We start from the raw sequence: 57,671 nt of genomic DNA on the forward strand, positions 1-57,671 counted from the left end.
CCTCATCGGGAATCACATTGACGGCCGGATTGCCGGTATCGATCGCGGTGATTTCGAGATTGGAGGCATCGAAATGCGGCGTGCCTTGATCGAGCGGCTCGGCCCGCAGCGCAGCCCCAATGCGCAGGATGTGATGCACCGGATTGTCGGCCAGATGCGGATAGCCGACATGGCCCTGGCGACCATGCACCACCAGCGTGCCCGACAGCGAACCGCGCCGGCCGATCTTGATCATGTCGCCGAGCGCATCGGGATTGGTCGGTTCGCCCAGAATACAATGATCGAAGCGCTCGCCGCGTTCATGCGCCCATTGCAGCAGTTTGACCGTGCCGTTGACGGCGGGGCCTTCTTCATCGCCGGTGATCAGAAACGCGATGGAGCCCTTGGGCGTACCGTGAGCGGCCAAATGATTAAGCGTCGCGGCGATCGAAGCGGCGATGCCGCCCTTCATATCGACCGCGCCCCTGCCCCAGATCATACCGTCGGCGACCTCGGCCGAAAACGGATCGAACCGCCACTTGGCCGCATCGCCCGTCGGCACCACATCGGTATGGCCAGCAAAGACCAGCGACGGCGCGCCGCTGCCGATACGCGCATAGAGATTGTCGGTATCTGGATAGCCCGGCTCGCTGAAGACGATGCGATGGGTCTCGAAACCAGCACCCTTCAGCACGTTTTCAATCAGCCCGAGCGCGCCGGCATCCTGCGGCGTGACGGACGGACAGCGGATCAGATCGCGCAGCAGGGTTACGGCTGATGTCATGAGTGGGTCACCAGGGGATCGGGCCCGAAGCGGTTCGGCCCCGGCGTGCCGCGCCGCAGACCGAGTTCGATCAACAGCGCAACAAGCAGGATAAGATAGGGAATCATAAGGATCCAACCAAGCGGCGTCATTCCGTCTTCGGTTTCGATCGGCGATAGAACGTTGACGACTTCGACGAGGATATCCAGCACGACGAAGACAAAAGCCGCCGTGCCCGGATGATCGCGATCGTAAAGCCGCTTCAGCATGATCGCATAGGTGGGATAGGCCAGCCCCAGCGTCACGAAGCATTCAAGCAGACGATAGGACAACGGCGCCGGATTGGTGGCTGGATCCCAGCTAAAAAGACCAGCTGGCACCAGGATCAAAAACATGATCGCCAGCAGCGCCAGCATGCCAAGCCAGAACGGCAGCCGTGGAATGCGACCTTCAAGATTGAAGAAGATCGCTTTCCAATTCACGGCGCCTCGCTCGCTCGAACACCGAGCAGATAGACCTGCCAGAGCACCACGCCGAGCGCCACCAGGTCGATGGCGATCAACAGCAGGGTGGGAAACACTTCGGCGACGCGCGGTTGCAGCCAATGCGCCGCCAAGGCGAGGAAGATCGCCAAGGGAGCCGCGCCCGCCAGGCCCGGCTCGATGCCACCATCGCGCAGGCGCTTGGCCGACAGGTTGACGTAGCAGACGGCGATCAACAGCACCGCGAAGGCATAGATGATCAGATAGGCATAACTGACGAAGGTCATCGGATCGTAAAACTTGCGCACATCGAGTGTGCGATGCGCATAGGGCGACAACGCCAGCCAACCCAACGCAAATACGATGACGATGCTGACGAGCAGGATCGTGCCGAGCCACCAGACCTGCCGGCCGATCCGCCCCTCATCGGTGCGGAACAGGAATCTGAATCCGTGCGCCGACAGAACGGAAGCCATCAATCCCTCAACAGTTCGTTGATACCGGTCTTCGAACGCGTCTGCGCATCGACGGTCTTGACGATAACCGCGCAGTACAGCGACGGACCAGCCGAGCCATCCGGCAGCGCCTTGCCCGGCAGCGAGCCCGGCACGACAACCGAATAAGGCGGCACATGGCCGATGTGAATCTTGCCGGTGTCGCGGTCGACGATCTTGGTCGAGGCGCTGATGAAGACGCCCATCGACAGAACCGAGCCTTCACCGATCACCACGCCTTCGACCACTTCCGAGCGGGCGCCGATGAAGCAATTGTCTTCAATGATGGTCGGGCCGGCCTGCAGCGGCTCAAGCACGCCACCGATGCCGACGCCGCCCGACAGATGCACGTTCTTGCCTATCTGGGCGCAGGAGCCCACCGTCGCCCAGGTGTCGACCATGGTGCCGCTGTCGACATAGGCGCCGAGATTGACGAAGGACGGCATCAGCACGACGCCGGGCGCGATATAGGCGGAGCGGCGCACAATGCAGTTCGGCACCGAGCGGAAGCCGGCGGCCGCATGTTCCTTGGCCGTCCAGCCCTCGAACTTCGAGGGCACCTTATCCCACCAGGACGAGCCGCCGGGGCCACCGGAAATAGCCGACATGTCGTTGAGGCGGAAAGAGAGCAGCACGGCCTTCTTCAGCCATTGATTGACCTTCCAGCTCTGCGCGCCGGTTTGGCCGGCGATCTTCTCGGCGACGCGGGCCTTGCCGCTGTCGAGCAGAGCCAGGGCTTCATTGACGGCGTCACGTACCTCGCCCTTGGTACCGGCATTGACCGACGCGGCGTCGGCGAAGGCGGCATCGATGATCTTTTCAAGCTGGGCGTGCGACATGACGGCTCCCGAGGGATAAGGATTTGGCCGGAGGTTTCGGCTCTCCCCCCGGCGATGTCAAGACCGGTCAGGCAAGGCCGGCGACGGGAGAGCGGCAGCGCTGCCAGACGCGACAATATCGGTCAGAAAGCCGCTGAGGTCGTTGGTGAGGAAGTCGACATGGGCTGGCCGTTCCCGCGCGATCTCCCAGCCTTCGCGGAAATCATGGTCCCCGGGCTTCGGCACCACGAGAATCGTCGTCATCTGGCGCGCCTTGGGCACGACGAGATTGCGCGCGATGTCCTCGAACATGGCGGTGCGCTCGGGCGCGATGCCGTGGCGGTCGAAAAACCGGTCATAGGCCCGCGGATCGGGCTTGGGCACCAGGTCGGCGGCGACAATGTCGAACACGTCTTCGAAATAGTCGCCGATGCCAAGCCGCTCGCAGGTGCGCAGGGCATGGTCGCGCGAGCCATTGGTGAAGATCAGCTTGCGGCCAGGCAGTGCCGCGATGCCGGCGGCCAACGCCACATCGGGCTCGACGGAGGTGCGGTCGATATCGTGGACGAAGCGGAGGAATTCAGCCGGATCGATGCCATATTCATCGATCAACCCGCGCAGGGTGGTGCCATGCTGGCGATAATAGAATTTCTGCAGGGCGCGGGTCGACATACCGTCGAGGCCGAGCATGTCGGCCATGAAGGCCGTCATGCGGTCGTCGATGCGCGGCCACAGATCGCAGTGCGGCGGATAAAGCGTGTTGTCGAGGTCGAACACCCATGTATCGACATGGGTGAAACGCCCAGACAACACCTCCGCCGCCGCCATCAACGCTTGATCAGGGTGCCGGCACCATGATCGGTCAACAGTTCGACCAGCACGGCATGGGGTGCCTTGCCGTCGAGAATGACGACGCCTTCAACCCCCATTTCGATGGCGTAGATGCAGGTTTCGACCTTCGGAATCATGCCGCCGGTGATCGTGCCATCGGCGATCAGATCATGGATCTGCGAGACCGTCAGTTCCTTGATGAGCTGTTTGTTCTTATCAAGCACGCCGGGCACGTCGGTCAGGAAGATCAGACGCTTGGCTTTCAACGCACCGGCGATGGCGCCAGCGAACGTGTCGGCATTAACGTTATAGGTCTCGCCGTCCGCGCCCTGCGCCACGGGCGCCAGAACCGGAATGAGTTCGCGGCCAAGCACTTGGTCCAGAACCGTGGTGTCGACGCTCTTGGGCTCGCCGACGAAACCCAGATCGATCACCTTCTCGATGTTCGAATCCGGATCGACGACCGAGCGCGTCAGCTTCTCGGCAACGACCATATTGCCGTCCTTGCCGCACAGGCCGATGGCGCGACCGCCCTCGTTGTTGATGAAGCCGACGATCTGCTTGTTGATCGAGCCAGCGAGAACCATCTCGACGATTTCGACGGTGGCCTTGTCGGTGATGCGTAGGCCGGCGGCGAATTCAGACTTGATGCCGAGCTTCGACAGCATGGCGCCGATCTGCGGGCCGCCACCGTGCACGACCACCGGATTGACACCGGACTGTTCGAGCAAAACCATGTCGCGGGCGAATTCGCGCGCCACTTTCTCGTCACCCATGGCATGGCCGCCGTATTTCACCACCACGATCGTATCGTCGTAGCGCAGCATATGCGGCAGCGCCTGCATCAGGATTTCGGCTTGTTCGTGCGGGCTGGCTTTGGCGGTATCGGTCATCGATGTTCAATCCGGTACTGTCTCAGGCCGTGTTCTAGCCGCTCATCGGCGCGAAGACCACCGGCTTTTTTCCTTATCGCGCGCGCTCAAGCGCCGCGTTCGGCGAGCAGGCGGGCGATGCCGGCACGCAGATCGGGAATTCCATCGCCGGTTTCCGACGAGGTGAAGATGACCTCCGGATGGGCGGCGGGATGGCGGGACAGCGCCTGGCGCGTCGCCGCGATCCGCTCCTCGATGTCGGACTTCTTCACTTCGTCACGCTTGGTCAGGACGACCTGGTAGGAGACGGCCGACGTGTCGAGCAGTTTCAGCATCGCATCGTCGGTGTCCTTCAGCCCGTGCCGGCCATCGACGAGGACGAAGACACGGATGAGGGGCGAACGGCCGCGCAGATAGCCGTGCATCAGTTTGGTCCAGCTATCGATCTTTTGCTTCGACACGGCGGCATAGCCGTATCCAGGCATATCGACGAGGCGCAAGGTCTCGGAGCCGAGCTCGCCGCCCAAAGCGAAGAAATTGAGCTGCTGGGTGCGCCCTGGCGTGTGCGACGTGCGTGCCAAGGACTTGCGGTTGGTCAGCGCGTTGAGCAGCGACGATTTGCCGACATTGGAGCGGCCGGCGAAGGCGATCTCGGGCGCGCCCATGGGCGGCAGATCGTCAACGGAAACCGAGGCGAAGAAGAACTCGCAGGGACCAGCAAACAATTTGCGGCCGCGTTCGGTGAATTCTTCGTCGTTCTCAATCTCAGTCATCATACTTCAATCCGCACCCTAACAGGGTGCTGAAAAACGCTCTGGTGTCATTCCCGACGCACCGCAGGTGCGAGCGGGATGACACCAAGGGTTGTTCAATAACCAGCTGAAGCGCGTCAGCTCGCTTTCTTGCCGAAGAGACCTAACAGATTGTCCCAAAGCTCAATCTTCACGCCCTGCTTCTTCATGATGAAGTACTGCTGGGTCACGGAGAGGGTGTTGTTCCAGGTCCAGTAGATCACCAGGCCGGCCGGGAACGAGCCCAGCATGAAGGTGAAGATCACCGGCATCCAGGCGAACATCTGCTTCTGAATCGGATCGGTCGGCTCCGGATTCATCTTCATCTGGAGGAACATGCTGACGCCCATGATGAGCGGCCAGATGCCGATCCACAGGAAGTGGCCGATGCCTGGAATCTGTGTCGGATCGAAGGGGATCAGTCCGAACAGGTTGAACACATTGGTTGGATCGGGCGCGGAAAGATCCTTGATCCAGCCGAAGAACGGCGCGTGTCGCATTTCAATGGTGATGAAGATCACCTTGTAGAGTGCGAAGAACACTGGGATCTGGACGATAACAGGCAGACAGCCAGCGACCGGATTGATCTTCTCGCGCTTGTAGAGCTCCATCAGCTCCTGTTGCTGCTTCTGCTTATCGCCAGCGTAGCGCTCCTGGAGCTCCTTCATCTGCGGCTGCACCGCCTTCATCTTCGCCATCGACTCGTAAGAACGATTGGCGAGCGGGAAGAACACCAGCTTGATGAGAACGGTGGTGATGAGGATGGCGACGCCGAAGTTGCCAACGTAGCGGTAGATGAAGTCGATCAGCCAGAACAGCGGCTTGGTGATGAAATAGAACCAACCCCAGTCGATCATCAGATCGAAATTCTTGATGCCGAGGCTGCTCTGGTAGCCGTCGATGACCTGCGTTTCCTTCGCGCCGGCGAAGAAGCGATGATCGACCTCGACACTGGCGCCAGGCGCCACGACCTTCTCGCCGCCGAGATAGTCAGACTGATAGGTCTTGGTGGTCGTGCCGGTCGAGGAGAAGCGGCCTTCGATCGCCAGGTTCTGATCGGGAATAACGGCCGCCGCCCAATATTTGTCGGTCATGCCGAGCCAGCCGCCAGTGCCCTTCATGAGCTTGGTGGCCTTCTGCTCCTTCTCGATCGAATCGTAGGTGTATTCCTGCACGCGGGAATCGCCGACGACGCCGACAAAGCCTTCGTGCAACACCGCATAGCCGTCGGTCTTCGGCTTGCCGACGCGCGTCAGCAGACCATAGGGATAGACCGTCACCGACGCCGCCGATTTATTCTCGACCGTGTCCTTAATGGTGAACATGAAATTGTCGTCGACGCTGATCACGCGACGGAACACCAGGCCTTGACCGTTGTCATAGGTCAGCGTCATGGGCCTGGCCGGCGTCAGCACATCGCTATCAGCCGTCCACAGCGTGTCGGGCTTCGGCAGCGCCACATTGCTGTTGGCCGCCGCGACGAAACCGGTCTCGGCATAATAGGGATGGGCCGAACCGGACGGCGAGAGCAGCTCGATCGTCGGGCTCTTCGGGTCCGTGGTCTCGCGATACTTCTTCAGGTGAATGTCGTCGATGCGCGCGCCGCGCAGGGCGATCGAGCCGGACAGGCTCGGCGTGTCGATCTTCACCCGCGGCGAGGCGGCGAGCGACGCATTGCGATCAAGCGTAACGGCAACGGCCGGTGCCTGCGGGGCATTCGGGGCGGAGCCGCCCGGCACGGGGGCGACGCCACCCGGCTGTTCCGCGGTCGCCTGCGTCCCGGGCTGCTGAGCGGCACCGGTGGTCTGCAATTGCGTATTGGTCTGGCGCGTCGCATCGAGCTGCGGCTTGGCGTAGAAATAATTCCAGCCGAGGATGACCACGAGCGACAAGGCCATGGCCAACAGGAGATTTCTTTGATCTTCGCGCATTCTCTCGCCTGCTGATCCTGAACCAGCTGATCGTTGGCCGGCCTATGTTCACGTTCGAACGGGTTGAAGCTATTCCGGGTTTTTGTCCGGCGTTTTGCGCCGCGACTTACCGCCAACCCCGGATATGGCTGTCTGCATGTCGCGGATCAATTCCGGGAAAGGCAGATACAGCGCCTCGCGCCGGGCAACCAGCACATAATCATGTCCTGGCTTTGACGGAATGTCGCTGCTGGTAGCAAGAACCGCCCGCAGACGCCGGCGGATACGGTTACGCTCGACGGCCGTTCCCACCTTGCGGGTGATCGTCAGTCCGAATCGGGCGAGTGTCTCATTGTCATCGCGCGGCGCACACTGCACCGTGAAACCGGGCGCATGATAGCGGCGCCCTTTGGCAACCCGCTGAAACTCCGGCCGCTTGCGCAAACGCCCGATCGAGATACCGGCCGGGCGTAATTCACCGTTGTTTCCCGCGCCTTCGGTGTGGGAAACGCTCATCGGTTCTGCCTTTGATTGCCTTGGGAGGCGGGAAGCGTCCGAATCAGGCCGAAAGCTTCTTGCGGCCCTGGGCGCGACGAGCGGCCAGAACGCGGCGGCCACCGACAGTCGCCATGCGGGCGCGGAAGCCGTGGCGACGCTTGCGCACGATCTTGCTGGGCTGATAGGTCCGTTTCACCGTCGAACTCCAAATTCTGCTGGGTCAACCATGGCCTTGGCCATGGAGCCACTAAGGTTATTCAGTGCCGCTGCCGGCGGCTGGCATGCCGACGCACGCCTGCACGCGAAGTCGGCGCGGCCGAAATCGAGTGCGGCCTTATAGGTGGAAGCCTTCGGCCGAGTCAATCAGTATTGACCACAATATGCCCCTTTCCGGGGCCCGTCAGACCACGCAATTTTGTCCGTCGGCCAGTGATTTGACGCCCATAATCCGCTATCGGAGGATCATGTCGAGGGAAACAGCGAGGGACCAGGGCAATGCATTCGGCCCGACGGGTGGCTTACGCCGCCGGCTGATCCGTTTTCTGCCGTTGATCCTGCCTGCCGCCGCCATCGGGCTGCTTTTTGCCAGCGGATTCACCCGGTTTCTGTCCCTCGACATGCTGGTGGAACACCGGGACATGCTGGCAGGCTTCGTCAGCCGCCACTATTTTCCCTCTATAGCTCTGTTTTTCCTGGTCTTTGCCACGACCGCCGCCCTCGGCGTGCCTGGCGGCCCGGCGCTGACCATGACGGGCGGCTTTCTGTTCGGCGGCCTGATCGGCGCTGGCGTCTCGCTGTGTGCCGTGAGCCTGGGCGGAACATTATTCTTTCTGTTTGCCCGCAGCTCCTTCGGCTACGGCCTGACCCACCGCCCCTGGCCGCTGGTGCAGAAGCTGCGCGCGGGATTCCACGAAAACGCCGTATCTTACCTGTTGTTTCTGCGACTCACGCCTGCCTTCCCGTTTTTTGTCATCAATCTGGCGATGGCCCTGACCAACATCAGACCATTCACCTTCCTCTGGGTTACGTTTGTCGGGGTTCTGCCGGCGACGCTGACCTATGGTCTGGCTGGCGCCGGCATCGACGCCGTGCTGACCATGCAGAAACAGGGCTTCGCCGCCTGCCTGGCGTCGGGTCAGGCCGATTGTCGCATGCATGTGGAGCCGCACCAGTTGGTCACCCCGCAAATGATCCTGGCCCTCGTCAGCCTCGGCCTCCTGGCTCTGGCGCCGATTCTCCTGCGCCGGCTGACGCAGGGCCGCCAATCTGCCCGCCAGACCGTTCCGCTAGGTCGGCCGACGGATCGCTCATGAGCGAAACCCTGAAGCCCGACATCTGCATCATCGGCGCTGGGCCCGGCGGATTGGCCCTGGCCATGGGCGCGGCCGCCTTTGGCGTGCCCACGGTCCTCATTGAAAAAGGGGCGATGGGCGGCACGCATCTCAATGCCGGCAGCGTGGCGGCGCGGACCTTGGCGGAGACGGCGCGGGCGGCATATGTCATGCGCCGCGCCGACAAGCTCGGTCTTGCGGCCAGCGAGCCGCGCTTCGACTACGCCCAAGTGCAGGCGCGTCTGCAAACCGCGATCGCCGCCATCGCGCCATCGGTCAGCGCCGCACGGCTGCAAGCGATGAATCTGCGCGTGATCCACGGCGCGGCGCGTTTCATCTCGAGGAAAACGGTTGAAGCGGGCGATGTCCGCGTCGAAGCCCGGCGCTTCGTCATTGCCACTGGCGCCGCGCCGCTCCTGCCCCACATCGCCGGGCTCGAATATGTCCGCGCGCTGACCAGCGAAACGATTTTCGCGCTGACGGAACTGCCTGCCCGCCTGCTCGTCATCGGCACGTCCGTGCATGGGCTGGAATTGGCGCAGGCCTATCAACGCCTCGGCAGCAAAGTCACCGTGATTGCCGAGAGTGCGCTGCTGCCCGATCTCGACACGGAGTTGCGCCAACCCCTGTTGGACGCGCTGATGCGCGAAGGCATTGTTCTGCATGCGCCCGTCGATACGATCCGGATCGATCCCGACGGGTCCGGCTTAAACGCCTCCTATCGGCATGATGGCCACGACGAGACCTGTGCCGCAACCCATGTGCTGATCGCCGGACACCGCGCGCCCAACGTCCATGCCATCGGCCTTGAACAGGCCGGCGTTGCTTTCGACCATGACGGCATCAAGGTGAAGCAGAATCTCCGCACCAGTAACTGGCGCGTCCATGCGATCGGCGATGTCATCGGCGCGGGGTCGGCGCAGGCAGCCCAATCGCAAGCCAGCCTGCTGTTGCGCCATCTGCTGTTTCGCCAGCCCGTGTCCTTCGCCGCCGCCAGCGTGGCGCGGGTGATCCATACGGACCCGTCGGTCGCCACCGCCGGCCTGACCGAGACGGAAGCCCGCGCTCAAGACGCGAAGCTGCGCCTCTATCGCCTGCCTCTGAGCGAAGCGGACGCCGCCCACACCGGCCTGCCGGCGCCAGGACATGTCAAGGCTGTGGTTGGCGGGGATGGCCGCATCCTCGGCGCCTCGATTATCGGGCCTCAGGCCCATGAACTGATCGCACCTTGGCAGCTCGCCGCCACGAAAAGGCTACGGATAGAGGATATGGCCGCGATGCCGGTTCCCGCCATGAGCCTGGCGGACGCCTCGCGGCGGACAGCACTGCAACATTTTTCAGCAAAGTTTCGGAGTCCGTCGGTTCAGAGCCTCATTGGGCTGCTGCGGAAATTCGGATAGAGGCGGCGCGGATACAAACCGCCGCAGATACGGTAAAAGGGTAGTATGGACGCCAAAGTTGGACCTGGCGCAGTAACAGAATCCCTGCCACTGGAAGCTCCCCTGCCCCGGGAGCGCCAGCGGGCGGTGCGGATTGGCCTGATCTCGCGCGTCCTCTTGGGCACGGTGGCGTTCATCCTCCTGGTGCAGGTCGTGGTGTTCCTGCCGTGGATGGCCACCTTCCGTAATTATCGTCTGCGCGATCAATTGAGCGCCGCTTATATCGCCGCCCTGGTGCTCGATGCGGCGCCCGATGAAATGGTGCCCGAGCAGCTGAAGAACGATCTGCTCACCAGCGTCGGCGCCCAGTCGATCGCGCTTAAGCTCCCCTCGTCGCGCCGTCTTCTCGCCTCTTCCGACATGCCGCCGAGTGTCGACGAGCGCTACGATCTGCGCACGGCGACGCCGATGGAATCGATGATGTCGGCGTTGCGCACGCTGTTTGGCCGTCAGGGCCGAACGATCAGCGTCGTCGGCGACGCGCCCATGGGCGCTGAATATATCGACATCACCATCGACGAAACGGCGCTGCGCAACGTCATGTGGGCGCGGTCGATCAATGTGCTGCTGGTCTCGCTGACATTATCCGTGCTGCTGGCGGCGCTGGCGGTCGCGACCCTGCACATCTTCGTGCTGAGGCCCGTGCGCCGACTCACAGACAATCTGAAACGATACGGTGAAGATCCGGAAGACGCTTCGCGCATCATCGAGCCCTCGGGCCGCTTGCACGAGATCGGCGATGCCGAGACCGCTCTGGCCGGCATGCAAACGACGCTTGTCGACGAATTGCGGCAGAAGAAACATCTGGCGGCGCTCGGCCTCGCCGTCGCCAAGATCAATCACGATCTGCGCAACATGCTGTCGACGGCGCAATTGCTGTCGGACAGGCTGGCCTCTTCCTCCGATCCGGTGGTGCGCTCGACAGGCCCGAAGCTCATCGCCACCCTCGACCGTGCCATCAGCTATTGCCAGTCGACACTGACCTATGGACGGGCGGTGGAAAGCGCGCCGCAGTTCAGCCAGCTCGGCCTGCGCGCCCTGGTCGACGAGGCTTTCGAGGTGGTCGCGCCGCAAAGCCATCGCGTCGGGCTCGACAATGGTGTGGCCGACACTGTCAAGATCGTCGCCGACGCCGAGCAGATGCTGCGCGTTCTCCTCAACATGTGCCGCAACTCCGTCGATGCGCTCGATGCAGCGGGAACCCACGACGGCGAAGAGCCGCGGGTGAGCATCACCGCGCGGCGCGAGCCCGACAAGATCATCATCGAGATCGCCGACAATGGACCTGGCGTTCCGGCACGGGCGCGCGCGGCCATGTTCGAAGCGTTCCGTGGCTCGGCGCGCTCGGGCGGAACCGGCCTCGGCCTCGCCATCGCGGCCGAGATCGTGCACGCCCATGGCGGCGAAATCATCCTGCTGCCCCAGGACGCTGGCCCCGGCGCCACCTTCCGCATTCTGCTGCCGCCACGTGGCCTCTGAGTGATCCTGCTTGATCAGCGTTCCTGAGATTGATTAGGCTGCGACCTCCCTGGAGGAAGACTGCGTGGCGCTCCGCCGCGCAGCCGACAACAAGCAAGAGCAGCCATTCTCATGACAGCCGCCAAAACCGCCTCGCAACACGCCATTCAACGGCTGCTGCGGCCAAAATCCATCGCCATCGTCGGCGCATCGCCCACGCCCGGCGCGCTCGGCAACGGTGTGCTCGGTAATCTCGACCGCTTTGGCTTCACAGGCGCGATCCATCTCATCAATCCGAAGCGCGCCGAGATCAACGGCCGGCCCTGCCTGAAATCGACCCGCGACCTGCCCCAGGGCGTCGATTGCGCGGTGCTGGCGGTGCCGCAGACGGCTGTGATGGACGCGGTACAAGGCTGCATCGAGCGCGGCGTCGGCGGTGTCGTCGTCTTTGGCGCCGGTTTCGCCGAACTCAATGCCGAAGGCCGCAAGGCCCAGGAGCAACTGGCGCAGATCGTCAGCGATGCCGGCATGGCGATCGAAGGCCCCAATTGCCTTGGCTTCATCAATTATGTCGACGGCGTGCCGATGACCTTCGCGCCGACCGACCATGTGCCCCTCGCCGGCCGTCGCGCGGTCGGCATCGTCTCGCAATCGGGCGCCATGGCGACGGTTCTGCGCACGGCGCTGCATGCCCATGAGATCGCCGTGTCTCTGTTCGTTTCGACCGGCAACGAAGCGCTGAACGGGCTGGAGGATTTTCTCGACCTGATGATCGAGGATGAGACCACCCATGTGCTGGCGCTGGTCGCCGAGCAATTCCGCAATCCCAAGCGCTTCCTGGCGCTGATGCAGCGGGCGCGCGAACTGCACAAGCCCGTCGTCCTGCTGCATCCTGGCCGCAGCGCTGCGGCGCGCGAATCGGCGCAAACCCACACCGGCGCCATGAGCGGCGATTGGGACGTGATGCGCGCGCTGACCGAGCGCGAAGGCGTCGCCGTGGTCGAAACGCTGGAGCAACTCATCGACGTGGCGGAACTGTTCATCCGCTTTCCCACGCCGGTCACGGAAGGTCCGGCGATCATCACCGATTCCGGCGCTTATAAAGGCATGTCGCTCGACTATTGCCAGCACATCGGCCTTGATCTGCCGCAGCCGTCGGCGACATCGCACGACAGTCTCGCCACCTTGGCGCCGGATCTCATCCACGCCACCAATCCGCTCGACCTGACGGCGCAGGCGCTGATCGATCCCCTGCTCTATCGCAAGGCGCTCGATCCGCTGCTCGCCGACGATGCGTTCGGCAGCATTGTCTATGCCAGCATCCTGTCCTCAGCCGCGACCGCTGCGCGCAAGTTCAAGCCGATCGTCGATGCGGCCAAAGAGAAGACGTTTTCAAAACCCGTCATCATCGCCATGCTGGGCGACGATGGCGATGTGCCGCGCGAAACGCTGAGCGAATTACGGGCGCTGAACATTCCCTTCTTCCGTTCGCCTGAACGCTGCCAGCGCGCGCTCGCTTTCCTGCAGCGCTATTACCGGCGCAAGCCTGTGCCGGCGGTGGCCGTGGCGCGGAAGCCCTATAAGCACAAATTGTTCTCCGGCATCATCGCCGAACATGACGCGAAGACCATTCTCGTCGCCGAAGGCATTCCGGTGCCACCGGCCGAATTCGTCACGACGATCGAAGACGCCCAAGCCGCCGCTCGACGCATCGGCACTCCAGTGGCGCTGAAAGCGCAAGCGCGCGAACTCGCCCATAAAAGCGATGCCGGCGGCGTGATCCTAGGGCTGACGTCCGACAAGGAGATCGCTGACGGCTGGTCGCGGCTCTATTCCAATGTCGCATTGGCCAGGCCCGATCTGGTGCTCGATGGCGTCCTCGTTGAGAAAATGGCGCCGCGCGGCGTCGAACTGATCTTCGGCGCACGCAACGACAAGGAATGGGGTCCGGTGCTGGTGATCGGCCTCGGCGGCGTCTTCACGGAAGCTCTGCATGATGTGGTGACGCTGGCGCCCGATGTCGGCGTCGAGGCAATTGCGGCTGAGCTTCGTCGCCTCAAGGGCGCGGCATTGCTCGGCCCATTCCGGGGATCGCCGGCCCGCGATGTCGAGGCGGCAGCCGCCATCGCGGCAAAACTCGGCGCCTTCATCATGGCCCACCCCGAGGTGGCCGAGGTCGATATCAATCCGGTCGTCGTCCATGCTGAGGGCGAAGGCGCCGTGGCGCTCGATGCGTTGATCGTCGTGCAGTGAGGAAAGCGTCCGAACCGGGGAGTTAGCTCTTCGCGCGCGCTTTCGTGGTCGACTTCGCTGAGGTTTCCTCACCCCCTTCGCCAAGCAGCAGCATGCAGGTGGCTTCGACAATCCTGTCGATATAGGTGGAATCGGACGTGAGATGGCCATTGATAACAAAGCCATCAAAGGCCATCACCGCCAAATGGGTGAAGGCGTCGGTATCGACGCCTTGGTTGCGACCCTCAGGCAAGCAATCGACCACGAGACCACGGATGCGTTCGCGCATCGCGATCAGGATCGAAGGGCGATAGCCTTCAGCAGACGTGGATACGGCAATAGCCTGGATGAAGTTGTTGAAGAAATTATTGCGCTCGCGCGGGATATCGCGCCACAGCCGCGCCAGTACATAGGTGAGGCGCTGCTTGGGATTCTTGATGCTGCGCGCTTCAAGTTCAATCTGATTGATGCGCTCGATGATCCAAGGTTCGAAAATGGCAAAGACTATGTCGAGCTTGGATGGGTAATAAGCGTAGATATTGGCGCTCGACACATGGGCGCGTTGCGCAATCTGACCCATGGATGAGCCGACATAGCCCTTTTCTTCAAACATGCGCGCCGCCGCCTCCAGAATGCGCGCGCGGACGGCTTCTTTCTTGACTTGGGCCATTCGAAAACCAATTCATGCCAACGGAAGACGCTGATCGCGCCTCCTGATCAAGCGCTATAGCGCCGGAGCACCTGCGGTGCAAAGGAAACTACCGAGATCAAGCGCTTGTCAAATCGCTCGCCCCTGGCTCCCGGCCGATTGCGGCTATCATCCGGGAAGACAGAGGCGAGCCACAACGGATTATTTCAGATAGTGATCGACGTTTGAGCGATCGACCAGGGTGCTGGGCAGATTGATGTCCTTCAACGTGACCGACTTGCCGCGCGCATAGGCAACCGCCGCATCGAATGCCGCGGCACCCCAACCGGTGGGATTGAGATCATAGGTGAGGAGAAGCGAGCCGTCCTTCACGGCCTTGATCGCTGGCGGAACACCATTGAGGCCGGCGACAACTGTTTTGCCCGCGCGCCCCGCAGCGGCCACCGCTTGCACCGCGCCCAGGGCCACTTCATCATTGCCGCCATAGATCGCGGCAAGATCGGGATGGGCGCTCAGGGCATCTTCCGCCGATTTGAGGCCAGCTTCTCGGGTCAGTGCAACATCCTTGTCATAGACAATCTTGATATCGGGATAGGCGGCGATGGCGCTTTTGAAGCCGGCGGCAAGATCGCGAAAAAGCTGCGCCCCCACGGGCCCCGCGATCACCGCGACCTTGCCCTTACGGCCGATCTCATCGCCAATACGTACGCCAACCTTGTGGCCAATCTCTTTCCAATCGAAAGTTACCTCCAGCTTCTGATAGGGGGAGTTGACGAAACGGACCAAAGAGACCACCGGAATATTGGCGCCGCCCGCCATCTGATAGGCCGGCACGACCGCGGCCGAATCGATCGGCGAAACAAGCAGCGCGTCAACGCCACGGGCAATGAGATCCTGAATGCCACTGATTTGCCGCGCGGCGTCTTCGTTGGCGGTCACGAACACCGCATCGACGCCCATCTCCCTGGCCTTCTTCTGAATGCCGTCCTTGACGGCGATATAGAAGGGGTTGGTATCGGAAGCGAGCGAAACGCCAATCGTGACTTTGCCATCGGCGGCCCACGCCGACGCGGTGAGTGCGCCCGCCGCCAGTGCGGCCAAGACACTTCTTGCAATATTCATTTTTCCCTCCCTCTGGTGAAAACATCAGGCGCGACGATGGCGCAGCGTGTCGATCGCAGCGGCCATGACGATGACAATGCCGACCGCAACGCGCTGCCAGTAGGAATCGACATTGATCAGGTTGAGCGCGTTCGACAGCACGGTCATGATCAAGACGCCGACGATGCTCTTGTACAGAAAACCCTCGCCGCCCTTGAGAGAGGCGCCGCCCAGCACCACGGCGGCGATGACAGTGAGTTCGTAGAATTCTCCGGCCGTGGGCTGGCCTGATTGGAGGCGGCTCGTGAGCAATGCCCCGCCGACACCCGCGAGCGCGCCGCACAGCGCGTAGGACGCGATCAACACGCGCGGCACCGAGACCCCAGACAAGAACGCCGCCTGACGATTATCGCCAATGGCGAAGACGCGCACGCCGAAAGGGGTGCGATGCAGAACCCAGCTAAAAATCGCGGCCAAAACAATGGCGACCCAAGCGAGGTTGGGAATGCCCAGGTGCCGGCCGATGCCCCAGGCCAGAAAATCCGGCGGCAGACCGTCGCCGACAACGGGCGCGCCATGGGTCATGAGCAGGACGGCGCCGCGGACGAGCGTCATCGTGCCCAAGGTAGCAATGAAAGGGTTGACCTTCAGGTAAGCGATGATGAGGCCATTGACGATACCGATGAGCGCGCCCATCAGCAGCGCGGCGAATATGCCTGGCAACCAGTGACCGGTTTCCAGCATAACAAAAGCGGCGACGCAGCTCGACATCGCTGCCGTCGAACCAACCGAAAGGTCGAAGCCACCGGTGATAATGACGAATGTCATGCCGATGGCGATGATCGAGAAGATCGAAGCCTGCAGCAGGATGTTGGTGACATTGCCCGGCGTGGCAAAGCGATTGCTGAGCAAAGCGGCAATAAGGCAGGCCACGACGAGCACCAGTACGGGCACCTGATCGAGCAGGTGAACGCGAAGGCGCATGGTCTTTGGCTGCTCCATGGTGCGGGCCGGTATATCCACCATTGTCATGTATTCCCCATTGCCGAACGAATGGCCGGTTCATCGAAGCCGTTGCCACGTGGAAGATCTGCGACCACCGTGCCCGCCCGCACAGCGAGAATGCGATCACATAAGGACACGAGCTCGGGCATGTCGGTGGAGGCAACGATGGTGCTGCCTCCAGCGCGCACGAAGTCATCGATGAGCCTGTGGATGCGCGCCTTGGCACCGACATCAATACCCGCCGTCGGTTCATCGAGGAGCAAGAGACGCAGCTGCCCGATAAGACAGCGGGCAAAAAGCACTTTCTGCTGATTGCCGCCGGAAAGCGCGCCCATTTTCGCGCTCGGATCGGCAGGTCGCACATCCAGCAAGGTGAGCAGATCCGCAACCGCCGAATCAATCCGCTTGCGATGGAAATACAGTGGATTGGAATAGGCGTTGATATAGGGAAGGATAATGTTCTGACGCACCGTGAGATTGGGAAAAGCGCCGAGGGAGCGCTCGCCGGCAACGAAGCCGAAGCCTGCTTTGATGGCGGCGCCAGGATCATCGATCACCAGTGAGCCAGCGCCCGTATCGACCTGTATCGTTTGATCCCCAAGGCCAAACAGCTTGCGTACGCTGGAGGCAGCGCCACTGCCGATGAGACCAGCGACGCCAACGACTTCGCCGCTCGCCACCGCAATCTTGCGCCGGCCCAACGGCACGGCGAGGACGCTTTCGTCGCGCCGCGCACTGACCCTGCTTTCCACCAGCACTGTCGTGCGTCCGCTCATCGCAAGGGTCACGGCGGCTTCGTCGAAATTCTGCGCGCTGAATTCACCGGCAAGCTGTCCGTCGCGCAATACCATGCAGCGCTCCGCGATGTGGCGCACTTCCGGCAGACGATGCGTGATGTAGATGATCGCCACACCATCGCGCTTGAGGCCGACGAGCACGTCGAGCAGGCGTTCCGTGTCGGCATCGCCCAGGGAAGCCGTGGGCTCATCGAGGATCAGCACCTTCGCCTGATTCGTCAGAGCTCGGGCGACCACCACCATCTGACGCTCAGCAAAGGAGAGCCGGCCGACTTTTACATCAGGATCAATCGAGCTGCCCAGCCGCGCCAGAATGGCGGTGGATGTCTCGCGCATCCGCTTGCGATCAAGGGACGGAACAAAGCCGAGCATGCGGCGTGCAGGAATGGCAGAGAGACAAATATTTTCGGCGACCGAGCGTTGGCCGGCGACCTGCAATTCCTGCGGGATCAGGACAATCCCAGCAGCGATAGCGTCGGGCGGCGCCGCGAAGACCTGCGGTTTGCCATCAATGAGGATTTCGCCTTCGTCGGGCTGATAGACGCCAGAAAGAATTTTGATGAGGGTCGATTTGCCGGCGCCATTTTCGCCGAGCAACGCCAGGGCTTCGCCACGATGGACGGCGAGCGACACGTTGCGCAGTGCTAAAGTGGCGCCGAAGCGCTTGCTGATATGGCGCACGAGGCCAGCCGGGGCCGTTTCCGCCGAGGCCATGCCGCCCGGCAGGGGATGATCGGAATTGCGCACGAGCGTTTCCTCGATGAATGGCGCTACAATATCGAATGCTATTCGTTTGTCAATAATATCGAATGGTAGTTATTATTGATGCGCGACGACCCGTAGCGAGGGTTGCCGCGCTATCGAGCTTCAGTGAGCACGACCTGCTTCATCCAAGATGCTGCCGCCTCGATCCAGAAGCTGTTGGCGCGCGCGGCCGAGGTGATGGCGGTGATGTGGTCCTCATCCGGCAGTTCGAGCGTCTGCACCTGCGCGCCCTTCGTCTTGAGTACCATGTGAAACTTATGCGCCTGCGTGATCAGGTGCGGAAAATCGCGCGAGCCGAAGGCGAGAAGAAAGGGCACGGTCGTGACCTGTGTCACGAAGGCCGGGCTGGCCGGCACTTCGTTCAAGCTGTCCTCAGTGCCGAGAAAGCGCGGGCGCGCGGCAAAACCTGAGCCGGGCGTAAAATCATAACTGCCGGACACCGGCAAGCAGCCCTTCAGGACATTGTCCGGCAGCCGACGCGATGCCTGCCAATTGCCGCGCACGGCCAAATGGCTCGCAAGATGCCCGCCGGCCGAATGGCCACCCAGAAAGAAACGCTCGCGATGCAAGCCATAGATGCCGGCAAGACTATGGACCTTGCCAATAGCATCGGCGATGTCATTGACATTGGCAGGAAAGACAAACTGCGGCGCCAGGCGATAGCCGACCGTTACGAGCGAAATGCCGTGAGCATTAAGGGGCGGCGCCAGGAAATTCATCTCTTCTTTATAGCCATTGGTCCAGCCGCCGCCGTGCATGAAGATGAGAGTAATGCCAATCGGCTGGGCCGCCGGAAAGACCATGATGCTCTGGCTCGGATGAACACCATAGGCATGCTCATATCCTTCAAGACCTTCACTCAACATCATGCAGGCATCGCGGTAAGCGCGGCCGAACTCCGAGAACGGCTCCTGCTCCGGATAATCGTCGATACGCATTTCAACCGACCTTCGCGACAGCGGCCATTTCCACCAGCCATTCTTCTTTGACGAGATCGGCGCGGATGCAATAGCGCGGCGGGAACGCTGCGTCGCCGAAGAAGGCACGATAGGCATCGTTCATCGCCGCATAGTCGGCGAAATTCCTGATGAAGATCTGCACCGAGACGATATCGGCCATGGTGCCCCCCGCCGTTTCGACGATACTTCGCATCAACCGCAGAACTTCCTGGGTCTGCGCCTTGATGTCGCCAACGCCAATGGTCTTGCCGTCAGCATCAATGGCGACAAGACCAGCGGTATGAACCCATCCATCAGCGCTTTTGGCGCCAAGGGAATAGGGCGCCGCCGGCTTGGACATGCCGGCCGGCAGAAGCTGCGACCAGCCCATGGTCAAGCCGCGATCCGACGCGCGTCAATTGGCTTGACGCGCATTTTTTCGTCAACCACGACGCCAGCATCAACGATGACCTTGCCATCGAGTGCCACGCTGCAATCGAACATCGGCAGATCGAGATGGGCCGGCGTTGAATTGGTGCCGCCGCCTTGATCGTCAGGGCCGGTGGAAAAGAGGAAGACGCCAGGCCAAGCCCGTGTGTGGCTGGCGATGCGGTTGATGTCGTGTCCGTAAAGCGCAATTTGATCGAGATAGGAATTCGGGTTGAGCCCCCAGCCGAGATGTGAAACCGCATAGGGCCGCATGTCATTGGCGTTGATTTGGTGGCTTTTCATGAATTGCCGCATCAGGCGCGCATCGCTGCCATGGCCGTCGATTTTGACGATATGGCCTTTCTCGATCGTCAGGCGCACTTCGCCTTCGAAATAGCGTACGTAAGGCAGGATCCAAGCATCGCCAGGGCTCAACACGACTGTGCCTTCGCTCTCGCCAGGATTGGCCCAGGTGGAAAAATGCGCGGCGCCCCAGGTGTCGACATGACCGGGCTCATCCGCGTAGCCCCATTGGCACACAGTGTTGAGTTTGCCGAGCTTGGCGACGAAGTCCGTGCCCGCGGCGCTGGTGACGCGCATTTCCTTGGATGCAGCACAAAGATCGCGCGCGTATTTGACCGCTTCCTTGAGGCCAGGAGGCGACATCAGGCGCTTGAGCTCATCAGGACCATCGATCACGAGCAGGAAGCGCGTGCCTTTTCTGCGCGCCTGTTGCATCCAAGGCGAGCCCAAAGCCACATGAAAGACCAGCACGAGATCGGCGGAGTAGATCGCCTGAATGGCGCCAGGCAGCGCCGAGATCGTATCGCCGCCGCCTTGGCTGGCAATCATATTGGGATGGAAGGGCGTTGAAATTTTGATCTCAAATATTCGGACGCCGAGATCATCGGCAGCGGCGAAAGCCGCCTGAATATAATCTTGTCGCGTGGTGAGGTCGGTCACCAAAACGACCTGCGATCCCGCTTTGACTTTGCAGAGTTCGAGTTCCTGACGGAACAGAAATGACAGTTCGGCCTGGTTGGTGGTCTCGCTCGACACGGCGCCTCTCCCTCAAAATTGAGCCATGCGAGGTCTTAAAAACGAATACCGTTCGATTGTCAATAACAAATATCATTCGATATTAGGACTGGTCGTCCCGTCGACGCTTTTGGCTTATCCTTGCGCAAACATCAGAAAATCAAAATCAGCGGAGGAAACATGGCCCGTTTGCACAGCATGCTGAAATTGGCTCTCATCGTGTGTGGCCTCGTAGCGGCCCTGCCTGCCACGCCCGCCTTCGCCGTCTATCCGGACCGCCCCATCAAGATCATTCTCGGCTTTCCCGCCGGCAGCGGCGCCGACATCATGTGCCGATGGTTCGCGCAAAAGCTGACCGAGGTGTCCGGCGCCACCGTCGTTATCGACAACAAGCCGGGTGCAGCGGGCAACATCGCCTCGGAAGCCATCGCCTCGGCGAAACCCGATGGCTATACGATCCTCTTCGGCGGCGTGGCTGGCCTCGCCGCGAGCCCGGCTATCTACAAGAACCTGCGCTTCGACACATTGAAAGACATCGAGCCGGTGACGGCTGTCGCCGAACTGGTGTTCGCGCTCGCCGTCCATCCGCAACTGCCGGTGAAGAATGTCGCCGATCTCACCGCTTATCTGCGCAACAAGGGACCGAAAGCCACCTATGGTTGGGCTGTCACATCGGCCATCGCCTCGACGGTGCTCTATCTGAAGGAAGCCAATCTCGACGTCACCCAGGTCACCTATAAGGCGACGGGCCAGGCGATTTCCGATGTCGCCGCCCAGCAGGTCGATTTCGCCTTCGGCGATGTCATGTATGTGCTCGGCCAGCAGCATGCCGGCAAGGTGAGGATATTGGCGACGACCGGCACGCGGCGCCCATCAGCCGCACCTGATATTCCGACCATGCAGGAATCCGGCGTGCCGAGCGTGGTCGTCGCGCCTTGGTGGGCCGTCTTCGTTCCCGCCGGCGTGCCGCGCGAGATCAACGATCAACTGGCCACCTGGTTCAATCAGATCACCGCCATGCCCGAGACCAAGGATTTCCTGAAATCGCAAGGCGGCGATCCGCTGCTCGGCGATCGCGACTATGTGCGCAAGCGCCTTGTCAGCGACATGGACTATTGGCGCAACATCAGCAAGCTGGCCAATCTCACGCCGCAGTAACAAATCACAACGAAGCAAGACGTTGCGAAACCAAACAGTAAGCGCCGGCCGATGCCGGGCGGCGCTCTATTTTTTCAGTCGCGCAGCTTGACGAGATCGTTCATCAAGCCACCCGTCCCATTGTGGATGGTGAGACGCTCCACCTTGCCGGCAATGGCTTCCAGAGCCTCAAGCTCCTTCAGCCGCAGCATGACCGGGTTCTCGGCCATGACCTTCGCCGTGTTGAGAAGCGAACGGGTCGCGTTCGTCTCCTCGCGGCGGCGAATGACATTGGCCTCGGCCTGCTTTTCCGCCGTCACGACCTGATTGAGAATCTCGCGCATCTCACCCGGCAGGATCACGTCCTTGAGTTCGATGTTCGAGATCTCGATCCCGATCGCCGCCATGTTCTCGCGAACCTTGCCGGCAGCCTCTTCGTTGATCGTCACCTTGCTTGCAAGGATCTGATCGAGCGTCAGGTTGCCGAGCGTACGACGGAAGACGACCTGCAACGCGCGGTAGAGCGCATCGGTGAAGTCCTTCACCTCGTTCACCGCCTTGACCGGGTCAACGACACGGTATTCAGCGGCGATGTTGATGCGGATCGTCACACGGTCACGAGTCAGGAGTTCCTGTCCCGTGACATCGAGCGCCTGCCACTTCTGGTCGATCACCTTCACCTGCACGCCCTTGCCGACGTTCCAGAAGCCGTGCATGCCGGCATCGAGCTCACCGACCTGCTTCCCATCGATGGAGAGCAGACCCACCTGCCCGTCATTGACAAGATGCATGCTCAACGCCTCGGTCTTGCGGACCTGAACGATGCGGCGCATCAGCGTGGGATCAACCGCGAGGCTGTCCGACACATCGATACGCGTTTCCGCCCACGGCCCCGCATCGTTCCAGACGATGAGCTTCTGGTTCGGCCGCATCACCGCGAAAATCGCGCCGTCGCGCTCGATCACCACGATTTCGGCGGCGGCCGTACGGAAGACGGTCAGATGCTGGTTCGCGACATCCGGGAGCTTGTCGAAAAGGGCATGTTCATAGATCGAAACGAACACGCCATTGGTCAAGTCGCATCGCACGAACTCCAGACTGTTCTGGCGGTTCGGGAGATGATGAATGCCGGGACCATAGACGCCAAGCAGCTCGCCCTTGTGCAGAGCGACGATGCGTTCGTTTTCCTTCACTAGGACATGCTTGCGTCCCAGGATCTTATCAAGAAGCTTTGCCATGTTCGTTACTCCTTCGGTGCGCTAAGTCATCGACCGAATTTTCCTTTCGCTTGTTTACGTTCATATGCCCCGGCAATGATCCGGGAGCCGGTGGCAAAGAGCGCTTGCGGACCTGCGGGAGCGGACGTCACAGCATGCGAGCGGGCGTCTGGAGCAAAGCTCCTTCGGCCGACCAGCCTGCGGCTTCATCTTCACCGCGTTTCAAGCTTGCGCCCCAGGCTTCAGAACGGCCAAAAGACCTTTCGGCCTTCAGTCCGCCTTCGGCATTCCGGCTCCCGAACCGTCAAGATCGAACACCTTGGCAGGGTGTTTGGAGAAGGAGTCGAACCTTCGACAGTCAGATCCGCAGTCTGATGCTCTACCCACTGAGCTATCCAATGGTGCAAATAATGGGACTCGAACCCATGCCTTCGGCACTAAGGCCGGCGCTCTACCCCTGAGCTATATCCGCATTCCGACCTTCGACGTGGCGTCCGTATACAGAACGGCAGAACCGACTGCACGGGAGGAGGTTTTGAACTCCGTCCGTTGACATCCGCATCGAGTGACGACCGGGAGGGCGCGTTTAATCGCCTTCATACGCAATCACAAGCGCAAATCTTTATCGCGCGCGAAACAGCAAGGCGATGTTGCGCAACGGCAACAGGCAGCACCACGTGCGAACAGCCTGGCAGCCGACGAGAGAGAGTGCTGATATATATGGACAGCGCGTTTCTGCGTTGCTTGAGGTGCCGCGAATGGCCTGCCGAAGTTTGCAACGCCTTGAGTGAAAGGACAGCGGCACAGAGCTTCGCTGTCCTTTCGCCCGACTATTTATAGAGATCGTTATAGGTCTGGCGTAGTGCTGCTTTCTGCACCTTGCCCATGGTGTTGCGCGGCAATTCGTCGACGAAGAGCACGCGCTTGGGCAGTTTGAACTTGGCCAAGCGTTCTTCCAGGGCGGCGATGATCGCTTTCTCGTCGAGATTGGCGCCCTTCTGCGGCACGACAACAGCGGTAACGCCCTCGCCGAAATCGGCGTGCGGCAGACCGACGACCGCGCTCTCGACAACGCCGGGCATGCCGTCGATCTCGGCTTCCACCTCGATCGGATAAACGTTGAAGCCGCCGGTGATGACCAGGTCCTTGCCGCGGCCGACGATGTGGACATAGCCCTTGTCGTCGATCTTGCCGAGATCGCCGGTGATGAAGAAGCCGTCGTCGCGGAATTCCGCCTTGGTCTTCTCCGGCATCTGCCAATAACCCTTGAACACATTGGGGCCCTTGACCTCGATCATGCCGATCTCGCCTTGCGGCAAGGCCTTGCCGGTGTCGGGATCGGTGACACGGGCGCTGACACCAGGCAGCGGAAAGCCGACCGTGCCGGCGACGCGATCGCCGTCATAAGGGTTCGACGTGTTCATGTTGGTTTCGGTCATGCCATAGCGTTCAAGAATGGCGTGGCCGGTGCGATCGCGCCATTCGCGATGGGTTTCGGCCAGAAGCGGCGCGGAACCCGAGACGAACAGGCGCATATGTTTCGTCGCGTCCTTGGTGAGGCCCGTATGCTGCAGCAGGCGGGTGTAGAAAGTCGGCACGCCCATCATCGACGTCGCGCGCGGCATCAGCTTCATGATCAGATCAGCATCGAGCTTCGGCAGGAAGAACATCGAGCCGCCGGCGAGCAGCAGCGTGTTCATCGCCACGAACAGGCCGTGGGTGTGATAGATCGGCAGCGCGTGGATCAGCACGTCGTCCTTGGTGAAGCGCCAGTAGTCGACAAGAGTCAGCGCGTTCGACGCCAGATTGTCGTGGCTGAGCATGGCGCCTTTGGAGCGGCCGGTGGTGCCCGACGTATAAAGAATGGCGGCCAGATCGTCTTTGCCACGTTCGACGTCGGCGAAGGTTGTCGCTTGCTGGCGGGCGAGATCAAGCAGCGAACCATTTTCCTTGGTGCCCAAAGTCTCGATGTGCGCACCGGCCTTCCCAGCAACGGCCGCCAGCTTATCGCGGCTCGCCGGATCGCAGACGAAGACGCGCGGCTTGGCGTCGCCGAGGAAATATTCGATCTCCGCCGGCGTGTAGGCGGTGTTGAGCGGCAGGAAGACCGCGCCCGCCCGCAGACAGGCGAGATAGAGCGAAATGGCTTCGGGCGATTTGTCGACCTGAACGGCGACACGATCGCCGGCGACGACACCGAGCGAGGCCAGCGCATGGGCGAAACGCGCGGAACCCGCTGCGAGATCGCCATAGGTCAGCTTGCGGCCTTCCGGCGTTTCGAGAAAAACCTTGTCGGCCGATGGCGCGCGGCGCGCGATCAGATCGTAAAGATAAGACGGCATATGACTTCCCGGCTCGTTTCCCGCCCTCAGCCTTTGGCAGACGTGACATTCGGCAGCCAGCGCCGCGACGATCCGGATTTCAGCATTTTTCGGACCGCCGACGAAGCTGCGACTTCACCCTGATTGGCATAGGCCTCATGATTTTTCTCGATGTCGTCGAGATCATAAAGGTAATTCACCATCAGGCCGGCGGATTCAAGCATTCCTTTGGTTGAACGGTCGCCGAGCCAGTTGATCCGCTCCAGCCGCGCCCCGTTGCCCAGATGGAACCGGGCCACGGGATCGAGCGGCCGGCCGTTGGCGCTCTTTTCCTCGAGGAAATATTGCGCCGCCAGGGCCTCAAGCAGAGGCTTGGCCCTGGTATTGAAGGGGCCGTGCTGCGGCCACTCCAGATCATGCAGGGTATCGACGATCAGCTGGTCTTCCGCCGGCAGCGGCTCCCGGCCCTTGCGCGTCAACCAGTTCATAAAGCCCGGCACGGGCGACAGGGTGACGAAATTCTCGATCTTGGGCAGTTCGCGGCGCAATTCCTCGACCACCTGCTTGATGAGGAAATTACCGAAAGAGATTCCCGCCAATCCCTGCTGGCAGTTGGAGATCGAATAGAAGACGGCCGTGCGCGCTTTTTTCAGCGGTACGATCGCGCGCTGCTCCGCCAGCAAGGGCTGCACGGCGCCGGGAATGTCCGCCGTCAGCGCCACTTCGACGAAGATCAACGGCTCGTCGATCATGGCTGGATGGAAAAAGGCGTAGCAACGCCGATCGATCGGATCGATGCGCCGGCGCAGATCGTCCCAATCGTGGATGGCGTGCACGGCTTCGTAGCGGATGATCTTTTCCAGCACATTGGCCGGCGTCGATGACCAATCGATCCGCCGCAGCACCAGAAAGCCGCGATTGAACCAGGAGCCGAGCAAGTGAACGATATCCTTGTCGATCACCCGCAGCTCAGGATTGCCGCGCAATTCGAGCAGATGCTGGCGCATGACGACCAGTGCCGCCGTGCCACCGGGCGCGCGGTTCAGCCGGCGCAGCAATTCCTGCCGGCGCGGCTCCGACGCATAGTGCAATTCCGTCGCCGCTGCGTCGCTCCGCTCGTGCTCCCATTTTTCGACAGCGGGCGCCAGCCGCGCTGGATCGGGCCCGAAATCACGGGCGAGATGCAGAAAGAAGGTTTCGTGGCCAGCGGCATCGAGCCGCGCATAGCGATCGAGCACTTCGCGCGCCAACGCCGTGCCGGATGCCTCACCACGGCCCGACAACAACTGCTCGCAGAGGCTGACGAGATCGAGCGCCTGTTCGTGCGGATCAATGGGTGCGCTTTCCAACCGCAGCAAGGTGCGCCCGCGATCGGCAATCGTGGTCATCAGGTCGGAGAAAAACGCATTGCTCATCAGTCATCCCGATCTTGCGGACAAGCCCGACTATGACGGCAGCATAGCTGGCCTTTTCAGCAAACAATATGGGCGCGAAGTCGGATTTATGGCGGATCAAAGCTTATGACTGGAAACCCTCGTCAGGGCACAACCGGCCTTGCGTCCCATCGGCGTGGCCCCCATTTTGGGGCGCCGGAGACCCATGCCCATGTTCCCATCCGCCGCCCAGGCGCTGCCGCAGATTTTCTCACCGCCCTATCGCCGCGTGTTGGCGAAAGTGCTGGCCTTGACCTTGGTGCTGCTGGCGCTCGTCTGGTACGGGCTCGACCATCTGATTGTCGGCTATATCGCCGTGCCCTGGCCTTGGGCCGCAACCCTCCTGTCGGTCCTCACCGGCATTGGCCTTTTTGTCGGGATGGCCTTCCTGGTGGCGCCGGTCTCCTCGCTGGTCGCCGGTTTTTTCCTCGACGAGCTGGCGGAGCGGGCCGAGCGTGAGAGCGATCCGCTGGGGGTGCCGGGCACGCCCTTGCCCGCTGGCCGGTCGATCTGGCTGGCGGCGAAATTCGCGCTCGTCTCGCTGGTGGTCAATCTCTGCGCGTTGCTGCTGCTGCTCGTGCCCGGCGTCAATGTGATCGCCTTCTTCGTCGCCAATTCCTATCTAGCGGGGCGGGAATATTTCGAGCTCGCGGCGCTGCGCTATCATCCGCTGGAAGACGTGCGAGCGCTGCGCCGCCGGCACGCGGTCTATCTCTTTATCTGCGGCTTTCCGATCGCCCTGTTTCTGGCCGTGCCGATCGTCAATCTGCTGACGCCGCTTTTTGGCACCGCCTATATGGTGCGCGTCCACAAGCGGCTGATGCGCGGCTATGCGCTTAAACCGTGACGTTGCTTTCGAACTGACCGGCGCGGCGGAAGCGATAGAGGTAGCTCGGAATGACGGCCTCGATCGTATCGGGCGCGATCCCCATCGCCTCGAATGTCGAACCTGACGCCTTGGCAGCCTCGGAAACAACGTTATCGCTCTTGAGCAGTTTCACCTGATCGCGCGTCAACAGCAGCGTCTTCGGATAAAGACCGAGGCTGAGCGAATTGACAACTTCGATGCCGAACGCCTTGAGATTGGCCAACGCGAAAGGCACCGGCACGAGCAGGCGCTTGCGGCCGATGGTGGTGCAGATGATCTGCATCAGTTCGCGATAGGTCTTCACTTCCGGCCCGCCCAGTTCCCAGGTGCGGCCCGCTGGCACTTCACTGTCGAGCAGGCAGGCGACGGCTTGCGCCACATCGCCGACATAGACCGGCTGGAACTTGGTTTCGCCGCCGCCGATCAGCGGCAGAACCGGCGACATGCGCGCCAGCGCGGCGAAACGGTTGAAGAAATCATCCTCGGGTCCAAAGATTACCGACGGCCGCAGGATCGAGGCGCCGGGCACCATCTCGCGCACATGCGCTTCGCCCTGCGCCTTCGAGCGGGCATAGGCCGATTCCGAGACCGCATCGGCGCCCAAGGCCGACATATGCACGAATGTCTTGATGCCGGCCTTCTGCACGGCCTGCGCCACGACGCCGGCGCCAAAGCCATGCACGGCATCGAAACGCTGGCGGCCGCTCTGGTTCAGAATCCCGACCAGATTGACCACGGCCTCGGCGCCCTGAAGCGCCGCAGCGACCGAAGCCGGATACCGCAGATTGGCCTGGACGGCGTGGATCTGGCCGACGCGGCCCAGCGGCTGCAGATGGAACGCCAGATCCGGCCGCCGGCAAGCGACCCGCACGCGCCAGCCACGCTGGGCCAGAGCGCGCACGACATGGCGCCCAACGAAGCCCGAACCGCCGAAAACGGTTACCATCCGGGTGTTCTTATCGAGGGGATTTGTCATGTCATTTCCGTCGTGTGCGGCCCTGCGCGGGGCTTCGGCGCGATGATTAGTCGAGCGCGCGGCTACTGTACAGATCGCACGCGCTTTCCTGGCACTGTCATCTCACAAATTTGTGTGGTTTCTGCAACCAAAGACACTGATATGTCATTGGAATACTGGCCCATTCACAGCGTGAGGCCGGTGGATTTTTGCCGCAGCAGGGAGACCCCATGGACGACGCTCATCAGCATTCGCTCACCGCGCCGACGGCGCTCGACCTCCACCGACGCGGTTTTGTCTTCATGACGAGCTGTGTCGCCGGCTTTACGCTGGCCACAGGCCCGCTGAATGCCCAGACGATCACCACACCGGCTGATGGGCTGACCGCCGGCGAGGTGAAAGTGCCCTCCGGCGGTATTGAAATGCCGGCCTATCGCGCTTTTCCGGCCAGCGGCGGCCCCTTCCCCACGGTTCTGGTGATCCAGGAAATCTTCGGCGTCCATGAACATATCAAGGATGTCTGCCGGCGCCTCGCCAAGGCCGGCTATTATGCCATCGCGCCTGAACTCTACGCCCGCCAGGGCAATCCGGCCGCCTATACCGAAGTGCCGAAACTGATCGCCGAGGTCGTCTCGAAAGTGCCCGACGCCCAGGTGAAGGGCGACCTCGATGCCTGTGTCGCTTTCGCCAAGGCGAGCGGCAACGCCAATACCGACCGGCTGGCGGTGATCGGCTTCTGCTGGGGCGGCCGGCAGACCTGGCTTTACGCCAAGAACAACCCGAACCTGAAAGCCGCCGCCGCTTTCTACGGCCCGCTGACCAATCCGAAGAACGACTTGCAACCGCAGCAAGTGCTCGACTTCGCCGGCGATGTGAAAGTGCCCGTCATCGGCGCCTATGGCGGCAAGGATCCCGGCATTCCGCTCGAACAGGTCGAAACCGTCCAAGAAGAATTGAAGAAGGCCGGCAGCAAGTCGGTCATCTATGTCTATCCCGACGCGCCGCACGGCTTCCACGCCGACTATCGCCCCTCTTATCGCAAGGCGGATGCGGAACTGGCGCTCAAGCGGGCGCTCGATTTCTTCAAGGCGAACGGCGCCTGACACCGGCGCTGTAATTTCTGAAATCTCACGATCCGGGCTGCTTCGCAGTCCGGATCATTTGCAAGAAGCCGCCGATCGCGGGGCTGCGCAGTCCAGGCTTGGATGCTTCACCCCGCCCGATGCAACCAGCGCATCAGTTCGGAGCAAGAGCGAGGACGACCGTCGCTGAACCTGCCATCGTTACACGGGTGCGGCCTGCCACGCTCATCCGACGAACCGCCATGCCAGAACTCAGGATGGCCGCCGTCATGAAGCCAACGCATGAGTTCTTCGCAGCTGCGCGGACGACCATCGTTGAAACGGCCGTCCTGACAAGAATGCGGCCGATATTGAGCCGCGCGATGACCGACCGGCGCTGTTTGCGGCGCAGCCACTGCGGTCATCGCGCCAAGAAGGGAGACCGCTAACAGCACCGTGCGGCATTGTACGAAAGATCGGGGCATGGACGGGCTTTCTTCGTGGTTCCGACCTTGCCAGTTTAAGCCGCTTGGATTGCGATAGCATGGCGATGTTGGCAACGTCTCGGCGAGCGCTACCTCTCAGGACCGGCAGCCAAGGCCGGAAGCGAAATTGTTATGCGGGCTCCCCCGGTCGGACTGTCGCCGGCAATACACTGCCCGCCATGCAGGTTCACGATCTGCTTCACGAGATGCAACCCTAAGCCGGCGCCGCGAGCGCGCGGCTTCAGCCGGTGAAAGGGTTCAAAAATGCGCTCTCGTTCAGCGAGCGGGATACCAGGGCCCTCATCGCTCACTTCAATCAGCGCTGGCGCGCCGATGCGGACGGTGATCGTGCCTTCACCGCCTCCATGATCAACCGCGTTCTGGATCAGGCTCGTCAAAACCCGCTCCAGTGCAGCTTGGTCTCCGCAAACCGTCGGATTGGCCTCTTCAAAATCGAGGTCTAGTTTATAACCAGAGGCAAAGGCCAACGGGGCCATGTCGCTGATGATACGTTTCGCCAATAGCCGTAGCGATACGGCTTCAAAAGGCCCTACGTCGCGCCGTAACCGTTCCAGATCGAGAAGTTGTTCGGTCAATACGGCGAGCCGGGCCACGTCAGCCATAAGCCGCGCTTTCTCAGGGATCGACGGCAAACCGGCAATGCGGATATCCAAGATTGAAATCGGCGTTCTGAGCTCGTGCGCGGCATCAGCCAGGAAACGCTGATGACGATCATAGCCTTCGTCCAACCGGCGCAGCGCTTCATTGACCGCGCCGATGAGCGAAGCGATCTCTGGAGGCGTGCTGGCCGCATCGAGCCGGGCGCCTTTCCGGCCAATGTCTATCAAGGCCGCCTGTTCCTCGACTTTTGCGATCCCCGCGAGCGTGGCACGCACGACAAGTGGCGTGGCGATAACGATGCCCAGAACAATGACCAGAAGGATTGGAAGTGCGACCTTGATAAAGACCAGGAGAGCCCCAAGAGCCACCATGCCAAACAGCGCCGGGCTTTCGGTTCCCGTTAATATCTGAACCTTGCCGACGGGCGTCGTCACTTGGCGCATGCGCGCTTCCGGCTGATCCATGGCTTCGCTATCGACGGTCGCGCCAAAACGGGCCTGGCCGATCCCTGAGAGCGTATCGGCGACGAGGATGAAAGCGGGTGGAACCGGTCCCTCGCTCAGACGATAACCATTCTCGTCACGTGCGACGAACCACAGACCTGGCTCGGCCATGCGCAGGGCGGTCAGCTCTGGTGTCGACCGCAGGCGTAAGACACCGTCGCGATCGCGTTCCATCGCACGCCCGATCGCCTCGATGGTTCGGTCAGACGAGCGAAACGAAAACAGATCGCCCCTGATGAAGAGGGCGGCGAGCACTGCGAGCAGGATCAAGCTCTGCAGAAGGATCAAACGCTGTACGAGCTGCCATTTCAGGGAGCGATCGTTACCGCCCTTCATGGGCATTCCATCAACATATAGCCCACGCCGCGAATGCCATTGATCGTGACATTGGCATTCGCATCCGCAAGCTTGCGGCGCAGCCGTGAGATATGGCTGTCCAATGTGTTCGACTGAACCTCATCGGCAAGGCCGAAGACGGCGGCCATTAAGGTCTCGCGCGTCACCATGCGGCCTGCCCTGCGCATCAAGGCCTCCAGCACCAGCAATTCGCGTCGGGGCAGGATGAAGCGCATACCATCAACCTTCGCCTCGCGGTGATCGAGATCAAGCGAAAGGCGTCCGAGTTCAGCTAGCATAGGCTGCAGTTGTTCAGGGCGTCTCATGACGGCCCGAAGCCTGGCCAGCAGCTCTGCGAAGGCAAACGGCTTGGGCAGATAATCGTCCGCTCCGCCATCAAGCCCTGCCACCCGCTCGGCGAGCCCACCGCGTGCCGTCAATACGATAACAGGTGTCCTGATTTTCTGACGCCTCAATCTCGGGATCAGCGAAAGGCCGTCGCCATCAGGAAGCCCTAGATCAAGGATGATCGCATCATAAGTGCCAATTTCGACCATTTCGAACGCGATTGCGAGTTCTTCGGCGTGGTCCGCGAGAATGCCATGCCGCTGCAAGGCAGACTGCAAGGCGGCAGCCATTTCTGGCTCGTCTTCTACCAACAGCAGCCGCACCGATTTTTGCTCCACCACCCAGTTGTCTACTCTGGCACCTGCATCAGAAACCTTGCGGCAACATGACGTCTCCACGCTATGCGGGCGTCAAACCGGCTTTATCGCAGGGATTATTTCGGGACAGAGGGGATTTCGCTTATCCACCCAGATATCTGGCTAAGCGCGAACGAGCGCCTGGACCTCTGAGGCGCCATCAATATCAACATCTTACCCGCGCGCTGCCATTACCGAGCGCTGCGGATTTTCCGGCCTTTATCTGCCGTTTTCGTTTTGAAGCATTTTCCTGGCGCGAACCGATACCCACCGCGCGCGAAAATGCTTTATGAAGCTCTGCAATTTGGAGGAAGTAGTATGGCGCGCGAATTGTTCGATCTAGCGGCTGGCGACGACAGCGTTCGCTTCTCGCCCTATTGCTGGCGCATCCGCATGGCGCTGGCGCACAAGGGGCTCGATACCGAAACGGTGCCGGTGCGTTTCACCGAAAAGGACAAGATCGCCTTTTCCGGCCAGAAACTGGTGCCCGTGCTGCGCGATGGCGAGACCGTCCTGCACGAGAGCTGGGACATCGCGCTTTATCTCGACCGTGCCTATCCGGACCGGCCGCGGCTGATCGATATCCCCGGCCTGGGTGTGACCAATTTCGTCCGCTCCTGGGCGCAGACCAGCCTGACGATCCCCGTGTTCAAGACCATCATCCTAGATCTGTTCAACGGCCTCGCCGACAAGGATAAGGACTATTTCCGCACCTCGCGCGAACAGCGCGTGGGCATGCCTCTGGAAAAATTCGCCGTGTCGGCGGAGGATGGCCGCGCGATGTTGAAGCCGGTGCTGACGCCCGTGCGCGACGTGCTGAAGCAGCAGCCGTTCTTCTGCGGCTCGCAGCCGGCTTTCGCCGATTACATCGTTTTCGGCGTATTCATGTGGGCGCGCAGCGCCTCACCGATCGAACTGCTCGACAGCGACGACCCGACCTATGCCTGGCGCGAGCGCATGCTCGACCTGTATGGCGGCCTCGCCCGCAACGCGCCGCGTAACAAGGCTTGAGAGAAAAGAAACCCTTCGGCCGGGGAGACCGAAGGGCTTCATAGCGTTTTCACAGCTCGACGGAATCGTCGAGCGCCATGAAGACGCGTCCAAATAAGAGGATCTAAGCAAATCACGTTTCTACCGAAACGTGATTTGCTCTAGGTTTCGGAGGTTATCGACGAGCCGACGCTCTCGGCAGGACGGATCCCTTTTCGCCGACCCCTGATCACTAACAAGCGGCTGCCCACACCGATGTGCGCCAGCGCACATCGTGGATAACACGCGATCGTGGGCGCGGTGCATTGACGGTGGGAAGGATTTCGTCTTCGCTGGCCACGGGCCAGGGGAGCTGATTGATGAAGCCAGATATCGAGATCGCGCGCAGCGCTAAGCTCGCGCCGATTGCCGACATCGCAGCCAAATTGGGCATCAGCGCCGCCGATCTGCATCCCTACGGCAAATATATCGCTAAGATCGATCTCGATTATCTGCACCAAACGGAAACACGGCCGCTTGGGCGTCTTGTGCTCGTCACCGCGATTTCGCCGACGCCGGCCGGCGAAGGCAAGACGACAACCACCGTTGGCCTCGGCGACGGCCTCTCGCGCCTGGGCAAGCGCGCGGCGATCTGCCTGCGCGAACCCTCCCTTGGTCCATGTTTCGGCATGAAGGGTGGCGCGGCAGGTGGCGGTTTCGCCCAAGTGGTGCCGATGGAAAGCATCAATCTGCATTTCACCGGCGATTTTCACGCCATCGGTGCCGCGCACAATCTGCTCGCCGCCCTGCTCGACAATCACATCTATTGGGGCAATGGGCTCGGCATCGATCAACGCCGCGTCGTGCTGCGGCGGGTGATGGACATGAACGACCGCGCTTTGCGGCAGATCGTGTCGTCGCTCGGTGGTGTCGCCAATGGCTTTCCACGGGAAGACGGCTTCGACATCACAGTCGCCTCGGAAGTGATGGCCATTTTCTGCCTGGCCAAGAGCATCCACGATCTGGAAGCGCGGCTGGCGCGCATGATCGTCGCCTATACGCGTGAACACACGCCCATCACCTCCTCCGCCCTCAAGGCTCCCGGTGGGATGGCTGTGTTGCTCAAGGATGCGCTCGCGCCCAATCTGGTGCAGTCACTCGAAGGCACGCCCGCTTTCGTGCATGGCGGCCCCTTCGCCAATATCGCCCATGGCTGCAATTCGGTGATGGCGACGACGACAGCGCTGCGCCACGCCGACTACGTCGTAACCGAAGCCGGTTTCGGCGCCGACCTCGGTGCGGAGAAATTCTTCGACATCAAATGCCGCTCGGCCGGATTGACGCCGTCTGCGGCGGTCGTTGTCGCGACGGTGCGGGCGTTGAAAATGCACGGCGGCGTGGCCCGCGCCGATCTTACGCACGAGAATATTGGCGCTATCGATCGCGGCTTCGCCAATCTCGCCCGCCATATCACCAATCTGCGCGCCTTCGGCGTTCCCCCTGTTGTGGCGATCAATCGTTTCGCCACGGATACCGACGCGGAACTGCATTTCCTGGTCGCCGCCTGTCGGGAACGGCTAGGCGTCGATGCCGAGATCGCCACCCATTTCGCCGATGGCTCGCGCGGCAGCGAGGCCATGGCGCGCGCGGTGGTAAAGCTGTGTGAAAGCGGCGCCGCCGATTTTCGGCCGCTCTATCCCGACAACATGCCGCTCGTTGAAAAAATCCGGACCATTGCCCGCAAGATCTATGGCGCGGCTGACATCGTGATTGACGCGAAAGTGGCCGACGACCTCAAGACTTACGAGACGATGGGCTTCGGCAACCTGCCCGTCTGCATCGCCAAGACGCAATATTCCTTCTCCACCGATCCCACTCTGCGGGGCGCGCCCAGCGGCCATATGGTGCCGGTGCGCGAAGTGCGCCTGTCCGCCGGCGCTGGTTTCGTCGTGGCGATCTGCGGCGACATCATGACCATGCCCGGCCTGCCGCGCGAGCCAGCCGCCGAACATATCGGGCTTGATGCGCACGGGCTGGTGCAGGGGCTGTTCTGATTATTTGCCCAAATATTTGCCCAGCCATTCCATGCCGAGCGTACCGGGCGCTAAAGTCACCGTGGCCCAGACGAAGGCCGACGACCAATTGGCGAGCTGAAATTGCAGGCGCGGCATGCGCACGGCACCGGCGATCAACGGCACGATGGCGCGCAGCGGCCCAAAGAAGCGGCCGATGAACACGCCGGCGACACCCCATTTCTCAAACAACTCATGGGTGCGCTTGACCAGATCGGGGCGGCGCGACAGCGGCCACAGGGCAACGATGCGATCGTGGAAGTGAAAGCCAAGCCAGTAAGAGAGCCAATCACCCAGAGCCGCGCCGATGGCGGCGGCGAACCAGATCGGCCAGAATGCCAGCCCGGCCAGTCCGACCAGACCGCCGATGCCCCAGAGCAGCACCGTTGCCGGCGCGATCAGCGAGATGAAGGCCAGGGATTCGGCAAAAGCCAAGACGAAGACGATAGGCACCGCCCATTCCTGGTTGTGACGAACAAAGTCGAGAACCGCCTGCACCCATTCCGGCATTCATCGTCCCTTCTCGGCTATCGCCATAGCGTTTTGCAGTGTGACTTGGCCACACGCCCCCAAAGGCGCGTCCAAATAAAGACGTTTATACCACGACGGTGAGGCGTTGCGCGGCGCGGGTGATGGCGGTGTAGAGCCAGCGGCTGCGATGTTCGCGGAAGGCATAGGACTCGTCAAACAGCACCACGTCGTCCCATTGCGAGCCCTGCGCCTTGTGGACGGTGAGCGCATAGCCGAAATCGAATTCGTCGCTGCCTTTGCGGATGGCGAAAGGGACCTCCTCCTCGCTGAGGAAGAATTCCGGCGCGACGCCGATGCGTTGCGGCTTGCGCGCCAGGTCGTCCTCGGGCGTCACCGTCAGACGCAGTTTCTTGCGGCTGATGCCGGCCGAGGTCTTCACCCGCCAGATGCCGCCATTGAGCAGACCCTTGGTGCGATCGTTGCGCAAGCAGACAAGCTTATCACCCACTTCGGGCATGGTGCCGGTGTGGCCGAAGAGTTCGCGGATGCGCTTGTTGTAGAGCCGGCGCGTGCGGTTGAGGCCAACCAGCACCTGATCGGCCTTGGTCACAGCCATGGCATCGATGGCATCGCGGCGGATGACGCGCGCCTCGCCATAGTCGCCCGGCGACAGCCGCTCGCCGTCGCGCACCTGCATGGAGAGGTGGATGATCGGATTGTCGGCGGCCTGGCGATGCACCTCGGTGAGCATGACATCGGGCTCGGCCTCGGTGAAATACCCCCCGCCCTTCACCGGCGGCAGCTGCGCCGGATCGCCCAGCACCAGCACGGGGCGGTTGAAGGAGAGGAGATCGCGGCCGAGCTCTTCGTCGACCATCGAACATTCGTCGACGATGATCAGTTTCGCTTCCGCCGCGTCGCTATCCTCGTTGATGACGAAAGACGGCTCCTCGCTGTCGACCTCCTTGGGCCGATAGATCAGCGAGTGAATGGTACGAGCGTCGGTGCAGCCGCGGGCCCGCATCACCAGCGCTGCCTTGCCGGTATAGGCGGCGAAGACCACGTTGCCATCCACGCCCTCGGCGAGATGCCGGGCAAGCGTCGTCTTGCCCGTGCCAGCGAAGCCGAAGAGGCGAAAAACTTGTTGTCCGTTGCGGCCCTGGAGCCAGCGTCCGACATCTTTTAGGGCCTGGTCCTGTTGCGGCGACCAGCGACTGCTCACGTGACGAATCCCTTCACGAATCCCGTCCGCTCCATGCGGCGCACGGGTATAGCAGGGTGGACGGTGGGAAGGGAAAGTTAGGAATCAGCGAGAATCAAGCGACCGCGAGGCGCGCATGGGCGAGGCCTGAGGCGGCATCGACCAGGGTCAGGCTGTAATCGCAGGCCATATTGGGCGAGCGATTGAAGCGCATCATCACCACCTGCATCAATTCAACCAGAACCATGCGGTCGGCGTCGTCGAGGTCGCTGTCCGCGCAACCGGCGAGCCGGGCGAGGTTGACCAGCTCCCGACGCAGGCTCGCAGCTTCGTCCGGATGGCCGTCGAGCAGGAATTTCCACATACGGTAGTGATATTGCGCCAGCGGACGGGCGACATCGGGACGGGACCGTAGCAGCCTAAAATAATGTTCGTTGATCCGGTCGATGATGAGGGGGCCACCCCATTCGAGGAGGTCGCGGCTGGTATGACCGATCTCGGCCGGCTGCATGGATAACATCCCCGAATCGCTGCTGATTTTACGCGCGAATCACTGGGGAAGAATCATCGCACACCGCTACACGACGGCAAGGCCAAAACCGCCGGTGGAGTCAATAAGGTGCGCTTTTTTCCCAAAGCTGAGCTTCAGGGCGTGGCGGGCATGTCTTCAACTACCGCCTAGGGACTAGATGGTACCACCACCCCGGCTTGAACGGGGGACCTCCGGATCCACAATCCGGCGCTCTAACCAACTGAGCTATGGTGGCCCTAGAGCAAATCGCGTTTCGATAGAAACATGATTTTGCTTAGCTTCTCTTATTTTGACGCGTCTTCATGGCGTCCGGCTCCGCCGAACTGTGAAAACGCTATAAAGCGCGCGGAACCTAGACTCGGCTCGCCGGGATTGCAAGCCGCAGAACACACGCAAATTGCGCCAGCGCACAAGTCATCTTGACCGGCGTGCTGGCTGTAACACGGAAACGGGCCGCACAAGGCGGCCCGTAACGATTGAACCGACCAAAACCGCAGATCAGGCCGCCAGATCAGGACGCGAGCCAAAGGTGCGGATAGCCGCGGCGTTGAGCGGCGCGGCGGTGTCCGTGGCCACCTTCTGCACGAGACCAGAGATTTCCTTGGCCTGGGCGCTGAAAGTCTCGAACTGCGTGCGGGCGAATTGCGTCTGCAGCACCACGACGTCGGACAGGCTCTTCGCCTCGGTCAGAGACTTGGCCAGATCGAAGAAGGAATTGGCGTTGAGACGCAACAGATCGATCGCCTTGTTGCTGATGGCGGTCGAGCCATCGGAAGCGACTTTGAAGGCGCTTTCGAGAGTTTCCGTCGTTTCTTCAGCCGAGCTGCGCATCCGCTCGTAAGCGAGTTTGGAGCGCTCGACGCTGCTTTCAGTCGCCAGGCGCAGCATTTCCTGCAGATTGGCGACGGGAACCGCCGCTGCCTGCAGAATGTCGGTCGCTGCTTCCGGCGCCGTTGCAGGCTGGAACGATTGAGTCTGAGGCGGCGTGGCGGCAACCGCTTCGGGAGCGGACTTTGCTGCCACGGGCTTTATTTCGGGCTTTTCTAGCTTTGCTTCAGGCTTGGTTTCCATGGACTTCACCTCCGCAGGCTTCGCCCCCATGGGCTTGGACACAACGGCAGCGGGTTTAGCGGGCTTACGCGAAACGGCCATGACAACCTCCCTTTTGCTTGAGGACTATTTCTTGATCCCGGTGGCCTTCTGGAACGTCTCACCCAATTCGCGGGTCTGCTCTTGCAGCGCCGCCATTTGGTTCTTCAGATATTCGCCCTGAAGCGTCAGCACTTCCTTCGGGTCCTTAGCCTGCAGAAGCTGTTCGGCCAGATCGAAAGCGGCGGAAACATTCTTCTCGGCGTAGGAGATCGCCTTGTCGGTCACATCCTTGACGCTGGCCGTAGCCGTCGTGGTCGCGCTGTCGGTCGTGCCTTGGGTCTTGTGCACAGCGCCCATGAAGCCTTCAAAAGCCTTGCGGGCCTGCGCAACGCTGCGCTCGGCGAAATCTTTCATCTCGGTCGGAATTTCATACGGGTTTGCCACATTTGCCTCCGAAAATTTGCGCAGTCGCGAGGTCGCTGCAATGCGACTCTACTCGCGTGCCCCTGCGGAATTTTGGCTAACATAAATTTTGCTGCATTGCAACATATTGCTGTCATAAATTTTGCGATGCAAAAAAGTTAAATTAAGCTTGTTTTGAATCTCCGGTGGGTGACGCCCCCCTTTGCATAGACCCCCCGGACGCCCCAAGTTAATGGTCGCTTAACTGCGCTTTCGTGACGTCGGTTCAGAATGGAACAGGTCCCGAAACCAGCGACGAGAAGGATTTTGGCCGCGAATGTCGCAAATGCCCGAGCAAAATCCGCTTGATGCAGAAACCCTTGCGCGCGTCTTGGCTGAGCCCCCCTTGGCCGGCCTGCAAGCGGGGGGCGCAGCCTATTTTATCGTCGCCGGCTCACGAATCGTCCATGCCAGCGATGCCGCCCTGGCGTTATTTCGGGCCGCCGACCTGATAGCGCTCGAGAATCGTCTTTTCAACGGCAACGAACCAGGCGCCCGCCGCCTCACGGATCTGGCGCGCAGTCTCGCCCCCGGCACGCCGATGCGCCTCGAGCGCCTGCGCTTCTTCTTTGGCCGCGCCACCCACACGGTGACGTTCGCCTGCCGACGGCTGACTGGCACCACACCCTTCTTCGTCGCCGGCGCGCTCGATGCCCCCTCCGCCTTCTTAACCGCGGCACCGACCAAAGTGGTTGAAGAAAAGGCCGCAGAGGAAAAGCTGGTTGAGGCAATCGCCAGTCCGCCTCCAGCCGAAGCGGTCGCGATCGAAGACGCGCCAAGCGAAAACACGCAAGTTGAACAGCGCATCCAAGTCGAACAGCAGATCGAAGACGAACAGCAGATCGAAGCCACCGCCGATACGCCGGTGGCGGAAGCTGAGAGCGAGCCGGCCGCGGCTGTCGTCGAGGCCGCGCCTCCCGCTGCGGCGATCGCCCCTGTCGCGGCGGTTCCGACACGCCCGCGCGACACTGGCACCGTGCGCTTCCTGTGGCAGACCGATGGCGAACGTCGTTTCGTCAAACTCACCGGCGCGCTCTGCGAAACCATGGGCTGCCAGACGGCTGATCTGATCGGCCAGGATTTCATCGCAGTCACTGAGCGTTTCGGCGTCGATCGGATCGAAGATCTGCGCACCGCTTTCGCCCGTCACGAAACCTGGAGCGGCCTGCGCGTGCTGTGGCCAATCAATGGCACGCACGAAGCAGCACCCGTCACGCTCGGCGGTTTGCCGACATTCGATGAAGATCACGTCTTCAGCGGCTTCAGCGGTTTTGGCGTCATCAATCTCGATAAGATCGTCGCCCGCCCCGCATTGGTTGTACCTGCCGCAACCGTACCTGCCGATACCGATGTCGCCAACGAGGTCGAGAACAAGACCATAGCGAACAACGACGATCAGGCGATCAGCACCAGCGCAATCAGCGACGACGAGCATGATGCGCTCGACACTGCGCGCGAGAAAATGTTCGCGCCGCTGACGCCGGAACCGGACTATCTGAACTATGCGCCGAATGTGGTGCCGCTGCGCGACTGGCAACGCGACCGTCAATCGACGGCCAATGGCGCAGCCAACGCTGTGGTAGAAACACCTCTCGAAACGCCTCCGGCTGAAATCGCGCCCGTTGAAACGCCGGTCACACCGGAAACGACTGCGACGACGCTGGAAGCCAGCCCCACACCGTCCTCGGTTTCGCTGCCCGTGCAAGTGGCACCAGAGCCCGACAACGACAATCTGATCGAACTGTCCACCAGCGAGCGCCAGGCGTTCCGTGAGATCGCCCGCAGCATCGTCGCCGACATCGAGCGCGGCGAAAAGCCGACGCACATCACATTACCGCCCGTGGCAGCGGAGACAGCCGATGCCGCCCACGACAGCGCGGCAAACGATCACGCGCAGGAAAGTGACAACCACGAGCCGGCGCCCATCACGCCTGTAATCGCGACGACGACCGCGTCCGAAGCGGTCGCGCAAGACAAGCGCGAACAAGACAAGCACGAACAAGATAAGGCTCGGCAAGATAAGCCAGAGCAAGACAACGCCGTGCCCGCGATAACCGCCCCTGTGCGCGGCGACGCCGTGTCGGCACCGGCACAAGCCTCAGCCGAACAGATGCGCGCAATCGCCGCCGCGCTCGGCGTGGCCGGCCCGATCGCCGTGCCGGCTACGGAGGCTGTTGCGCCGGCTGAAGCCGCCAAGCCCGTCGAAGTTTTGCCAGTCAAAGATTTGCCGACCGAGATCGTGCCGGCCGAAATCATGCCAGCCAATGCGGCAGCGATCCTCGATCGGCTCAATGTCGGCATTCTGGTGATGCTGGGCGGCGTACCGACCTTCATCAATCGCCACCTTTTGGACACGCTCGGCTTTGCCGACATCGACGCCTTCCATGATTGGGGCGGCCCTGAGCGCATGATCCATGGCCAGGCGCTGGACGCACACGGCGCCGATGGCACGCTGCTACAGGTCGAAACCGAGTCCGGCGCGCTGGTGAAGCTGAACGGCCACATGCAGACGACCGAGTGGAATGGCCAGCCCGCGACGCTGATGACCTTCCGCCCAGTCGAGGCACCGCAAGTCGTTTCCAAACCTGCGGATTCAAAAACTACCGATCTCGCCAAGCCAGAAAGCGAAGCACGCGCGCAGGATGCGGAAATCCGCGAGCTGCACGCCATTCTCGACACGGCGACCGACGGCGTCGCCATTCTCGATGGCGCCGGCACCATCCTCTCGCTCAACCGCTCGGCCGAAGCCCTGTTCGGCTACGAACGCGGCGAGGTTGCCGGCCAGTCGCTCACCACTTTGTTCGCCAAGGACAGCCAGAGGGCGGCGCTCGATTATCTCGAAGGCCTGAAGAGCCATGGCGTGCGCAGCGTGCTCAATGATGGACGCGAGGTCATCGGCCGCGCCCGCATGGGCGGGCAGATTCCGATTTTCATGACCATCGGACGCATCGGGTCGGAGACGGCGGAAAAATTCTGCGCCGTCATGCGCGACATGAGCGATTGGAAGAATGCCGAACGCGAGCTCAAGGACGCACGTCGCGAGGCAGAACAGGCGAGCGCGCTGAAGTCCGACTTCCTGGCCAAGATCAGCCACGAGATCCGCACGCCGCTCAATGCCATCCTGGGCTTCGCCGAGGTCATCATCGACGAGCGTTTCGGCCCTGTCGCCAACGATCGCTACAAGGAATATCTGCGCGACATCCACGCCTCCGGCACCCATGTGATGAGCCTGGTCAATGACCTGCTCGATCTGTCGAAGATCGAAGCCGGTAAGCTCGATCTCAATTTCGGCGCTGTGGATGCCAACAAGATCGTCAACGAATGCGTGTCGATCATGCAGCCGCTCTCGGTGCGCGAACGGGTGATCATGCGGCTGGCGCTGGCGCCGCAACTGCCCAATATCGTCGCCGACGAGCGCTCGCTGCGCCAGATCGTGCTCAACATCCTGTCGAATGCGGTGAAGTTCAATCAGGCCGGCGGCCAAGTGATCGTCTCGACGGCGCTCACCGACAGCGGCCAGGCGGTGGTGCGCGTGCGCGACACCGGCATTGGCATGAGCGAAAAGGATCTGGAGATCGCGCTGGAACCGTTCCGGCAGATCCAGACCTCGCGGCAGACCAGCGGCACCGGTCTTGGCCTCCCCCTGACCAAGGCTCTCGTCGAAGCCAATCGCGCCGCCTTCTCAATCAAGAGCAAGCCAGGCGAAGGCACCTTGGTGGAAGTTACCTTCCCATCAACACGGGTGTTGGCGGAATAAGCTCGTTGGCGGAGGCGTAGGCGACCCGGTCGAGGCCGTAGACGTCGTCGCGGAAATGCACGATGCCATCGGCACTGGCCCAGCCAGTCATATAGATCCACACGACAGGCACCGGCTGCGGCGGCCGCAGATCGACGCGCTCGCCGGATTTCTGGCGCTCGATCAGCATGTCCTTGGTGACGCGATTGGTGCTGCTGTCGAGCAGCCACGCCGCCAGATCATAGACGCCTTCGACGCGCACGCAGCCATGCGAAAGAAAGCGATAGTCGCTGCCAAACGAGTGCTTCGTCGGCGTGTCATGCATATAGACGGCATGAGAGTTGGGCATGTTGATACGGATCGAGCCCAAGGCGTTATGCGCACCTGAATCCTGCCGCAGGGTGAAACCGGCGGCGCGTTCTGTATTCCAATCGATGGTCGTGGGATCGATTTCCTGCCCGGTGCTGTCGAGAATCCTGATCTTGGCGCGCGACAGATAGCCAGGATCCTTGCGCATCTTCGGGATGATTTCCTTCTTGATGATCGAGGTCGGCACGGTCCAGGTCGGATTGAGATTGACCGCGACCACGCGCGTCGTCACTTCCGGCGATTGATTTTTCACGTCGCCGACGACGGCAACGTAACGGCGCACCACGCGGTCATCCTCGACCGCTTCGACCGAAGCGGAGGGAATATTGACGACGACATATTTCGGCCCGAAGGCGAAGGGAGAGGCGGCGATGCGCTCGGCGCTCGAGGCCAACTGGCGGTAGCGCACGGCCGCTGGAACATTCAACGCCTTCAACGTGGCGCCGCCAACGATGCCGGACTGCCGCAGGCCGAGCCGCGACTGATAGGATTTGACGGCGGCGGTCAGAGCCGCGTCCCATTGCTCGTCGGTATCCTGGCCGGCGGCCAGATCCCCCTCGATGGCAAGGCGCTGGCGCAGAACCGCGACCGCACGACCGCTCGCGCCCGGCGCGACCGCGGTCACGGTTGGCCAACCGCCGCTTTCCGCGATCACCCGGTAGCGCTCGGCTGCCTTCGCCGTGGTGTAGAAAGTTTCGGGCTGAAGAGATGGACGCGGATCGCGCGACAGCGCCGTTTCGCGCGGCGGCGCCGGTTTCGGCTTCGGCTTGGCGGCGACGGCCGGCGCGGCCTGCGGAGCGCTGGATGCAGCCCGAGGATCGACGAGCGTCGGCGCCAGTGGTGGATTGTTGGAAAACCCTGAGGATTGACCGGCCGATGGCGCGGGCGCCGCAGGTGCGGGCGCGGCCGGAGCCAGCGGCGCGGGCGCGGCGGGCGCCTGAACCGTCTGGGCCTGTGGATAGTCGGTCAAGCACGCCAGCGCGAGGCCAGCAAAAACAGCGTGACGCCAGGGGGAAAGAGAGAGAATCATGTCACTTCACACAGATACGCACTGCAACAACTGTCGCCCAACATGCTGACCAGTGTCCTAACAATGTGCGGCGACAGCATGCCAGCAATGAGACACCGTGATCAGTTTCCCGTCAGCTTGACCCAGCCAGGCAAAAGGACGAATTTGCGGCAAAATTGTCGCAGCAGAATTACGGAGGAAGCCTGATGTCAGCGGTTGTCGGACCTACGGACGTTCCCGCCACCCGCTCCATGAAGGAAGTTTGGGTCATCACCATTGGTCATGCCCTAACCCATTGGTATCCGGCGACTTTCTACGTTCTTCTACCGCTCATCGGCAATGAGATGGGGCTCAGCTACGGCCAGATCGGCATGATCCTGACCTCCCAATATCTCGCCGGCGCTGTTTCCAACCTGCCCGGCGGCATGTTCGTCGATTCGGTCGGCCGCAAGGGCCTGTTGATGGCGACCTCGCTGTTCTGGATCGGCGTGCCCTACCTCGTCATGGGCTTTTCCAGCGCCTATTGGGTGATGCTGACCTGTTCGGCTCTGATCGGCATCGGCAATAATCTCTGGCACCCGACCGCCATCCCCTGGCTCGGCCAGCGCTATCCCGATCGCAAGGGCCTGGTCATGGCCTGGCACGGCATGGGCGGCAATGTCGGCGACGCGCTGGCGCCGATCGCCGCCGGCGCGCTCATCACTTACCTCACCTTCTCCTGGCGCGACGTGATGATCGTCAACATCCTGCCCGGCGTGGTGATGGCGGTGATGATCCTCTGGTACCTGGGCAAATCGACCTCCGCCGCGCCCAAAAAGGAGCAAGCGCCGCAGCTCTCGGCCAAGGAAGTGCTGCAGGCCCTGCCCTCGCTGTTCCGCAATCGCACCCTCCTGTTCCTGTCAGCCAGCTCCGCTTTCCGCTCGATGACGCAGAACGGCATCATGGCCTTCCTGCCGCTCTATCTGGCCAAGGAAATGGGCTATTCGCCCTGGCTGGTGGGCTTGAGCATGTTCTCGCTGCAGGCGGCGGGTTTCATCGCCGCACCGATCGCCGGCCATATGTCGGACAAGGTGGGCCGTCGCAATGTCATCATGAGCTCGATGATCATGACCGGCGCCGTGTTGGCCTTCATGGTCTTCGCTGGCCGCTCGCCGATGTTTGTCGGCTTCGTCGCCTTGCTCGGCTTTTTCCTCTTCGCCGTTCGCCCGGTGCTGCAAGCCTGGCTGCTCGACGCCACGCCGAAAAACCTCGGCGGCAGCGCCATCGGCGCCATGTTCGGCATTCAGGCGTTGGGCTCGGCCGTCGGCCCGCTCGTCTGCGGCGCCATCGCCGATTCCTACGGGCTGCTGTCGACCTTCTGGTTCCTGGCCGTGACCATCATCCTGGCCAATCTGCTGGTCTTCGCCATGCCGACGACCCCGCAGGAGGCCGCGGCGCAAAAGGCCTGAATTCGGGCTAACGGCGATTTCCCTCCGGGCGCGTGACGCACTATAGGGTTTTGCAGTTTGATGACCTCATCAAACGCCCTAAAGACGCGTCAAAATGAAGATTCTAGGCAAATTGCGTTTCTGTCGAAACGCAATTTGCCTTAGACAAGCGCCAAACGTGACCCGGAGTTTTCCTTGAATATCCTCCTGATCGGCTCGGGTGGGCGCGAGCACGCCCTCGCCCTCGCCATTTCGAAGTCGCCCCTGTGCAGCCAGCTTTTCGTCGCGCCGGGCAATCCCGGCACCGAGGCTATCGCGCGCAATGTGGTGCTCGATATCACCGACCATGGCGCGGTGGCCGACTTCTGCAAGCTGATGCAGATCGATTTCGTCGTTGTCGGCCCGGAGGCACCGCTTGTCGCCGGGATCGTCGACGATCTGGCCAAGGCCGGCATTCCCGCCTTCGGACCGACGAAAGCCGCCGCGCAATTGGAAGGGTCGAAGGGGTTCACCAAGGACCTGTGCCGCGACTTCAACATTCCGACCGCCGCCTATGCCCGCTTCACCGAAGCTGCGGCCGCCAAGGATTACATCCGCGCGCAAGGCGCACCGATCGTGGTGAAGGCCGATGGCCTTGCGGCCGGCAAGGGCGTCATCGTTGCTGCGACCCTCGACGAGGCCCTCGACGCCATCGACATGATTTTCGGCGGCGCTTTTGGCGCAGCGGGCGCAGAGGTTGTGGTCGAGGATTTTCTCGACGGTGAGGAAGTCTCGTTCTTCGCTCTGTGCGATGGCGAGCGGGCGCTGGCCTTCGCCTCGGCGCAGGATCACAAGCGCGTTGGCGACGGCGACACTGGGCCAAACACCGGCGGCATGGGCGCCTATTCGCCGGCGCCGATCATGACAGAAGCAATGAGCGCGCGCGTGATGGACGAGCTCATCAAGCCAACGCTGACTGGCATGAAAGCGCGCGGCGCACCTTATCGCGGTGTGCTGTTCGCCGGCTTGATGATTGGCAAGGACGGGCCAAAGCTTATCGAATTCAATGCGCGCTTCGGCGATCCGGAAACGCAGGTGATCCTGCCGCGCCTCGACGAGGACATCATCCCCCTGCTGCTCGAAAGCGCCACCGGTGCGCTACGTGACAAGCCGATCGCCCTGTCGCCCCGCACCGCTCTCACCGTGGTCTTCGCCGCCAAGGGCTATCCGGAGAAGCCACAACGCGGCAGCGAAATCCGCCAGGTCGAGAAGGCCGCGAGCCTGCCCGATATTACGGTCTACCATGCTGGCACGAAGCGGGACGGAGCCAGATTGCTCGCCGATGGCGGGCGCGTGCTGAACATCACCGCGACGGGCGGGGATGTGGCTGAGGCGCAGCGCAAAGCCTATGCGGCGATCGCCGAGATCGACTGGCCGGAAGGCTTCCACCGCAGCGACATCGGCTGGCGCGCCATCGCCAAGACCTGAACGTTCAGTTCAGTAGGCTGGGCAGATCGTGCCGCCGGTCACGGCGGTAGGCATGGCGATCAGGATCTGGTTGCGCGGGCGCATATAAGTCGTTTGCGACATCGTCATCACCGATTGCGCGCTGCTCCACGCCAGAACCGCCCCGCCGAAGGGGGGATCATAGGTATAAGAGACATCGGCGACGATGATCGAACCCGAGCCATACATGCCGTTGGGCATCTTGTTACTCGCCGGTGCGTCCGTATTGGCTGCTGCTGTGAGAATGGCACACGGCCGCGCCGTGCCACCATTGCGTGTGATCGTCCAGCGCGGCTTGGCGTCATAACCATTGGGCTTGGCGCTATTGGCGACGAATTCGACGCTCGCCACCGCCATCTTCAAGGTTGTTGTCGGAAACGGCGACATGATCGCGGTTGCCGCATTGAAGACATTGGTCGTTTCGGTATCGGTCATATTGGAGCCTGCGGCGAGCTGCGCAACGAGATCGGAAAGCGCACGCGCCACCAAGGTCGACTTGCGGCTCGCCATGATGCCTTGCGTCAGTTCGGCCGTGCCAAGATACAACAACAGCATCAGTGGCAAGATAAGCGCGAACTCGACCGCGGCGACGCCACGTTTGTCGTGGCGCAGGCGCCGAATGAAGCCAATAACGGAGGCGCGGTGTCGCGGTGCCATGGCTGCCCTCAACACGGCGGCGCCGAGGCGGAGCCCGAGGCGCCGAACGGTTCATTCCGAAAAACCTGGGTGGCGAGCAGGAGATGTTTCCAGCCGTTGTCGTAATTGACTTGCCCAGTCTGATTGACCCCGTTCGCCACCAGACCGTTCATGGTCAAGAAATTGAGATAGACCGGCATGGGATAGACCACCCGCAAGACGACAACGCAGTTGGCGCCACCCGTCTGGAAAAGCGTATTACCGGTGTAGAAGCTGGCGTCGAGAGTGAGACCGGCGAAGCCGGACTGGTTGCGCACATCGATAATCAGCTTGTTGCAATCGATGAAGCTCGGCAAGCTCGGCAGAGTGCACATCACCTGCGAGCGAAAAGCGGCCGCGCTTGTCAGCGCCGTGCTGCTACCGCTGGGCGTCTGGCCGGACAGGGTTTGCCCGGTCATGATCGCGCGGGCAGCGTCGGCGGTCGCGGCTTCGAGCCCCTGCTGGGTGAAGAACATCAGCGCCGATTCAAAGATCACGAACAGAAGCGATAGGAAAGGAACGGAGATCATGGCGAATTCGACCGCCGTGACGCCGTCAGTATCTTTCCGAAACCGCTTCAAAATCCGGCACAATCGCCGATTGAGAAACCTGTGACCGATCAATGCGGCAGTCTGACGAAGCATAGAAAACCTCGGTACGCATAGACGCAGCACGTCATTCAAATGCGCTCTGATATCTTCATAATCGCAGCGACTTTCCCAAACCCTTTCCGGGCTTCGGAAAGCAAACCGTGAAAATTAACGTTCTGTTTACTTTTTGCCGAGCGGGGACGCCACGGTGGAACGCTGCTGTGACTGTCCTGCGGTATCAGCCATGAATTTTGAATCATCGCCGAGCGTGACGGTCGGATTACAGAGCGGCGAACAATCATAGGTTTCGCGCTGCAAGCCGCGCTGGACCACCAACCCGCCTCGGCTCACCGGATTGGTGACCACCACCGTCGACTCACCGACCGACTTTCCATCGGCGTCGAGCGCGATCAGATTGGTTCTGCCGAAGCTTTTTCCCGTCAGGATCATCTGGTTATTGCGTTTCAGCATCGAAACGTCGGCAATAGAGGGATTGCCGAGAATGATGGTCGATGCGTTGGGCGGCAGCAGCAGGACTTTGGCCTGATCTAGCATCACCATGATCTGATCGGCGGCGCTGGCCCCCGATGCCGTGCAGATCGCAAGAGCCGTGGCAATCGCCAGGCGCCGAAGCTCCGGCGGCAGGACGGCTCTCATCGAAACAGGCATTTTCGACTCTCGTGAATGGGAATATTTCAAGGCATTACGAACGAAAATGGTGAAGGAACGATAAAGGCCGGAACGATCAAATTCGACGCTGCGCATTGAACTTAGATGTTTGCGCTCTGATTTTCTTCGCTTTACGTTCTCGATTGAGGCTCGCCATCTGCAGCGGCAGTTAAGCTCTCGTAAATCCTGTCGATTTACGGTGCGGCTTCAACCGACGAGCTCTCCCATGACCGATATCGCTGCCCTCCTCATATTTCCCTTGGCGATGACCTATGCGGCCTTCTCGGATCTGTTCACGATGACGATCTCGAACTGGATCTCGCTGCTGCTGGTGATCGCCTATCTCGGCCTTGCCTTTGCCTTGGGCATTTCCTGGCAGGACATGGCGTGGGCCTTCGCCTGCGGCGCGCTGGTTCTCGTCGTCACCTTCGGAATGTTCTGCGCCGGCTGGATGGGCGGCGGCGACGCGAAACTGGCGGCGGCCTCGGCCATCTGGCTTGGATGGGCCCATGTCATGAACTACGGCCTCGTCGCTTCGGTGTTCGGCGCAGTATTAACGCTTCTCATCGTCGCCATCCGCTTCAAGCCGCTGCCGTCCTTCGTGCCGCGTTATGGCTGGATCCTGCGCCTGCACGACCAGAAGGAGGGTATCCCCTATGGAATCGCGCTCGCCCTGGCCGGTCTGTACGTCTATCCGCAATCGCAAATCTGGCTGGCGACGGTCACACTGTAACTGTTCGGGACAGTCGATCAGTACATATAGATACAACCGGTTAACCTTAATTTGACGTTTCCTTGTTTGTATTCGGATGGTTCCGGAATCGGTGGGGCCATACGGATCAGACAATCATGAACGTTGCTCGTCTTGCAGTTCTTGGCGTCGCCTTGGCGGCTGGCGGCGTTGCCGCCATGCTCATGGGCGGCCAAAAGAACGTGCCCACCATCATCCAGGCGCCGCCGCCGCCCCCGCAGATCGAAACTGATGAAGTTCTCGTCAGCGGCAAGGAAATGCCGATGGGCACGGTCATCGCCGATGGCGATCTGACCTGGGCGGTCTGGCCGAAAGCTTCCATCAGTGAAGGGGCGATCCGCAAATCCGCCGACCCCAACGTCATTGCCGACTTGAAAGGCGCGGTCGCGCGCTCCAGCTTCCTGCAGGGCGAACCAATCCGCCGTGAGAAGGTGGTCAAAGCAGCGAATGCCGGCTTCCTCTCCGCCATTCTGGCCTCTGGCCAACGCGCCGTCGCGATCAACATCGACGCCACAGGCGCCACGTCGGCCGGCGGCTTCATCCTGCCCAACGATCGCGTCGACATCGTGCGCATCTCGCGTGATGAGCAAGGCGGCGAAGCCTATGCCAGCGAGACAATCCTGAAGAATGTTCGCATCCTGGCCATCGGCCAGAACGTTCAGGAGAAGAACGGCGAAAAGGTCGTCGTCGGCTCTAATGCGACCTTGGAAGTTTCGCAGACCCAGGCCGAGAAGCTCATTCTGGCGCAGCGCGTCGGTCAGCTTTCGCTGGTGCTGCGCAGCATGTTCGACGCGAATAAGCCTGAAGATCAAGCCGACAATGAAGGCAGTCTGACGATTGTCCGCTTCGGCATCCCCAGCAATGTGAGCAAGCAATGACGTCTGCCGCCATGCGGAGTACATTCATGACTTTCGGCTTTTCAAAGCATGGCTCCCTCGCAGCTCTTCTCGGCGTCACGATGATCGGCGCTTCGAGCCTGCTGCCGCAGCATGCCTTTGCCCAAACCATCCAACCGCAAGCCATGGAGCGCGAGAGCACCATCGCCCGCCGCCTCAATCTTGGCGTCGGCAAATCCGTCATTTTGGATCTGCCCCGGGACGCTTCGGAAATTTTCGTTGCCAATCCCAAAGTCGCCAATGCGATCGTCCGCTCAGCCCGCAAGCTCTATATTATCGCTGCTGAAGGCGGTCAGACGTCGATCTTCGCCATGGATGCCCAGGGGCAGCAGATCGCTGTCATTGAAATTTCCGTCGGGCGGGATGTCGGCGAATTGCAGCGCATTCTGCGCACCGCCATCCCGGGCGCCGACATCGTTGCACGGACCGTGGACGAGACCATCATTCTGACCGGCGTTGTCGACTCCGCCGGCGACGCGCAAAAAGCCATGGATATCGCCAATGGCTTCTTGGGCGGCGGTGGTGGCGCGCCAAATGCTGCGGCGGGCGCCACAGGCGTCAGCAGCGGCGGCAGGCTCATCAATTCCCTCACCATCCGCGGCCGCGATCAGGTGATGCTGAAAGTCAGCATTGCCGAAGTGCAGCGTCAGGTGATGAAGCAATTGGGTGTCAGCACCGCCACAGCGAATGGCAGCTGGGGCCAGTTCTCAATGGCGAACGCCTTCGGGCTGCAGAGCTTCGCTCAGAACGGAGCGACCCTGGGGAAGTTGAACACCGCCAATGCGGTCGGGGCCCAGTTGCAAGCCTATGAGCGCTATGGCGTCGCTCGTATTCTGGCCGAGCCAACGGTCACGGCCATATCCGGCGAAACAGCGAAATTTACAGCCGGCGGCGAATTGCCGGTTCCGCAGAGCCAGACCTGTACCCCAACCGTCACCGGTACAACGCTCTGCACCACCGGCATCACATTCAAGAACTACGGCGTAACGCTCAATTTCACACCGGTGGTTCTGGCGGAAGGCCGCATTCTGTTGCGCGTCGCCACGGAAGTCACCGAGGTCGACCCAACTCAATCTTACGTCTTCAGCGGCATCAGCGTTCCGGCCTTCCGGACGCGCAAGAACGAAACCAGTGTCGAATTGCCGTCTGGCGGTTCGATCGCTTCCGCCGGCCTGCTCCAATCAACCAGCATGCAGATCATCAACGGTCTACCGGGGCTCATGAACCTGCCGATTCTGGGCACTTTGTTCCGCTCGCGCGACTATCAACGCAAAGAAACGGAACTGATGATCATCATCACGCCCTATATCGCCAAGGTCAGCAAGCCGGGCGAACTCAAACGGCCTGATGACGGCTTGGCCGATGCCAGCGACCCACAAAGCTGGCTCCTTGGCCGCGTCAACCGCCTCTATTCCACCACGTCCAATCCTCAGGCCATCAAGGGTTTCAGAGGGAGCTTCGGCTTCATCGCGGACTGAATGTTTCTATCGCTTTCTTGTACGGGACAGAGATCCATGTTGCCTATCTCCCCTCCAGGCCGACTCGTATCGGGCCCACTTGCATTGCGATTTGTCGCCGGCGCCTTGCTGGCCTCGTCCGTGGCGGGTTGCGCCACGCCCGACAGGCTCGCGACGGCCACCGCCTATCCCGAAGATTTCCGCGCCCGGCATCCCATCGTGATGACGGAGACGCCAAGCACGCTTGATATCTTCCCGTCCGTGAGCGGCCTCGACAAAAGCAACACGATACGCGTCCGTTCCTTTGCCGGCGACTATCTCACCAACGGCCAGGGGCCAATCGTGATCCAGGTGCCTGCCAGCGGCGCCAGCCGTTATGTCGCCCGGCCTGCTGTCGATCAGATCCGCCACACCTTGCAGGCCTCCGGCGTCAAGGGCCATGTGCAGGTTGGCTCCTATCTCCCCGGCGATCCCGCCCAGGCGGCGCCAATCCGGCTGAGCTTTGTCGGCCTCAGCGCCCGGACGGCGCGACCATGCGGCGAGTGGCCGCGCGATCTCGCTTCCGGCAGCAGCCTCGAAGGCTGGGAAAACAAACCCTATTGGAATTTCGGCTGCGCGACACAGTCGAATCTCGCAATGCAGGTGGCTGATCCGCGCGATCTCGTCAGTCCGCGCGGTGAAACGCCGAGCGATGTCGCCATGCGGACCCGTGCCATCACCAAAGTGCGGATGGGTGAAGATCCCGCCGCCAAATGGACGGTACGCAACAGCTCCATCGGCACAACAGGAGGCAATTGATGGAGGCCGACGGTACGCTCGACGAATTCAACGGCCAGACGGACGGGCAGACACAGATCGCGCCGGTTCCGCGCGTCTCGATCCAGGCCTTCTGCGAGGTCGCCGCCACCGCCGACGCGATCACCTCGTCGATGAACGACCGTCGCATGCTGAAGGCCCATGTGAAAGTTCACATGGGCGGCGCTCCCGCCGCCATCGAAGCCTATCGCAGCGCGCCGACGCCCAACGTCATCGTCATCGAATGCAACCAGGGGCGCAATGCCCTGCTCGGGTATCTCGATGAACTTGCCGATTATTGCGACGCTGGGACACGCGTCGTCGTCATCGGCCGTTCCAACGACATTGGACTTTATCGGGAGCTGATGGGGCGCGGCGTCAGCGAATATATCGTCTCGCCCTTTGAAGTGTTGTCCTTCGTTCGCACGATTTCCGAGCTTTATGCGGCCGCGGGGTCGGCACCTGTTGGACGGCTTCTGGCCGTGACCGGCGTTAAAGGCGGCGTCGGCGCCTCCAGTATCGCCCACAATGTCGCATGGGCGATTTCGCGGGAATTCGATTCCTCGACGGTTCTAGTCGATATGGATCTCGGCTTCGGAACGGCCGGCCTCGACTTCAATCAGGATCCGCCGCAGGGCGTCGCCGAGATTGTTTTCGCACCCGAGCGGCTCGACGCCAATTTCGTCGATCGACTGCTCTCGAAATGCACCGAAAACCTCAGCCTGCTGGCTGCGCCTGCAACGCTTGAGCGCAATTACGATCTGTCGGAAAATGCTTTCGACGGTTTGATCGACATATTGCGCTCGACGATCCCCAATATCGTCCTCGACGTCCCCCATGTGTGGACGGCCTGGAGCCGGCGTATCCTGGTTTCGGCCGACGAAATCCTCGTCGTCGCCGCACCAGACCTGGCCAGCCTGCGCAACACCAAGAGCCTGCTCGATACCCTGCGCGCCGCAAGGCCCAACGACGCGCCGCCGAGGCTGGTCATGAATTTCGTTGGCGTGCCGAAGCGGCCGGAGATTTCCGTTGCCGATTTCGCCAAGGCTGTCGATCTCGAACCGCTCAGCAGCATTCCCTTTGATCCCAAACTGTTCGGCACAGCGGCCAATAACGGACAGATGATCGCCGAGATCGATACCTCCCACACCGTGACTGCCGCGATTGAAGAAATCGCCCGGATTCTGACCGGAAGAGCAGAAATTAAACAGACAAAGAAACGATTCTCTAACCCCCTCAGTGCCCTGCTGGCACGCAGGCGGTCGTGAGCACGGGGGCAACCCGCCCGCGACCGAAAAGCAAGGCGTAGATGATGTTTGGCAAGCGATCAGCAACCGGGACGGCCGCGCCGGCGCGGCCTATCCCTGAAGCCAACAAGCCCGCGGCAAACCCTCGCGCGGTTCGCACGCCTATGCCCGCCGCCATGCATATGCCGAGCGTCGAAGCGGCCCCAGTCGCCGAAGTCCGCCGGTCGGAGGAATATTATCTCACAAAGAGCATGATCTTCGGTGCGCTGATCGAAGCCATCGATCTGTCGCAGCTTTCCAAGCTCGATGCCGAGAGCGCGCGCGAAGAAATTCGCGACATCGTCAACGAGATCATTTCGATCAAGAACATCGTTATGTCGATTTCCGAGCAGGAAGACCTGCTTGACGACATCTGTAACGATGTTCTCGGCTATGGACCGCTTGAACCGCTGCTAAGCCGCGACGACATCGCCGACATCATGGTCAACGGCGCAACCAACACCTATATCGAAGTCGCCGGTAAGATTCAGCTCACCAGCATCCGCTTTCGCGACAATGCGCAATTGATGAACATCTGCCAGCGCATCGTCAGCCAGGTCGGCAGGCGCGTCGATGAATCCTCGCCCATCTGCGACGCTCGCCTGCCCGACGGTTCGCGCGTCAACGTCATCGCTCCACCGCTGGCGCTGGATGGCCCGGCACTCACCATCCGTAAGTTCCGCAAAGACAAGCTCACCCTCGACCAGCTGACGCGCTACGGATCGATTTCGCAGGAAGGCGCCGAGATTCTCAAGATCATCGGCCGCGTCCGTTGCAACGTGCTGATCTCCGGCGGTACGGGTTCCGGCAAAACGACCCTGCTGAACTGCTTGACCAATTACATCGATGCCGACGAGCGCGTGATCACCTGCGAGGACGCGGCGGAACTGCAATTGCAACAGCCGCACGTGGTGCGTCTCGAAACCCGGCCGCCCAATCTCGAAGGCAACGGCGCCGTGCATATGCGCGACTTGGTGCGCAACTGCCTGCGTATGCGCCCAGAACGCATCATCGTCGGCGAAGTGCGCGGACCGGAAGCGTTCGACCTGTTGCAGGCGATGAACACCGGCCACGACGGTTCGATGGGCACATTGCACGCCAACTCGCCGCGCGAGGCGCTGAGCCGTCTTGAATCGATGATCACCATGGGCGGCTTTACGCTGCCGGCGCGCACGATCCGCGACATGATTGTCACGTCTATCGACGTGATTATCCAGGCCGCGCGTCTGCGTGACGGCTCGCGCCGGATCACGCACATCACCGAAGTCCTCGGCATGGAAGGCGATGTGATCATCACCCAGGATCTGTTCCTCTACGACATCGTTGGGGAAGACGCTGCCGGCCGCCTCATCGGGCGGCACCGTTCAACGGGAATCGGGCGCCCGCGCTTCTGGGATCGTGCCCGTTATTTCGGCGAAGAGCAGCGGCTCGCCGCCGCTCTGGACGCGTCCGACACCGGCGAAGAAGTAAACTAGCGTGGCCGCGAGGCACAGGACATGATGATGGACCAGACGACCCTCATGGTTTCGGGCTTGGCGCTGCTGGCGGCCGGCGGTCTGTTCTATGCGCTGATCTATCCTTACCTGTCCGGCGAGATCAAAGCCGAGCGGCGCCAACGCGCCCTAACGGTTACCAAAGGCCGCGGCCTGGTTTCGACGGAGCGAGGAGCCGACGCCGCCGCGCGGCGCCAGAAGATCGCCGAAAGTCTCAAGGAACTGGAACAAAAGGCGACCCGCAAAAAGGCTTCGCTGGAGGATCGCATTACTCAGGCCGGCCTCACCTGGACGAAGACGAAGTTCTACGTGATCTCTGCCATTCTGGCCGTGGTTCTCGGCGCAGGGGTCTTCATAGTGACCGATAATCCTCTCTATGGCCTAGGTGGGTTCGCCGTCGGGGGGCTCGGATTCCCGAACTGGTTCGTCAACTTTAAGCGTAAGCGGCGCATCAACAAATTCGTCGACGAGTTTCCCAACGCCATTGACGTGATCATCCGTGGCGTCAAAGCAGGCCTGCCGCTTGCCGACTGCCTGCGCGTCATCGCATCAGAAGCGGCGGAACCGGTGCGTGGCGAATTCCGCCAGATTATCGAGACCCAAAGCATCGGCATGCCGCTTGGGGAAGCGATCGAACGGTTGGCGATACGGGTTCCTGTTGCCGAGGCAAATTTCTTCGCCATCGTCATCGGCATCCAACAGAAATCCGGCGGCAATCTGTCCGAGGCGCTCGGCAATCTGTCGCGGGTTCTTCGTGATCGCAAGAAGATGAAGGCGAAGATCAAAGCGGTTTCGGCTGAAGCCAAGGCATCGGCCAGCATCATCGGATGTCTGCCCTTCGCGGTGGGTGGCCTCGTCTACGCGACCGCCCCTGGCTACATCTCGCTGCTCTGGAGCCATCCGACCGGACGTATGGTCATGGGCATTAGTGCGGTGTGGATGCTCGTCGGCATTTTGTCGATGCGCAAGATGATCAATTTTGACATATAGGCGTCAGGGATGATCAGCATTGTTGAGAAGCTCAACGACCCGCAGTTTTTGCTCAGCATCGTGCTTGCCATCGCCTGTGCGGCGACCGTGCTGACCATTGGCCTGCCACTCCTGCAAACCGACACCCTCAATCGACGCATGAAAGCAGCCGCCTCGGAACGCGAGCGCATCCGAGCGCGCGAACGTGAGCGGTTGAACACCAAGAACAACCAGAAAGTTTCTCTTCGGCAGCAGCCGAAGGCTTACATGAAGCAGATTGTCGATCAGTTCAATCTGTCGAAATGGCTGGGCACCGACAATGCGAAAGAACAGATGGCCATGGCCGGCTTTCGCGGACCACAGGCAGAAACCGCCTTTCTGTTTTTCCGACTCGTCGCGCCCCTCCTGACCTTCTTCGTCTCGCTGTTCTATGTCTTTGTCATGATCGACTGGACTGTGCCCGTGGCCATGAAGCTCGGCGTGGCGATCGGCATGGCCTATGTCGGTATCAAAGGGCCGGAACTTTACATCCGGAATACGATTCAGAAGCGCCAACAATCGATGCGCAGGGCCTTTCCTGACGCGCTCGACCTGTTGCTGATCTGCGTTGAATCCGGATCATCGATCGAACAAGCGTTCCGCCGCGTCGCCCAGGAAATCGGCACGCAAAGCGTGCCGCTGGCGGAAGAATTCACGCTGGCCACTGCCGAACTCTCCTATCTCCAGGACAGGCGGGTCGCCTTCGACAATCTCGGCAAACGTACCGGCCTTGAATCCGTGCAGCAGATCGTCACGGTGCTCATTCAGTCGGAGAAATATGGTACGCCGCTCGGACAGGCGCTGCGCGTCGTCTCCCAGGAAAGCCGGGAGAGCCGAATGATGGACGCCGAAAAGAAAGCTGCCGCCTTGCCGCCGAAGCTGACGGTTCCGATGATCATTTTCTTCCTGCCGGTTCTTTTCGCCGTCATCATGACACCGGCGATCATCCAGATCACGGCGATCCA

The 57,671-nt window shown here is 61.4% G+C and carries 52 protein-coding genes and 2 tRNA genes (2 of these 54 only partly in view); 20 read left to right on the plus strand and 34 right to left on the minus strand.

The window, feature by feature from the left end; all coding sequences use genetic code 11:
• The 10 genes from dapE to rpmH all read right to left on the minus strand — a co-directional run.
• On the minus strand, positions 1-763 hold the 5' portion of the coding sequence (gene dapE / locus BLW50_RS15140) for a succinyl-diaminopimelate desuccinylase (protein WP_090704034.1). It extends 386 nt beyond the left edge of the window; 763 of the gene's 1,149 nt are visible here — the first part of the coding sequence; it begins with the start codon at positions 761-763; its stop codon lies beyond the left edge, outside the window.
• Positions 760-1,224, minus strand: coding sequence for a DUF805 domain-containing protein (locus BLW50_RS15145; RefSeq protein ID WP_170850166.1), 465 nt, complete (start codon positions 1,222-1,224; stop codon positions 760-762). The genes dapE and BLW50_RS15145 overlap by 4 nt, the downstream gene beginning before the upstream one ends.
• Positions 1,221-1,700 carry a hypothetical protein gene (locus tag BLW50_RS15150; RefSeq protein WP_090704038.1) on the minus strand — a complete coding sequence of 160 codons (480 nt, stop codon included), beginning with the start codon at positions 1,698-1,700 and terminating at the stop codon, positions 1,221-1,223. Before BLW50_RS15150 ends, BLW50_RS15145 begins: the two co-directional genes overlap by 4 nt.
• The gene (gene dapD / locus BLW50_RS15155; RefSeq protein WP_090704039.1) at positions 1,700-2,557 is read right to left on the minus strand and encodes a 2,3,4,5-tetrahydropyridine-2,6-dicarboxylate N-succinyltransferase; all 858 of its coding nucleotides are present in this window, start codon (positions 2,555-2,557) and stop codon (positions 1,700-1,702) included. Before dapD ends, BLW50_RS15150 begins: the two co-directional genes overlap by 1 nt.
• 57 nt (positions 2,558-2,614) lie before the next feature.
• A complete protein-coding gene (locus BLW50_RS15160) occupies positions 2,615-3,349 on the minus strand; it encodes a pyrimidine 5'-nucleotidase (protein WP_348272844.1) in 735 nt (244 codons plus the stop codon).
• 14 nt (positions 3,350-3,363) lie between these two features.
• Positions 3,364-4,260, minus strand: a complete 897-nt coding sequence (argB, locus tag BLW50_RS15165; protein ID WP_090704042.1) for an acetylglutamate kinase — start codon at positions 4,258-4,260, stop codon at positions 3,364-3,366.
• An 86-nt stretch (positions 4,261-4,346) separates the two neighbouring features.
• Positions 4,347-5,012, minus strand: a complete 666-nt coding sequence (gene yihA / locus BLW50_RS15170) for a ribosome biogenesis GTP-binding protein YihA/YsxC (protein WP_090709172.1) — start codon at positions 5,010-5,012, stop codon at positions 4,347-4,349.
• A 116-nt stretch (positions 5,013-5,128) separates the two neighbouring features.
• A complete protein-coding gene (yidC, locus tag BLW50_RS15175) occupies positions 5,129-6,961 on the minus strand; it encodes a membrane protein insertase YidC (protein WP_090704044.1) in 1,833 nt (610 codons plus the stop codon).
• A gap of 69 nt (positions 6,962-7,030) precedes the next feature.
• A complete protein-coding gene (gene rnpA / locus BLW50_RS15180) occupies positions 7,031-7,456 on the minus strand; it encodes a ribonuclease P protein component (RefSeq protein ID WP_090704046.1) in 426 nt (141 codons plus the stop codon).
• A gap of 43 nt (positions 7,457-7,499) precedes the next feature.
• Positions 7,500-7,634 carry a 50S ribosomal protein L34 gene (gene rpmH / locus BLW50_RS15185; protein ID WP_090704048.1) on the minus strand — a complete coding sequence of 45 codons (135 nt, stop codon included), beginning with the start codon at positions 7,632-7,634 and terminating at the stop codon, positions 7,500-7,502.
• Between the two features lie 268 nt (positions 7,635-7,902).
• Here rpmH and BLW50_RS15190 point away from each other — a divergent pair, with 268 nt between their 5' ends.
• The 4 genes from BLW50_RS15190 to BLW50_RS15205 all read left to right on the plus strand — a co-directional run bounded on the left by BLW50_RS15190 (position 7,903) and on the right by BLW50_RS15205 (position 13,919).
• Complete coding sequence (locus tag BLW50_RS15190; RefSeq protein WP_170850167.1) at positions 7,903-8,751, plus strand: TVP38/TMEM64 family protein; 849 nt, start codon at positions 7,903-7,905, stop codon at positions 8,749-8,751.
• Positions 8,748-10,169, plus strand: a complete 1,422-nt coding sequence (locus BLW50_RS15195; RefSeq protein ID WP_090704053.1) for a dihydrolipoyl dehydrogenase family protein — start codon at positions 8,748-8,750, stop codon at positions 10,167-10,169. The genes BLW50_RS15190 and BLW50_RS15195 overlap by 4 nt, the downstream gene beginning before the upstream one ends.
• 45 nt (positions 10,170-10,214) lie before the next feature.
• Positions 10,215-11,687, plus strand: a complete 1,473-nt coding sequence (locus BLW50_RS15200; protein WP_090704055.1) for a sensor histidine kinase — start codon at positions 10,215-10,217, stop codon at positions 11,685-11,687.
• Between the two features lie 111 nt (positions 11,688-11,798).
• Positions 11,799-13,919, plus strand: coding sequence for an acetate--CoA ligase family protein (locus tag BLW50_RS15205; RefSeq protein ID WP_090704057.1), 2,121 nt, complete (start codon positions 11,799-11,801; stop codon positions 13,917-13,919).
• A 22-nt stretch (positions 13,920-13,941) separates the two neighbouring features.
• On the opposite strand, the gene BLW50_RS15210 is transcribed toward BLW50_RS15205, so the two are convergent.
• The 7 genes from BLW50_RS15210 to BLW50_RS15240 form a co-directional block, all read right to left on the minus strand.
• The gene (locus tag BLW50_RS15210; RefSeq protein ID WP_090704060.1) at positions 13,942-14,568 is read right to left on the minus strand and encodes a TetR/AcrR family transcriptional regulator; all 627 of its coding nucleotides are present in this window, start codon (positions 14,566-14,568) and stop codon (positions 13,942-13,944) included.
• A 180-nt stretch (positions 14,569-14,748) separates the two neighbouring features.
• On the minus strand, positions 14,749-15,669 hold the full coding sequence (locus tag BLW50_RS15215) for a sugar ABC transporter substrate-binding protein (RefSeq protein ID WP_090704062.1): 921 nt from the start codon (positions 15,667-15,669) through the stop codon (positions 14,749-14,751).
• A gap of 24 nt (positions 15,670-15,693) precedes the next feature.
• The gene (locus tag BLW50_RS15220) at positions 15,694-16,680 is read right to left on the minus strand and encodes an ABC transporter permease (RefSeq protein WP_090704064.1); all 987 of its coding nucleotides are present in this window, start codon (positions 16,678-16,680) and stop codon (positions 15,694-15,696) included.
• The gene (locus BLW50_RS15225; protein ID WP_090704066.1) at positions 16,677-18,197 is read right to left on the minus strand and encodes a sugar ABC transporter ATP-binding protein; all 1,521 of its coding nucleotides are present in this window, start codon (positions 18,195-18,197) and stop codon (positions 16,677-16,679) included. The genes BLW50_RS15220 and BLW50_RS15225 overlap by 4 nt, the downstream gene beginning before the upstream one ends.
• Before the next feature lie 110 nt (positions 18,198-18,307).
• The gene (locus BLW50_RS15230; protein ID WP_170850168.1) at positions 18,308-19,153 is read right to left on the minus strand and encodes an alpha/beta hydrolase; all 846 of its coding nucleotides are present in this window, start codon (positions 19,151-19,153) and stop codon (positions 18,308-18,310) included.
• Between the two features lies 1 nt (position 19,154).
• A complete protein-coding gene (locus BLW50_RS15235) occupies positions 19,155-19,544 on the minus strand; it encodes a RidA family protein (RefSeq protein ID WP_090704070.1) in 390 nt (129 codons plus the stop codon).
• 2 nt (positions 19,545-19,546) lie between these two features.
• Positions 19,547-20,641 (minus strand): 2,5-dihydroxypyridine 5,6-dioxygenase NicX family protein, encoded by a 1,095-nt coding sequence (locus BLW50_RS15240; RefSeq protein WP_090704072.1) that lies wholly within the window; start codon positions 20,639-20,641, stop codon positions 19,547-19,549.
• A 159-nt stretch (positions 20,642-20,800) separates the two neighbouring features.
• Between BLW50_RS15240 and BLW50_RS15245 the strand changes: the two genes are divergently transcribed.
• Positions 20,801-21,778: a Bug family tripartite tricarboxylate transporter substrate binding protein gene (locus BLW50_RS15245; protein ID WP_139267632.1), complete on the plus strand. Its 978-nt coding sequence runs from the start codon at positions 20,801-20,803 to the stop codon at positions 21,776-21,778.
• 74 nt (positions 21,779-21,852) lie between these two features.
• On the opposite strand, the gene BLW50_RS15250 is transcribed toward BLW50_RS15245, so the two are convergent.
• From BLW50_RS15250 to BLW50_RS15270, 4 genes are all read right to left on the minus strand, one after another.
• Complete coding sequence (locus BLW50_RS15250) at positions 21,853-22,995, minus strand: slipin family protein (protein ID WP_090704075.1); 1,143 nt, start codon at positions 22,993-22,995, stop codon at positions 21,853-21,855.
• 378 nt (positions 22,996-23,373) lie between these two features.
• Positions 23,374-23,446, minus strand: a tRNA-OTHER gene (locus BLW50_RS15260).
• A gap of 358 nt (positions 23,447-23,804) precedes the next feature.
• Positions 23,805-25,316 (minus strand): malonate--CoA ligase, encoded by a 1,512-nt coding sequence (locus tag BLW50_RS15265; protein WP_090704077.1) that lies wholly within the window; start codon positions 25,314-25,316, stop codon positions 23,805-23,807.
• Between the two features lie 26 nt (positions 25,317-25,342).
• Positions 25,343-26,710 carry a malonyl-CoA decarboxylase gene (locus tag BLW50_RS15270; protein ID WP_090704079.1) on the minus strand — a complete coding sequence of 456 codons (1,368 nt, stop codon included), beginning with the start codon at positions 26,708-26,710 and terminating at the stop codon, positions 25,343-25,345.
• Positions 26,711-26,900: 190 nt separating this feature from the next.
• Between BLW50_RS15270 and BLW50_RS15275 the strand changes: the two genes are divergently transcribed.
• Positions 26,901-27,575 carry a sulfate transporter family protein gene (locus BLW50_RS15275; RefSeq protein ID WP_090709174.1) on the plus strand — a complete coding sequence of 225 codons (675 nt, stop codon included), beginning with the start codon at positions 26,901-26,903 and terminating at the stop codon, positions 27,573-27,575.
• On the opposite strand, the gene BLW50_RS15280 is transcribed toward BLW50_RS15275, so the two are convergent.
• Positions 27,565-28,572 (minus strand): complex I NDUFA9 subunit family protein, encoded by a 1,008-nt coding sequence (locus BLW50_RS15280; protein WP_090704081.1) that lies wholly within the window; start codon positions 28,570-28,572, stop codon positions 27,565-27,567. The genes BLW50_RS15275 and BLW50_RS15280 overlap by 11 nt on opposite strands.
• Positions 28,573-28,781: 209 nt before the next feature.
• On the opposite strand from BLW50_RS15280, the gene BLW50_RS15285 reads away from it, so the two are divergent.
• On the plus strand, positions 28,782-29,654 hold the full coding sequence (locus tag BLW50_RS15285; protein ID WP_090704082.1) for a dienelactone hydrolase family protein: 873 nt from the start codon (positions 28,782-28,784) through the stop codon (positions 29,652-29,654).
• 532 nt (positions 29,655-30,186) lie between these two features.
• On the opposite strand, the gene BLW50_RS15290 is transcribed toward BLW50_RS15285, so the two are convergent.
• Together BLW50_RS15290 and BLW50_RS15295 are read right to left on the minus strand one after the other, a co-directional pair.
• Positions 30,187-31,557: a sensor histidine kinase gene (locus tag BLW50_RS15290; protein ID WP_090704085.1), complete on the minus strand. Its 1,371-nt coding sequence runs from the start codon at positions 31,555-31,557 to the stop codon at positions 30,187-30,189.
• Complete coding sequence (locus BLW50_RS15295) at positions 31,554-32,228, minus strand: response regulator (RefSeq protein ID WP_090709176.1); 675 nt, start codon at positions 32,226-32,228, stop codon at positions 31,554-31,556. The genes BLW50_RS15290 and BLW50_RS15295 overlap by 4 nt, the downstream gene beginning before the upstream one ends.
• 351 nt (positions 32,229-32,579) lie before the next feature.
• On the opposite strand from BLW50_RS15295, the gene BLW50_RS15300 reads away from it, so the two are divergent.
• Both BLW50_RS15300 and BLW50_RS15305 read left to right on the plus strand, forming a co-directional pair.
• The gene (locus tag BLW50_RS15300; RefSeq protein WP_090704087.1) at positions 32,580-33,272 is read left to right on the plus strand and encodes a glutathione S-transferase family protein; all 693 of its coding nucleotides are present in this window, start codon (positions 32,580-32,582) and stop codon (positions 33,270-33,272) included.
• A 338-nt stretch (positions 33,273-33,610) separates the two neighbouring features.
• The gene (locus tag BLW50_RS15305) at positions 33,611-35,284 is read left to right on the plus strand and encodes a formate--tetrahydrofolate ligase (protein ID WP_090704088.1); all 1,674 of its coding nucleotides are present in this window, start codon (positions 33,611-33,613) and stop codon (positions 35,282-35,284) included.
• Here BLW50_RS15305 and BLW50_RS15310 read toward each other — a convergent pair whose 3' ends face one another.
• From BLW50_RS15310 to BLW50_RS15335, 6 genes are all read right to left on the minus strand, one after another.
• Entirely contained in the window at positions 35,285-35,812 is a 528-nt protein-coding gene (locus BLW50_RS15310; protein ID WP_090704090.1) for a DedA family protein, read from the minus strand. It abuts the gene before it with no gap.
• A gap of 85 nt (positions 35,813-35,897) precedes the next feature.
• The gene (locus BLW50_RS15315) at positions 35,898-36,995 is read right to left on the minus strand and encodes an ATP-dependent DNA helicase (protein ID WP_090704091.1); all 1,098 of its coding nucleotides are present in this window, start codon (positions 36,993-36,995) and stop codon (positions 35,898-35,900) included.
• Positions 36,996-37,089: 94 nt separating this feature from the next.
• On the minus strand, positions 37,090-37,485 hold the full coding sequence (locus BLW50_RS15320; protein WP_090704093.1) for a hypothetical protein: 396 nt from the start codon (positions 37,483-37,485) through the stop codon (positions 37,090-37,092).
• A gap of 179 nt (positions 37,486-37,664) precedes the next feature.
• Positions 37,665-37,741: transfer RNA gene (locus tag BLW50_RS15325), tRNA-His, on the minus strand.
• A gap of 263 nt (positions 37,742-38,004) precedes the next feature.
• Complete coding sequence (locus tag BLW50_RS15330) at positions 38,005-38,658, minus strand: phasin family protein (protein WP_090704095.1); 654 nt, start codon at positions 38,656-38,658, stop codon at positions 38,005-38,007.
• A gap of 24 nt (positions 38,659-38,682) precedes the next feature.
• Positions 38,683-39,042 (minus strand): phasin, encoded by a 360-nt coding sequence (locus BLW50_RS15335; RefSeq protein ID WP_244544260.1) that lies wholly within the window; start codon positions 39,040-39,042, stop codon positions 38,683-38,685.
• A 295-nt stretch (positions 39,043-39,337) separates the two neighbouring features.
• Here BLW50_RS15335 and BLW50_RS15340 point away from each other — a divergent pair, with 295 nt between their 5' ends.
• Complete coding sequence (locus BLW50_RS15340) at positions 39,338-42,817, plus strand: sensor histidine kinase (protein ID WP_090704099.1); 3,480 nt, start codon at positions 39,338-39,340, stop codon at positions 42,815-42,817.
• Here the strand turns inward: BLW50_RS15340 and BLW50_RS15345 are convergent.
• Entirely contained in the window at positions 42,783-44,195 is a 1,413-nt protein-coding gene (locus BLW50_RS15345; protein WP_090704102.1) for a L,D-transpeptidase family protein, read from the minus strand. The genes BLW50_RS15340 and BLW50_RS15345 overlap by 35 nt on opposite strands.
• Positions 44,196-44,380: 185 nt before the next feature.
• Here BLW50_RS15345 and BLW50_RS15350 point away from each other — a divergent pair, with 185 nt between their 5' ends.
• Together BLW50_RS15350 and purD are read left to right on the plus strand one after the other, a co-directional pair.
• Complete coding sequence (locus BLW50_RS15350) at positions 44,381-45,622, plus strand: MFS transporter (RefSeq protein ID WP_090704104.1); 1,242 nt, start codon at positions 44,381-44,383, stop codon at positions 45,620-45,622.
• 174 nt (positions 45,623-45,796) lie between these two features.
• On the plus strand, positions 45,797-47,068 hold the full coding sequence (gene purD, locus BLW50_RS15355) for a phosphoribosylamine--glycine ligase (RefSeq protein WP_090704107.1): 1,272 nt from the start codon (positions 45,797-45,799) through the stop codon (positions 47,066-47,068).
• A 9-nt stretch (positions 47,069-47,077) separates the two neighbouring features.
• Here purD and BLW50_RS15360 read toward each other — a convergent pair whose 3' ends face one another.
• The 3 genes from BLW50_RS15360 to BLW50_RS15370 form a co-directional block, all read right to left on the minus strand.
• On the minus strand, positions 47,078-47,743 hold the full coding sequence (locus BLW50_RS15360; protein WP_090704110.1) for a TadE/TadG family type IV pilus assembly protein: 666 nt from the start codon (positions 47,741-47,743) through the stop codon (positions 47,078-47,080).
• Between the two features lie 8 nt (positions 47,744-47,751).
• On the minus strand, positions 47,752-48,405 hold the full coding sequence (locus tag BLW50_RS15365; protein WP_090704112.1) for a TadE/TadG family type IV pilus assembly protein: 654 nt from the start codon (positions 48,403-48,405) through the stop codon (positions 47,752-47,754).
• Positions 48,406-48,531: 126 nt separating this feature from the next.
• Positions 48,532-49,020 carry a pilus assembly protein N-terminal domain-containing protein gene (locus tag BLW50_RS15370; protein ID WP_170850171.1) on the minus strand — a complete coding sequence of 163 codons (489 nt, stop codon included), beginning with the start codon at positions 49,018-49,020 and terminating at the stop codon, positions 48,532-48,534.
• A 226-nt stretch (positions 49,021-49,246) separates the two neighbouring features.
• On the opposite strand from BLW50_RS15370, the gene BLW50_RS15375 reads away from it, so the two are divergent.
• The 8 genes from BLW50_RS15375 to BLW50_RS15410 all read left to right on the plus strand — a co-directional run.
• Positions 49,247-49,753, plus strand: coding sequence for an A24 family peptidase (locus BLW50_RS15375; protein ID WP_090704116.1), 507 nt, complete (start codon positions 49,247-49,249; stop codon positions 49,751-49,753).
• 116 nt (positions 49,754-49,869) lie between these two features.
• On the plus strand, positions 49,870-50,649 hold the full coding sequence (gene cpaB, locus BLW50_RS15380) for a Flp pilus assembly protein CpaB (protein WP_090704118.1): 780 nt from the start codon (positions 49,870-49,872) through the stop codon (positions 50,647-50,649).
• A 26-nt stretch (positions 50,650-50,675) separates the two neighbouring features.
• Positions 50,676-52,145: a type II and III secretion system protein family protein gene (locus BLW50_RS15385; protein WP_244544261.1), complete on the plus strand. Its 1,470-nt coding sequence runs from the start codon at positions 50,676-50,678 to the stop codon at positions 52,143-52,145.
• Between the two features lie 84 nt (positions 52,146-52,229).
• Entirely contained in the window at positions 52,230-52,922 is a 693-nt protein-coding gene (locus tag BLW50_RS15390; RefSeq protein WP_170850172.1) for a CpaD family pilus assembly protein, read from the plus strand.
• The gene (locus tag BLW50_RS15395; RefSeq protein WP_090704123.1) at positions 52,922-54,187 is read left to right on the plus strand and encodes an AAA family ATPase; all 1,266 of its coding nucleotides are present in this window, start codon (positions 52,922-52,924) and stop codon (positions 54,185-54,187) included. Before BLW50_RS15390 ends, BLW50_RS15395 begins: the two co-directional genes overlap by 1 nt.
• A gap of 44 nt (positions 54,188-54,231) precedes the next feature.
• Entirely contained in the window at positions 54,232-55,680 is a 1,449-nt protein-coding gene (locus BLW50_RS15400; RefSeq protein ID WP_090709179.1) for a CpaF family protein, read from the plus strand.
• 27 nt (positions 55,681-55,707) lie between these two features.
• The gene (locus BLW50_RS15405; protein WP_090709181.1) at positions 55,708-56,688 is read left to right on the plus strand and encodes a type II secretion system F family protein; all 981 of its coding nucleotides are present in this window, start codon (positions 55,708-55,710) and stop codon (positions 56,686-56,688) included.
• Positions 56,689-56,697: 9 nt separating this feature from the next.
• Positions 56,698-57,671, plus strand: the 5' portion of a protein-coding gene (locus BLW50_RS15410) for a type II secretion system F family protein (RefSeq protein ID WP_090704126.1). It continues 4 nt past the right edge of the window; only the first 974 of its 978 coding nucleotides appear in the window; the start codon lies at positions 56,698-56,700; its stop codon lies off the right edge, out of view.

The sequence above is a fragment of the Beijerinckia sp. 28-YEA-48 genome (genome assembly GCF_900104955.1).
Lineage (GTDB): Bacteria > Pseudomonadota > Alphaproteobacteria > Rhizobiales > Beijerinckiaceae > Terripilifer.

Excerpts from the sequence above, each read along its gene's own strand:
- BLW50_RS15150 (WP_090704038.1), bottom strand. The coding sequence starts at position 1,700 with ATGGCTTCCGTTCTGTCGGCGCACGGATTCAGATTCCTGTTCCGCACC.
- dapD (WP_090704039.1), bottom strand. The coding sequence starts at position 2,557 with ATGTCGCACGCCCAGCTTGAAAAGATCATCGATGCCGCCTTCGCCGAC.
- argB (WP_090704042.1), bottom strand. The coding sequence starts at position 4,260 with ATGACCGATACCGCCAAAGCCAGCCCGCACGAACAAGCCGAAATCCTG.
- yihA (WP_090709172.1), bottom strand. The coding sequence starts at position 5,012 with ATGACTGAGATTGAGAACGACGAAGAATTCACCGAACGCGGCCGCAAA.
- yidC (WP_090704044.1), bottom strand. The coding sequence starts at position 6,961 with ATGCGCGAAGATCAAAGAAATCTCCTGTTGGCCATGGCCTTGTCGCTC.
- rnpA (WP_090704046.1), bottom strand. The coding sequence starts at position 7,456 with ATGAGCGTTTCCCACACCGAAGGCGCGGGAAACAACGGTGAATTACGC.
- BLW50_RS15190 (WP_170850167.1), top strand. The coding sequence starts at position 7,903 with ATGTCGAGGGAAACAGCGAGGGACCAGGGCAATGCATTCGGCCCGACG.
- BLW50_RS15195 (WP_090704053.1), top strand. The coding sequence starts at position 8,748 with ATGAGCGAAACCCTGAAGCCCGACATCTGCATCATCGGCGCTGGGCCC.
- BLW50_RS15200 (WP_090704055.1), top strand. The coding sequence starts at position 10,215 with ATGGACGCCAAAGTTGGACCTGGCGCAGTAACAGAATCCCTGCCACTG.
- BLW50_RS15205 (WP_090704057.1), top strand. The coding sequence starts at position 11,799 with ATGACAGCCGCCAAAACCGCCTCGCAACACGCCATTCAACGGCTGCTG.
- BLW50_RS15210 (WP_090704060.1), bottom strand. The coding sequence starts at position 14,568 with ATGGCCCAAGTCAAGAAAGAAGCCGTCCGCGCGCGCATTCTGGAGGCG.
- BLW50_RS15215 (WP_090704062.1), bottom strand. The coding sequence starts at position 15,669 with ATGAATATTGCAAGAAGTGTCTTGGCCGCACTGGCGGCGGGCGCACTC.
- BLW50_RS15220 (WP_090704064.1), bottom strand. The coding sequence starts at position 16,680 with ATGACAATGGTGGATATACCGGCCCGCACCATGGAGCAGCCAAAGACC.
- BLW50_RS15230 (WP_170850168.1), bottom strand. The coding sequence starts at position 19,153 with ATGCGTATCGACGATTATCCGGAGCAGGAGCCGTTCTCGGAGTTCGGC.
- BLW50_RS15235 (WP_090704070.1), bottom strand. The coding sequence starts at position 19,544 with ATGGGCTGGTCGCAGCTTCTGCCGGCCGGCATGTCCAAGCCGGCGGCG.
- BLW50_RS15245 (WP_139267632.1), top strand. The coding sequence starts at position 20,801 with ATGGCCCGTTTGCACAGCATGCTGAAATTGGCTCTCATCGTGTGTGGC.
- BLW50_RS15250 (WP_090704075.1), bottom strand. The coding sequence starts at position 22,995 with ATGGCAAAGCTTCTTGATAAGATCCTGGGACGCAAGCATGTCCTAGTG.
- BLW50_RS15265 (WP_090704077.1), bottom strand. The coding sequence starts at position 25,316 with ATGCCGTCTTATCTTTACGATCTGATCGCGCGCCGCGCGCCATCGGCC.
- BLW50_RS15270 (WP_090704079.1), bottom strand. The coding sequence starts at position 26,710 with ATGAGCAATGCGTTTTTCTCCGACCTGATGACCACGATTGCCGATCGC.
- BLW50_RS15275 (WP_090709174.1), top strand. The coding sequence starts at position 26,901 with ATGTTCCCATCCGCCGCCCAGGCGCTGCCGCAGATTTTCTCACCGCCC.
- BLW50_RS15280 (WP_090704081.1), bottom strand. The coding sequence starts at position 28,572 with ATGACAAATCCCCTCGATAAGAACACCCGGATGGTAACCGTTTTCGGC.
- BLW50_RS15285 (WP_090704082.1), top strand. The coding sequence starts at position 28,782 with ATGGACGACGCTCATCAGCATTCGCTCACCGCGCCGACGGCGCTCGAC.
- BLW50_RS15290 (WP_090704085.1), bottom strand. The coding sequence starts at position 31,557 with ATGAAGGGCGGTAACGATCGCTCCCTGAAATGGCAGCTCGTACAGCGT.
- BLW50_RS15300 (WP_090704087.1), top strand. The coding sequence starts at position 32,580 with ATGGCGCGCGAATTGTTCGATCTAGCGGCTGGCGACGACAGCGTTCGC.
- BLW50_RS15305 (WP_090704088.1), top strand. The coding sequence starts at position 33,611 with ATGAAGCCAGATATCGAGATCGCGCGCAGCGCTAAGCTCGCGCCGATT.
- BLW50_RS15310 (WP_090704090.1), bottom strand. The coding sequence starts at position 35,812 with ATGCCGGAATGGGTGCAGGCGGTTCTCGACTTTGTTCGTCACAACCAG.
- BLW50_RS15320 (WP_090704093.1), bottom strand. The coding sequence starts at position 37,485 with ATGCAGCCGGCCGAGATCGGTCATACCAGCCGCGACCTCCTCGAATGG.
- BLW50_RS15330 (WP_090704095.1), bottom strand. The coding sequence starts at position 38,658 with ATGGCCGTTTCGCGTAAGCCCGCTAAACCCGCTGCCGTTGTGTCCAAG.
- BLW50_RS15340 (WP_090704099.1), top strand. The coding sequence starts at position 39,338 with ATGTCGCAAATGCCCGAGCAAAATCCGCTTGATGCAGAAACCCTTGCG.
- BLW50_RS15345 (WP_090704102.1), bottom strand. The coding sequence starts at position 44,195 with ATGATTCTCTCTCTTTCCCCCTGGCGTCACGCTGTTTTTGCTGGCCTC.
- BLW50_RS15350 (WP_090704104.1), top strand. The coding sequence starts at position 44,381 with ATGTCAGCGGTTGTCGGACCTACGGACGTTCCCGCCACCCGCTCCATG.
- BLW50_RS15360 (WP_090704110.1), bottom strand. The coding sequence starts at position 47,743 with ATGGCACCGCGACACCGCGCCTCCGTTATTGGCTTCATTCGGCGCCTG.
- BLW50_RS15365 (WP_090704112.1), bottom strand. The coding sequence starts at position 48,405 with ATGCTTCGTCAGACTGCCGCATTGATCGGTCACAGGTTTCTCAATCGG.
- BLW50_RS15370 (WP_170850171.1), bottom strand. The coding sequence starts at position 49,020 with ATGCCTGTTTCGATGAGAGCCGTCCTGCCGCCGGAGCTTCGGCGCCTG.
- BLW50_RS15375 (WP_090704116.1), top strand. The coding sequence starts at position 49,247 with ATGACCGATATCGCTGCCCTCCTCATATTTCCCTTGGCGATGACCTAT.
- cpaB (WP_090704118.1), top strand. The coding sequence starts at position 49,870 with ATGAACGTTGCTCGTCTTGCAGTTCTTGGCGTCGCCTTGGCGGCTGGC.
- BLW50_RS15385 (WP_244544261.1), top strand. The coding sequence starts at position 50,676 with ATGACTTTCGGCTTTTCAAAGCATGGCTCCCTCGCAGCTCTTCTCGGC.
- BLW50_RS15395 (WP_090704123.1), top strand. The coding sequence starts at position 52,922 with ATGGAGGCCGACGGTACGCTCGACGAATTCAACGGCCAGACGGACGGG.
- BLW50_RS15400 (WP_090709179.1), top strand. The coding sequence starts at position 54,232 with ATGTTTGGCAAGCGATCAGCAACCGGGACGGCCGCGCCGGCGCGGCCT.
- BLW50_RS15405 (WP_090709181.1), top strand. The coding sequence starts at position 55,708 with ATGGACCAGACGACCCTCATGGTTTCGGGCTTGGCGCTGCTGGCGGCC.